General features: G+C 68.4%; 53 protein-coding genes (1 of these 53 running past the window's edge). 28 read left to right on the top strand and 25 right to left on the bottom strand.

The genetic code is table 11. The features are described from left to right. From AC07OD_RS10825 to AC07OD_RS10805, 5 genes are all read right to left on the bottom strand, one after another. A protein-coding gene (locus tag AC07OD_RS10825; RefSeq protein ID WP_494596583.1) for an RNA polymerase sigma factor crosses the window boundary here: on the bottom strand, window positions 1-36 show its 5' portion. It extends 477 nt beyond the left edge of the window; 36 of the gene's 513 nt are visible here — the first part of the coding sequence; it begins with the start codon at window positions 34-36; the stop codon falls past the left edge of the window. A gap of 143 nt (window positions 37-179) precedes the next feature. Then, window positions 180-1979, bottom strand: a complete 1800-nt coding sequence (locus tag AC07OD_RS10820) for a feruloyl-CoA synthase (protein WP_494596581.1) — start codon at window positions 1977-1979, stop codon at window positions 180-182. 59 nt (window positions 1980-2038) lie between these two features. After that, on the bottom strand, window positions 2039-2989 hold the full coding sequence (locus tag AC07OD_RS10815) for a 3-hydroxyacyl-CoA dehydrogenase NAD-binding domain-containing protein (RefSeq protein WP_494596579.1): 951 nt from the start codon (window positions 2987-2989) through the stop codon (window positions 2039-2041). Between the two features lie 179 nt (window positions 2990-3168). Continuing rightward, complete coding sequence (locus AC07OD_RS10810) at window positions 3169-4161, bottom strand: Bug family tripartite tricarboxylate transporter substrate binding protein (RefSeq protein WP_492807108.1); 993 nt, start codon at window positions 4159-4161, stop codon at window positions 3169-3171. A gap of 68 nt (window positions 4162-4229) precedes the next feature. Further along, window positions 4230-5150: a beta-keto acid cleavage family enzyme gene (locus tag AC07OD_RS10805; protein ID WP_494596577.1), complete on the bottom strand. Its 921-nt coding sequence runs from the start codon at window positions 5148-5150 to the stop codon at window positions 4230-4232. Between the two features lie 133 nt (window positions 5151-5283). Here AC07OD_RS10805 and AC07OD_RS10800 point away from each other — a divergent pair, with 133 nt between their 5' ends. Further along, complete coding sequence (locus AC07OD_RS10800) at window positions 5284-5976, top strand: Crp/Fnr family transcriptional regulator (protein ID WP_494596574.1); 693 nt, start codon at window positions 5284-5286, stop codon at window positions 5974-5976. Between the two features lie 13 nt (window positions 5977-5989). Here AC07OD_RS10800 and AC07OD_RS10795 read toward each other — a convergent pair whose 3' ends face one another. The 9 genes from AC07OD_RS10795 to AC07OD_RS10755 all read right to left on the bottom strand — a co-directional run bounded on the left by AC07OD_RS10795 (window position 5990) and on the right by AC07OD_RS10755 (window position 15257). Continuing rightward, window positions 5990-6691 carry an ABC transporter ATP-binding protein gene (locus tag AC07OD_RS10795; RefSeq protein ID WP_494596573.1) on the bottom strand — a complete coding sequence of 234 codons (702 nt, stop codon included), beginning with the start codon at window positions 6689-6691 and terminating at the stop codon, window positions 5990-5992. A gap of 33 nt (window positions 6692-6724) precedes the next feature. Continuing rightward, window positions 6725-7477 (bottom strand): ABC transporter ATP-binding protein, encoded by a 753-nt coding sequence (locus tag AC07OD_RS10790; RefSeq protein ID WP_492253877.1) that lies wholly within the window; start codon window positions 7475-7477, stop codon window positions 6725-6727. Beyond that, complete coding sequence (locus AC07OD_RS10785; protein ID WP_218339937.1) at window positions 7474-8427, bottom strand: branched-chain amino acid ABC transporter permease; 954 nt, start codon at window positions 8425-8427, stop codon at window positions 7474-7476. The genes AC07OD_RS10790 and AC07OD_RS10785 overlap by 4 nt, the downstream gene beginning before the upstream one ends. A 68-nt stretch (window positions 8428-8495) precedes the next feature. Continuing rightward, the gene (locus AC07OD_RS10780) at window positions 8496-9368 is read right to left on the bottom strand and encodes a branched-chain amino acid ABC transporter permease (RefSeq protein WP_218339737.1); all 873 of its coding nucleotides are present in this window, start codon (window positions 9366-9368) and stop codon (window positions 8496-8498) included. A 42-nt stretch (window positions 9369-9410) separates the two neighbouring features. Then, window positions 9411-10583, bottom strand: a complete 1173-nt coding sequence (locus AC07OD_RS10775; protein WP_494596571.1) for an ABC transporter substrate-binding protein — start codon at window positions 10581-10583, stop codon at window positions 9411-9413. After that, window positions 10580-11404 (bottom strand): alpha/beta fold hydrolase, encoded by an 825-nt coding sequence (locus tag AC07OD_RS10770; protein ID WP_494596569.1) that lies wholly within the window; start codon window positions 11402-11404, stop codon window positions 10580-10582. The genes AC07OD_RS10775 and AC07OD_RS10770 overlap by 4 nt, the downstream gene beginning before the upstream one ends. Continuing rightward, window positions 11401-12951 (bottom strand): benzoate-CoA ligase family protein, encoded by a 1551-nt coding sequence (locus tag AC07OD_RS10765; protein ID WP_494596568.1) that lies wholly within the window; start codon window positions 12949-12951, stop codon window positions 11401-11403. Before AC07OD_RS10765 ends, AC07OD_RS10770 begins: the two co-directional genes overlap by 4 nt. A 79-nt stretch (window positions 12952-13030) precedes the next feature. Next, entirely contained in the window at window positions 13031-14581 is a 1551-nt protein-coding gene (locus AC07OD_RS10760; RefSeq protein ID WP_494596566.1) for a 3,4-dehydroadipyl-CoA semialdehyde dehydrogenase, read from the bottom strand. Between the two features lie 208 nt (window positions 14582-14789). Next, window positions 14790-15257 carry a 4-hydroxylaminobenzoate lyase gene (locus AC07OD_RS10755; protein WP_218339742.1) on the bottom strand — a complete coding sequence of 156 codons (468 nt, stop codon included), beginning with the start codon at window positions 15255-15257 and terminating at the stop codon, window positions 14790-14792. A gap of 250 nt (window positions 15258-15507) precedes the next feature. Between AC07OD_RS10755 and AC07OD_RS10750 the strand changes: the two genes are divergently transcribed. The 10 genes from AC07OD_RS10750 to AC07OD_RS10705 all read left to right on the top strand — a co-directional run bounded on the left by AC07OD_RS10750 (window position 15508) and on the right by AC07OD_RS10705 (window position 25984). Further along, a complete protein-coding gene (locus AC07OD_RS10750; protein WP_218296133.1) occupies window positions 15508-16449 on the top strand; it encodes a helix-turn-helix transcriptional regulator in 942 nt (313 codons plus the stop codon). 143 nt (window positions 16450-16592) lie between these two features. Continuing rightward, the gene (boxC, locus tag AC07OD_RS10745; protein ID WP_494596563.1) at window positions 16593-18263 is read left to right on the top strand and encodes a 2,3-epoxybenzoyl-CoA dihydrolase; all 1671 of its coding nucleotides are present in this window, start codon (window positions 16593-16595) and stop codon (window positions 18261-18263) included. 34 nt (window positions 18264-18297) lie between these two features. Further along, entirely contained in the window at window positions 18298-19725 is a 1428-nt protein-coding gene (boxB, locus tag AC07OD_RS10740; protein WP_492244599.1) for a benzoyl-CoA 2,3-epoxidase subunit BoxB, read from the top strand. Between the two features lie 40 nt (window positions 19726-19765). Further along, window positions 19766-21046, top strand: coding sequence for a benzoyl-CoA 2,3-epoxidase subunit BoxA (gene boxA / locus AC07OD_RS10735; RefSeq protein WP_218339746.1), 1281 nt, complete (start codon window positions 19766-19768; stop codon window positions 21044-21046). A gap of 383 nt (window positions 21047-21429) precedes the next feature. Next, on the top strand, window positions 21430-21642 hold the full coding sequence (locus AC07OD_RS10730; protein WP_218296137.1) for a hypothetical protein: 213 nt from the start codon (window positions 21430-21432) through the stop codon (window positions 21640-21642). A gap of 92 nt (window positions 21643-21734) precedes the next feature. After that, entirely contained in the window at window positions 21735-22385 is a 651-nt protein-coding gene (locus AC07OD_RS10725) for a hypothetical protein (protein WP_494596561.1), read from the top strand. Window positions 22386-22679: 294 nt separating this feature from the next. After that, window positions 22680-23843 (top strand): DUF3182 family protein, encoded by a 1164-nt coding sequence (locus AC07OD_RS10720; RefSeq protein ID WP_218296139.1) that lies wholly within the window; start codon window positions 22680-22682, stop codon window positions 23841-23843. Continuing rightward, window positions 23827-24585 carry an alpha/beta hydrolase family protein gene (locus AC07OD_RS10715; RefSeq protein ID WP_218339748.1) on the top strand — a complete coding sequence of 253 codons (759 nt, stop codon included), beginning with the start codon at window positions 23827-23829 and terminating at the stop codon, window positions 24583-24585. Before AC07OD_RS10720 ends, AC07OD_RS10715 begins: the two co-directional genes overlap by 17 nt. A 146-nt stretch (window positions 24586-24731) precedes the next feature. Beyond that, window positions 24732-24881 carry a hypothetical protein gene (locus tag AC07OD_RS10710; RefSeq protein ID WP_218296141.1) on the top strand — a complete coding sequence of 50 codons (150 nt, stop codon included), beginning with the start codon at window positions 24732-24734 and terminating at the stop codon, window positions 24879-24881. Window positions 24882-24952: 71 nt separating this feature from the next. After that, entirely contained in the window at window positions 24953-25984 is a 1032-nt protein-coding gene (locus tag AC07OD_RS10705; RefSeq protein WP_494596558.1) for an SDR family oxidoreductase, read from the top strand. An 18-nt stretch (window positions 25985-26002) separates the two neighbouring features. Here AC07OD_RS10705 and AC07OD_RS10700 read toward each other — a convergent pair whose 3' ends face one another. Both AC07OD_RS10700 and exaC read right to left on the bottom strand, forming a co-directional pair. Further along, window positions 26003-26380: a DUF779 domain-containing protein gene (locus AC07OD_RS10700; protein ID WP_218296143.1), complete on the bottom strand. Its 378-nt coding sequence runs from the start codon at window positions 26378-26380 to the stop codon at window positions 26003-26005. Between the two features lie 175 nt (window positions 26381-26555). After that, window positions 26556-28079 carry an acetaldehyde dehydrogenase ExaC gene (gene exaC, locus AC07OD_RS10695; protein WP_494596556.1) on the bottom strand — a complete coding sequence of 508 codons (1524 nt, stop codon included), beginning with the start codon at window positions 28077-28079 and terminating at the stop codon, window positions 26556-26558. Between the two features lie 311 nt (window positions 28080-28390). On the opposite strand from exaC, the gene AC07OD_RS10690 reads away from it, so the two are divergent. Continuing rightward, window positions 28391-30334 carry a sigma-54-dependent Fis family transcriptional regulator gene (locus tag AC07OD_RS10690; protein WP_494596554.1) on the top strand — a complete coding sequence of 648 codons (1944 nt, stop codon included), beginning with the start codon at window positions 28391-28393 and terminating at the stop codon, window positions 30332-30334. A 60-nt stretch (window positions 30335-30394) separates the two neighbouring features. Here AC07OD_RS10690 and AC07OD_RS10685 read toward each other — a convergent pair whose 3' ends face one another. After that, window positions 30395-30607: a hypothetical protein gene (locus AC07OD_RS10685; protein WP_369643377.1), complete on the bottom strand. Its 213-nt coding sequence runs from the start codon at window positions 30605-30607 to the stop codon at window positions 30395-30397. Window positions 30608-30817: 210 nt separating this feature from the next. Here AC07OD_RS10685 and ku point away from each other — a divergent pair, with 210 nt between their 5' ends. Further along, window positions 30818-31726 carry a non-homologous end joining protein Ku gene (gene ku / locus AC07OD_RS10680; protein ID WP_494596552.1) on the top strand — a complete coding sequence of 303 codons (909 nt, stop codon included), beginning with the start codon at window positions 30818-30820 and terminating at the stop codon, window positions 31724-31726. A 113-nt stretch (window positions 31727-31839) separates the two neighbouring features. Continuing rightward, window positions 31840-32691 carry a non-homologous end-joining DNA ligase gene (ligD, locus tag AC07OD_RS10675; RefSeq protein ID WP_494596550.1) on the top strand — a complete coding sequence of 284 codons (852 nt, stop codon included), beginning with the start codon at window positions 31840-31842 and terminating at the stop codon, window positions 32689-32691. Window positions 32692-32757: 66 nt separating this feature from the next. Here ligD and AC07OD_RS10670 read toward each other — a convergent pair whose 3' ends face one another. After that, window positions 32758-34344: a methyl-accepting chemotaxis protein gene (locus AC07OD_RS10670; RefSeq protein ID WP_494596549.1), complete on the bottom strand. Its 1587-nt coding sequence runs from the start codon at window positions 34342-34344 to the stop codon at window positions 32758-32760. A gap of 190 nt (window positions 34345-34534) precedes the next feature. On the opposite strand from AC07OD_RS10670, the gene AC07OD_RS10665 reads away from it, so the two are divergent. The 4 genes from AC07OD_RS10665 (at window position 34535) to AC07OD_RS10650 (ending at window position 37218) form a co-directional block, all read left to right on the top strand. After that, complete coding sequence (locus AC07OD_RS10665) at window positions 34535-35035, top strand: flavodoxin family protein (RefSeq protein WP_494596547.1); 501 nt, start codon at window positions 34535-34537, stop codon at window positions 35033-35035. Window positions 35036-35100: 65 nt separating this feature from the next. Continuing rightward, window positions 35101-35529, top strand: a complete 429-nt coding sequence (locus AC07OD_RS10660; protein WP_494596545.1) for a surface-adhesin E family protein — start codon at window positions 35101-35103, stop codon at window positions 35527-35529. Between the two features lie 429 nt (window positions 35530-35958). Further along, on the top strand, window positions 35959-36540 hold the full coding sequence (locus AC07OD_RS10655) for a cysteine hydrolase family protein (protein ID WP_494596543.1): 582 nt from the start codon (window positions 35959-35961) through the stop codon (window positions 36538-36540). A gap of 198 nt (window positions 36541-36738) precedes the next feature. After that, complete coding sequence (locus AC07OD_RS10650) at window positions 36739-37218, top strand: DUF421 domain-containing protein (RefSeq protein WP_218339758.1); 480 nt, start codon at window positions 36739-36741, stop codon at window positions 37216-37218. A 20-nt stretch (window positions 37219-37238) separates the two neighbouring features. Here AC07OD_RS10650 and AC07OD_RS10645 read toward each other — a convergent pair whose 3' ends face one another. The 3 genes from AC07OD_RS10645 to AC07OD_RS10635 form a co-directional block, all read right to left on the bottom strand. Beyond that, window positions 37239-37622: a surface-adhesin E family protein gene (locus tag AC07OD_RS10645; RefSeq protein WP_255591045.1), complete on the bottom strand. Its 384-nt coding sequence runs from the start codon at window positions 37620-37622 to the stop codon at window positions 37239-37241. 285 nt (window positions 37623-37907) lie between these two features. Continuing rightward, window positions 37908-38201, bottom strand: coding sequence for a DUF4148 domain-containing protein (locus tag AC07OD_RS10640; protein WP_218296153.1), 294 nt, complete (start codon window positions 38199-38201; stop codon window positions 37908-37910). Between the two features lie 298 nt (window positions 38202-38499). Further along, the gene (locus AC07OD_RS10635) at window positions 38500-39096 is read right to left on the bottom strand and encodes an ATP-dependent Clp protease proteolytic subunit (protein WP_218339759.1); all 597 of its coding nucleotides are present in this window, start codon (window positions 39094-39096) and stop codon (window positions 38500-38502) included. 95 nt (window positions 39097-39191) lie between these two features. Here AC07OD_RS10635 and AC07OD_RS10630 point away from each other — a divergent pair, with 95 nt between their 5' ends. From AC07OD_RS10630 to AC07OD_RS10615, 4 genes are all read left to right on the top strand, one after another. Continuing rightward, window positions 39192-39986, top strand: a complete 795-nt coding sequence (locus AC07OD_RS10630) for a sigma-70 family RNA polymerase sigma factor (protein ID WP_218296155.1) — start codon at window positions 39192-39194, stop codon at window positions 39984-39986. A 380-nt stretch (window positions 39987-40366) separates the two neighbouring features. Then, a complete protein-coding gene (locus tag AC07OD_RS10625; protein WP_218296156.1) occupies window positions 40367-40600 on the top strand; it encodes a hypothetical protein in 234 nt (77 codons plus the stop codon). A gap of 134 nt (window positions 40601-40734) precedes the next feature. After that, on the top strand, window positions 40735-41691 hold the full coding sequence (locus tag AC07OD_RS10620) for a universal stress protein (protein WP_494596540.1): 957 nt from the start codon (window positions 40735-40737) through the stop codon (window positions 41689-41691). A gap of 206 nt (window positions 41692-41897) precedes the next feature. Further along, the gene (locus AC07OD_RS10615) at window positions 41898-43160 is read left to right on the top strand and encodes an MFS transporter (protein ID WP_494596538.1); all 1263 of its coding nucleotides are present in this window, start codon (window positions 41898-41900) and stop codon (window positions 43158-43160) included. 63 nt (window positions 43161-43223) lie between these two features. Here the strand turns inward: AC07OD_RS10615 and AC07OD_RS10610 are convergent, their stop codons facing one another. Both AC07OD_RS10610 and AC07OD_RS10605 read right to left on the bottom strand, forming a co-directional pair. Continuing rightward, on the bottom strand, window positions 43224-45341 hold the full coding sequence (locus AC07OD_RS10610; RefSeq protein WP_494596537.1) for a putative bifunctional diguanylate cyclase/phosphodiesterase: 2118 nt from the start codon (window positions 45339-45341) through the stop codon (window positions 43224-43226). Between the two features lie 276 nt (window positions 45342-45617). Continuing rightward, window positions 45618-46430 carry an alpha/beta hydrolase gene (locus AC07OD_RS10605; protein ID WP_494596535.1) on the bottom strand — a complete coding sequence of 271 codons (813 nt, stop codon included), beginning with the start codon at window positions 46428-46430 and terminating at the stop codon, window positions 45618-45620. A 253-nt stretch (window positions 46431-46683) separates the two neighbouring features. Here AC07OD_RS10605 and AC07OD_RS10600 point away from each other — a divergent pair, with 253 nt between their 5' ends. The 4 genes from AC07OD_RS10600 (at window position 46684) to AC07OD_RS10585 (ending at window position 50074) form a co-directional block, all read left to right on the top strand. After that, window positions 46684-46977 carry a DUF4148 domain-containing protein gene (locus tag AC07OD_RS10600; protein WP_369641186.1) on the top strand — a complete coding sequence of 98 codons (294 nt, stop codon included), beginning with the start codon at window positions 46684-46686 and terminating at the stop codon, window positions 46975-46977. A 311-nt stretch (window positions 46978-47288) separates the two neighbouring features. Next, entirely contained in the window at window positions 47289-48260 is a 972-nt protein-coding gene (locus AC07OD_RS10595; RefSeq protein ID WP_218339766.1) for an AraC family transcriptional regulator, read from the top strand. A 97-nt stretch (window positions 48261-48357) separates the two neighbouring features. Continuing rightward, window positions 48358-49281, top strand: coding sequence for a leucine-rich repeat domain-containing protein (locus AC07OD_RS10590; protein WP_494596532.1), 924 nt, complete (start codon window positions 48358-48360; stop codon window positions 49279-49281). A gap of 115 nt (window positions 49282-49396) precedes the next feature. Beyond that, a complete protein-coding gene (locus tag AC07OD_RS10585; protein WP_218296164.1) occupies window positions 49397-50074 on the top strand; it encodes a hypothetical protein in 678 nt (225 codons plus the stop codon). 78 nt (window positions 50075-50152) lie between these two features. On the opposite strand, the gene AC07OD_RS10580 is transcribed toward AC07OD_RS10585, so the two are convergent. Continuing rightward, window positions 50153-50524, bottom strand: a complete 372-nt coding sequence (locus AC07OD_RS10580) for a YciI family protein (RefSeq protein WP_218296165.1) — start codon at window positions 50522-50524, stop codon at window positions 50153-50155. Window positions 50525-50650: 126 nt separating this feature from the next. Between AC07OD_RS10580 and AC07OD_RS10575 the strand changes: the two genes are divergently transcribed. Beyond that, complete coding sequence (locus AC07OD_RS10575; RefSeq protein ID WP_494596530.1) at window positions 50651-51724, top strand: hypothetical protein; 1074 nt, start codon at window positions 50651-50653, stop codon at window positions 51722-51724. A gap of 41 nt (window positions 51725-51765) precedes the next feature. Here AC07OD_RS10575 and AC07OD_RS10570 read toward each other — a convergent pair whose 3' ends face one another. Continuing rightward, a complete protein-coding gene (locus tag AC07OD_RS10570) occupies window positions 51766-52998 on the bottom strand; it encodes a helix-turn-helix transcriptional regulator (protein ID WP_494596528.1) in 1233 nt (410 codons plus the stop codon). A gap of 282 nt (window positions 52999-53280) precedes the next feature. On the opposite strand from AC07OD_RS10570, the gene AC07OD_RS10565 reads away from it, so the two are divergent. After that, entirely contained in the window at window positions 53281-56166 is a 2886-nt protein-coding gene (locus AC07OD_RS10565; RefSeq protein ID WP_494596526.1) for an IPTL-CTERM sorting domain-containing protein, read from the top strand. Window positions 56167-56218: the final 52 nt, after the last annotated feature.

Genomic DNA, 56218 nt, shown 5'->3' with positions numbered 1-56218 from the left:
GTAGTTCAGCAGTTCTTGGTAATAGTGGGCAACCACGGCGCACGCAGCCTGACAAAAGACGGCCCGAACGCGGCAGGTTCGGGACCGGGATGGCTGAGGGCGCAGTGGGGACAGGCCCGTGGCTAATAAGAATGATTCTCATATTGTAAGGACTTGAACCTGCCCTGGTTCGTAAAGCCCTAGGCGGTGATGACCTGCTCGTCCATGGGGCTGGCCTGCAGCCGCGCCACATCGGCGGCCCGGCGCGTCAGCACCGCGCCCTGGTTGATGTAGCCCTTGTCGGTGATCTCGCCGCTGTCCGCATCGGGCGGCTGCGCCAGCACCAGGGCGCGTGTGGGGCACTGCGATGAGCCCGCGCCAGCGTCGCGCCGGGCCCGTATCACGCCCTGCAGGGCGGCGGTGAGCTTCGCGGGGTCGGCCGCGCTCGCTGCCGACGGGAACACCAGCATGCCCACTTCGTCGTGGTTGTGGCCGGTGAGCACGATGTCCTGCACCAGCGGCGCGAGCTGCGAGATCAGCTCCACGCGCAGCGTGCCCACCGACACCCAGCTGCCGCTGGAGAGCTTGAAGTCTTCGGCCACGCGCCCGTTGAAGACCACGCCCCGCTCGGGCCGCTCCGGGTCTACCAGGTAGCCGGCGTCACCGATGCGGTAGAAGCCCTCGCTGTCGAACGCGGCCGCCGTCTCGGCCGGTGCGTTGCGGTAGCCCGGAAACACCGACACGCCCTTGACCCGCATCTCGAGCTTGCTGCCATTGGGCACGAGCTTGAGCGCGAGCCCGGGCAGCGGCGCGCCGATGCAGCCGGCCTTCTCCAGCCGCCAGTGCGCGCTGGTGACGGCGGGCGACGTCTCGGTGGAACCCCACGATGTCGTCAGCCACAGCGGCTGCGCGGGTCGCACGCGCAGGGCCAGCGCTTCGAGCCGCTGCCAGGTGGACGGCGCGAGCGCCGCCGCCGCATAGAACGCCAGCCGCATGCGCGACAGGACCTCGGCGGCCAGCTGCTCGTCCGCCTCGAGGAAGGGCAGCAGCATGTCGAAGCCGCGCGGCACGTTGAACAGCATCGTGGGCTTCACGTCACGCAGGTTGCGCACCGTTTTCTCGATGAGCCCGGGCACGGGCCGCCCTTCGTCGATGTAGAGCGTGCCGCCGTGGCACAGCACCATGTTCAGGTTGTGGTTGCCGCCGAAAGTGTGGCTCCACGGCAGCCAGTCCACCAGCACGGGTTTTTCGCGGGTCAGGAAGGGCCAGGTCTGGGCCATCATCTGCTGGTTGGCGCAGAGCATGCGGTGGGTGTTGATGACCACCTTGGGCCGCCCGGTGGAGCCCGAGGTCAGCAGGTACTTGGCATGGCTGTCGGGCGCGATGGCGTCGAACGCCTGGCGCACGGCCGGGGTCTCCACCCCCTGCAGCAGCCGCGCAAAGGGCAGTGCGCCCGGCACCTCGTCGGCGTGGCGGCTGAACACCTGCAGCGCGTCCGATGCGTACCCCGCCAGGGCCGGCGCGTACGCCCGGGCATCGGACGCGTAGACCAGCGACGGCCCGAGCGCCGCGAGCATGCTGTGCAGCCGCGCCGGGTCCCTGGAGCGCGCATAGGCGCTGGACAGCGAGCACGAGGCCAGGCCCACATGCATGGCCGCGAGCATGAGCACCGCATGGTCCACCGCGTTGTCCGACAGGATCGCCACGGGGCGGTCGGCCGGCAGCTTCAGGTCCAGCAGCGACTGCGCCACGGCGCCGACCGCGCGGCGCAACTCGCCGTAAGTCAGGCGGCGCCAGTGCTCACCCGTGTCATCGCGCTCGGCCAGGGCCGGCGCGTCGGGCGTCTCGCGCGCCCAGTGCTCCACCCACTCGCCGATGCAACGCGCATAGGCGCCCAGCGGCACGGGGGACTGCAGCATGATCGAGCCGTCGTCCGAACGGGTCTGGGTGGTCAATGCCAGCGCGATCTGGGTGTCGTCGTCAAGGAATCCGGGGTGCATGGCGTGGTGTCTCTCTCTCGGTGTCGTGGTGAGGCTGGTGATGGGGAGCGCCGGGCCCATCAGGTCGGCGTGTCCAGCCCGGGGGATGCGCTCTTGGCACGCAGCAGGCCGATGAGCAGGGCATCGCGCACCTGCGCCAGCTCTGCCTGGGTGCGCCCGCCGAGCGCCTGGTCCACGCCCTCGACCACGCGGCGCTGCAGTTCGGGCGTCATGCGCGGCGCGCCCAGGTCGTCCCACCAGCCTTCGATGGGGCCGCCCAGGTGGGCCAGCAGATGGGCCATGCCGCCGTCGCCGCCGGACAGGTGCAGGTTCATGAACGGCCCCATCAGCGCCCACCGCAGGCCGGGGCCCTGGGCGATGGCGGTGTCGATGTCGGCCACGCTGGCCACGCCCTCGTTCACCAGGTGGAACGCTTCGCGCCACAGTGCGGCCTGAAGGCGGTTGGCGATGTGGCCCTGGATCTCGCGACGCACATGGATGGGGCGCTTGCCGATGGTGGTGTAGAAGGCCATCGCGGCGGCGATGGCCTCGGGCGACGTCTTCTCGCCCCCGCCCACCTCGACCAGCGGGATCATGTGCGGCGGGTTGAACGGGTGCCCGAGCACGATGCGTTCCGGCCGGGCGCACCGGGCCTGCATGGCCGATACCGACAGTCCCGACGAGCTGGACGCCACGATGGCGTGCGCCGGGGTGGCCGCGTCGATGCGGCGCATCAGGTCGGCCTTGAAGTCCACCCGCTCCGGCCCGTTCTCCTGCACGAAGTCCGCCTGCGCCAGCGCATCTTCCAGCCGCAGGTGAAAGCGCAGCCGCTCCAGGCTGGCACCGGGTGCCAGACCCTGCTGCTCCAGAGCGGGCCAGTGCCGGGCCACCGCATCGCGCAGCCGCTGCTCGGCGCCCTCCGCGGGGTCGGTGGCATCCACATCCAGCCCCCGCGCCAGAAAGTAGGCAGCCCAGCTCGCGCCGATGACGCCGGTCGCCACCACCGCCACACGCTTCACAGTCGAATCCATCGAAGAATTTCCTTGTGGTTATTGCAAAAATCATGCACCGCACGCGGCTGCCGATACCGGCGCGCCGCAGGGCCAGCGCCCCCGCGCAAGGGCCGTCAAGCTGAACAGGCAGCGCTTCGCTCGCGTGCGCTGTGGGCAGGGGAAGACGCGCAGCGGCTCATGGGAAAGTCAAGACCCGTTCAAGACTCCGCGGTGAACCCGATCTTCTTGACCAGCGGGCCCCAGCGCTCGAATTCCGCCTGCTGCGATGCCGCCATCTCAGCCGGGGTGGAGGCCTTGGCGATCAGGCCCACGACGGCCAGGCTGTCGATCACGGCCTTTTCCTTGATGGCCTGGTTGATGGCCGCATTGGCCGCAGCCACCACGCTGGCGGGCGTGCGGGCGGGGGCGTAGAAGCCGAACCATTCCTCGGTCGTGAGCTCCGGGAAGCCCTGCTCTGCAAAGGTCGCCACTTCGGGCGAGAACGGCGAGCGCGCCTGGCCGGACGTGGCGATGAGCCGCAGCTTGCCGGCCTTGTGGTTGGGGATGAAGTCGCCGCTCGGAGTAACCATGGACGCGATCTGCCCACCCACCACATCGGTCACGCCGGGGATGGACCCACGGTAGGGCACGTGTTTCAGGTCCACCCCGTGGTTCAGGCCCAGCAGCGCGCCGATGAAGTGCGGCGTGGAGCCCGCCGCCGGCGAGCCGTAGTTGGCCTGGCCCGGGTTGGCCTTGGCCCAGGCCAGGAAGTCCTTCACGTTCTTCACGGACGCGGGCACCATCGGCCCCACGGCCAGCCCGTGGTGCATCACGGCGCCGATGGACACCGGCACGAAATCCTTGACGGGGTCATAGCTGAGCTTGCTGTAGATGTGCGGATAGATCGACGTGCACGAGAACGGCGACAGCGTGAGCACGCTGCCATCCGCGGGTGCGCCCTTGAGCGACTCCAGCGCGATGCGCCCCCCCGCGCCGGGCTTGTTCTCCACCACGGCCGGATTGCGTGTGTAGGCCGAGCCCGCCAGCTTCTCGCCCACGCGCCGCGCGACGCTGTCGCCCGCGCTGCCGGCCGGAAAGCCATAGAAAATCTTGATCTGCTCCAGTGTCTGCGCCATGGCACTCCAGGGCGCCAGGGCCCCGAGCGCGGTGGCAGCGCCCACATGGTGCATGAATTGGCGGCGTGTTGGCATCATCATTTCTTGTCTCCTTTTTCTTTCTGGTTGCATGAACAGGGCTGTGGCGGAACGTATGCAGTGGCTCAGTGCGGCGCGAACTCGGGGCGGGGGCCGCCCACGCGCGGCAGGCCCATCAGCGCGCGGGCCTCGGCGGGCGTGGCGGGCTCCATGTCCAGCTCGCGGATCACGCGCACGATGCGCTCGGTGAGCTGCACGTTGGTGGCCAGCTCGCCGTGGCGAAAGTACAGGTTGTCCTCCAGCCCCACGCGCGCATGGCCGCCCAGCAGCAGCGCCGCGACATTGGCTTCGAGCTGCGAGGGGCCGATGCCGCTCACGCAGAACAGGCTGTTTTTGGGCAGCATGTCCACCATCATCTGCAGGTGGCGCGGCGAGTACGGCATGGCGTTCTGGAAGGCGCGGTGCACGTTCATCACCAGGTTGATGAAATGCGGGCCGTCGTCGTGCCCCTCTTCGATGAGGGTGGTGGTGTCCTGCAGGATGTGGGTGGGGCTGAAGACCTCCCACTCGGGCTTGATGCCGCGCGCCTTCATGCCGGCGGCCAGCTCGCGGCCGCGGCTGAGCGGTGTGTCCATCAGGATCTCGCGGCCGTCGAAGCTCAGGTTGAGCGTGGTGGCATCCAGCGTGCACATCTCGGCGCCTGCGTCCATGCCCTTGATGCGCTCTTCCCAGGCGATCTCCCAGCGGTTGCCGGGCAGCGGCTTGACCATGTCGCCGTGCACGCCGCCGCCGGTGGAGTTGTTGATGACGATGTCGCAGCCCTTGGCGCGGATGCGGGTGTTGATGTCGCGGTAGATGTCGGCGTTGCAGGTGGCGCCGTCATCGGGCCTGCGCGCATGGATGGCCACCACGCTGGCCCCGGCGTTCCAGCAGCGCTGCACGTCGTCGGCGATCTCGGCCGGCTGGGTGGGCAGGTGCGGGTTCTGAGACTTGTGCGCCATGCCCCCCGTGGGGGCGATGGTGACGATGACTTTGCGCTTTGTCATGGCGTGGACTGGTGGAAAATGCTAGTGCACGCATTATTTTTTTGGGCGCTTGCATACTCAGTCATTGCGATGACATTTGGACTCAGGGTATACGAGGAACCGTGCGGCCCTGCCCGTTGGAGAACGCTTCACCATGCTGGTCAAAAAGGCGCCGCCCACGGTGGCCGACCTCCTCGCCGACTCGGCCTGGTTCCCGGTGCTGGACGCCCCGGCCCAGCAGCGCGTGATCGATGAACTGCGCGAGGTCGATGTGCCGCAAGGCAGCGCGCTGTGCCGCCGCGGCGACGTGCCCCGGCACTGGTACGGCGCGATCGAAGGATTGCTCAAGTGGACGGTCACGTCCGACAACGGCCGCTCCGTCACGCTGGGCGGGCTGTCGGCGGGCAGCTGGTTCGGCGAGGGCACGCTGCTGCGCGGCGTGGCGCGCACGGCAGACATCATTGCGCTGCGCCCCAGCCGGGTGGCGCTGCTGCCGGTGGAGACCTTCGAATGGCTGCACGCCACACAGCGCAGCTTCGACCACTTCCTGCTGCGCCAGATCAACGAGCGCATGCACTGGTTTCTGGGCAACTTCACGGCCCACCACCTCATGGACACCGACAGCCAGGTGGCACGCGCGCTGGCCGGGCTGTTCCACCCTTTTCTGCACCCCGGCAGCGACCCGCACCTGCAGGTCTCGCAGGAGGAGATCGCCAACCTGTCGGGCGTGTCGCGCCAGCGCTGCAACGCCGCCCTGAAGCGCCTGGAGGCCGAGGGCGTGCTGCAGATCGAATACGGCGGCATCACCGTGGTGGACCTCGGCAGCCTGCGCCGGCGGCTCGACTAGCCGTCCGCGCGCATCACACGCCCAGCAGCTGCTCCAGCGCCGCGGGCGCTGCCCGCAGCTCGGCCGACGGCGCGGCCAGCACGATGTGGCCCTTCTCCATCACCAGGGCCTGGTCGGTGTGCGAGAGCACCCGCCGCCAGTCGCGGTCCACGATCAGCGTGGCGATGCCGGTGGCTCGGATCTCGGAGATCACGCGCCAGATCTCGGTCACGATGAGCGGGGCCAGGCCCTCGGTGGCTTCGTCCAGGATCAACAGGCGCGGGTTGGTCATCAGCGCACGGCCGATGGACAGCATCTGCTGCTCGCCGCCGGACAGCTGCTGCCCGCCGTGCGAGAGCCGCTCCGACAACCGAGGGAAGGTGGCCATCACGCGGTCGAAGGTCCAGGCGCGGCTGCCGTCCAGGCCCGCCCGCTGGCTCATGACCAGGTTCTCGCGCACCGACAGGTTGGGGAAGATGCCGCGCCCCTCGGGCACGTAGCCAATGCCCAGGCGCGCCATCTTTTCGGGGGGCCAGCCGGTGACGGTGCGGCCGTCCATCTGCACCTGGCCTTCGGGCGGGCGCAGGTAGCCCATCAGGGAGCGGATGAGCGTGGTCTTGCCCATGCCGTTGCGCCCCAGCAGGCCCACCGACGTGGCGGCGGGCACCTGCGCATCCACGCCGCGCAGCACATGGCTGTCGCCATAGCGGGCGTGCAGCCCGACCACATTCAGCATGGTGCGTTCCTTGTGAGGAGGGTGGTCATCACATCAATGCCCTTCTCCGAGGTAGGCGGTGCGCACCTCGGGGTTGTTGCGGATCTCTGCCGGGCCGCCGCTGGCGATGACCGTGCCGTTGACCATGACGGTGATGCGGTCGGCGATGCGGAACACGGCGTCCATGTCGTGCTCGACCAACAGGATGGCGTGGTGCGGTTTCAGGTCGGCCAGCAGCGCCAGCATGCGCTCGGTCTCCTCCGCGCCCATGCCGGCAAGCGGCTCGTCCAGCAGCAGCACGCGCGGCCGGGTGGCGATGCACATGGCCACCTCGAGCTGGCGCTTGGCGCCGTGGCTCAGCGCACCGGCGGTGCGCCGTGCGTCTGCCGCAAGCCCGGCCGCCTGCAGCGCCGCCGCGGCGGTGGCATTGCTGTCGGCGCAGTGGCGCGCCGCCTGCCACAAGGCCCAGGGCCGGGGCGTGGCGGCCTGCGCGGCCAGGCGGCAGTTCTCGTGCACGGTGAACTCCGGGAAGATCGTGGTGCGCTGGTAGCTGCGCCCGACGCCCGCCAGCGCGCGGCGCGCCTGCGACTGGCGGGTGATGTCCTGCCCGCCCAGGGTGATGCGCCCCTCGGACGCTTCGATCTCGCCCGACAGCATGTTGATCAGGGTGGACTTGCCCGCGCCGTTGGTGCCGATGACCGCGTGGACCTCGCCTTGGCGCAGGTCGAGCGTGACGGCATTCACCGCCACCAGGCCACCGAACCGGCGCGTGAGCCCTTGCACGGACAGCAGGGGTTGAGCGCTCATGCCTTTCCGCCCTTTCCGATGGGTTGTCCCAAACGCTGCGCCAGGCCCATCAGCCCCTGCGGCAGCACCGCGACGAACACGATGATGGTCAGGCCCAGGGTGAGCTGCCAGTGGTCTGCCAACGGCCCCATGAGGGCGTGGGTGGACAGCAGCTCCTTGAGCAGCGTGAACACCACCGCCCCGATCACCGCGCCGCGCAGATGCCCCATGCCCCCGAGGATGACCATGAGCAGCACGTCGCCCGAGGTGTGCCAGGACAGCAGCTCCGGGTTCACCACGCCATCGCGCACGGCCAGCAGGGAGCCCGCGAGCCCCGCCAGCGCCCCTGCCATCACGAAGGCCGCCAGCTTGTAGCCATAGGTGGCGAACCCCGCGGCGCGCATGCGCTGCTCGTTCACCCGGATGCCCGCCAGCGCCGCCCCGAAGCGCGATCTGCGCACCAGCGCCAGCAGGCCGTAGGTGCCCGCCAATGCCGCCAGCACCAGGTAAAAAAGAGCGTGGCGCGACTCCAGGCTGAGGCCGCCAAGCGTGGGCCGCACGTCCAGGTAGATGCCGTCGCTGCCGCCGCCCACCTTGGTGTCGTGGAACACGAAGAACGCCATCTGCGCAAAGGCCAGGGTGACCATGATGAAGTACACCCCGCGGGTGCGCAGGCTCAGGGCGCCCACGCACAGCGCGTACAGCGCAGCCGCCCCCATGGCGCCCAGCATCAGCACGATGAGGTTGCCGCCCTCCGCCCCCGAGCCCAGCACGGTGGCATAGGCGCCGATGCCGTAGAAGGCCGCATGCCCCAGGCTCACCAGCCCCGTCATGCCCACCAGCAGTTCCAGGCTGAGCGCGAAGATCGACAGGATCATGACCTTGACCAGCAGGTCGGCCCAGTAGGGGCCCAGCAGCGGCCCGGCGATGGCGGCGGCCATGGCCACGGCGGCGGGCAGCAGTGCGCGCATGCGCCAGCCGCCGCGCGGCGCAGTGGCGGTGTCCGCAGGCGCGGCGGCGGTGGTGGGGTGCACGGCGCTCATGCCTTGCGCCCCATCAGGCCTTCCGGCCGCCAGATCAGGATGCCCGCCATCAGCAGGTACACGCCCATGCCGCTGATCTCCGCGAAGAACACCTTGCCGAAGGTATCGACAAACCCCACCAGCAGCGACGCCACCAGCGCCCCGGTGATGGAGCCGATGCCCCCGATGACCACCACCACGAAGCAGATGATGAGCACGCTGGCGCCCATGTTGGGGTACACCGAGGACATGGGCGCGGCGATCATCCCGGCCAGCGCCGCCAGCGCCACGCCCGCCGCGAAGACGATGCGGTACAGCCGCCGGATGTCGATGCCCAGGCCGCGCACCATGTCGCGGTTGCTGGCGCCAGCGCGCACCATCATGCCCAGGCGGGTGCGGTTGACCACCCAGTACAGCCCCACGGCCAGCACGATGCAGGCCGCCGACGCGAAAAGGCGGTACCACGGGTAGCTCATGAGTTCGCCCAGCGCAAAGCTGCCATCGAGCCACGCAGGCGCCTTGACGCCGTGCACGTCGTTGCCCACCAGCAGCGAGCGCAGTTCCTCGAACACGAGGATGAGCCCGTAGGTCATCAGCACCTGCTGCAGGTGGTCGCGCTGGTACAGGTAGCTGAAGAACGCCCACTCCAGCAGGTAGCCCAGCACCGCCGCCAGCGCGATGCCCGCGAGCAGCATGACGAGGAACTGGTCGCCGAACAGCGGCGACAGCGCGAACGCCATGTAGGCGCCGATCATGTAGAAGCTGCCGTGCGCGAGATTGATCACGCCCATGATGCCGAAGATCAGCGTCAGCCCGGATGCCACCAGAAACAGCAGCAGCCCGTACTGGACCGAGTTCAGGCACTGGACCAGGAAGGTGCCGATGTCCATGGAAGGTGTGTCCTGTGTTGACGGAGACGGTCAGCCAGCCGTTTACAGCTTGCAGCCGCGCGCGGGGTCGGCCAGCGCCTTGGCGGCCACGCCGACGACCTTGTTCTCCTTGCCGTCCACCTTGCGCAGGTAGATGTCCTGCACGGGGTTGTGGGCGCGGCTCATGGTGAAGGGGCCGCGCGGGCTGTCGATGGTGGCTTTCTGCACGGCGGCGGCGAAATCGGCCTTCTTCGCGATGTCGCCCTTCACGGCCTTCAGGCCCGTGGCCAGGATCTGGGCGGCGTCGTAGCCCTGCAGCGCGTACACGTCGGGCTGCAGCTTGAAGGACTTGGCGTAGGCGGTGCGGAACGCGTTGTCGCGCGGGGTATTCAGGCCGTCGGCGTAGTGCAGGGTGGTGAGCAGGCCCTGCGCGGCATCGCCCTGCGCCTCCAGCGTGCCGTCGGTCAGAAAGCCCGAGCCGTACAGCGGCGTGACCTTGTTCAGCCCGGCGGCCGCGTAGTCCTTGACGAACTTGACCGCGCCGCCGCCCGCGAAGAATGCGAACACCACGTCGGGCTTGGTGGCCGCGATCTCGGTGAGCAGCGCCTGGAACTCCACGTTCGGGAACGGCACGGTGAGCTGCTTGACGACCTTGCCGCCTTCCTTTTCAAAGCCTTCCTTGAAGGCCTCGGTCATCTCGTCGCCGGCGGCGTACTTCCAGGTGATGGTGACGGCGGTCTTTTTCTTCTCCTGCTTCGCGGCCACGGTGCCCATGCCGTAGGACGACTGCCAGTTGGAGAACGACGAACGGAAGATGTTCTGCGCGCACAGCGCGCCCGTGACCGCGTCCGCACCCGCGTTGGGCACGATGAGCAGGGTGCCGCTTTGCTTGGCGGCGCGCGCCATCGCCGTGGCGACGCCCGAATGCACGGTGCCGACGATCACGTCCACGCCGTCGCGCTTGATGAGCTTGTTGACGTTGTCGGTGGCCTTGGCAGGGTCCGATTCATCATCGACCTTGAAGAACTCGATCTCGCGGCCCGCGAGCTTGCCGCCCTGCTCGGCCACGTGCAGCCGAAAGCCGTTCTCGATGGCAACGCCCAGCGCGCTGAAGGTGCCGCTGAACGGCAGCATGAGACCCACCTTGAGTTTGTCGGTGGTCTGGGCCGTGCCTGCGGTGGCGCCGCAGGCCAGTGCCAGCGCTGCGAATGCCGTGCGTGCGTAGCGAGATGTCATGGTTGTCTCCTGGATGTTGTCGTGATGAACGCCACCGTCTCGGCGATCACGTCGCCGGGCCGGTCACGGTGGGGGGAATGCGCGCAGGCGGGCAGCTCCAGCAGCCGGGTGCCCGGCACGCGCTCGGCAATGCCGCGGATCTGCGCCAGCGTTCCGTATTCGTCGTCAAGACCCTGCACGGCCAGCACGGGCGCGCGCACGGCGGCGATGTCGGCCACGATGCTCCAGCCGCGAAAGGCGGGGTCGAGCCAGATGCGGTTCCAGCCCCAGAAGGCCGAATCGGGGTCGTCGTGGTAGCGGGCCAGCTTGCCCGGCAGGTCGGTGGTCTCGTAGGCGGCACGCGCCTGTTCGATGTTGGCGATGGTCACGTCCTCGACGAAGATGTGCGGCGCCAGCAGCACCAGGCCCGCCACGCGCTCCGGAAAGCGGGCGGCGTACAGCAGCGCGATGGAGGCGCCGTCGCTGTGGCCGAACAGCCAGGGCGCTTCGCTCACGCCCAGCGCCTGCAGCAGCGCGGGCAACACCTCCTCGGCCTGCCGGTGCATGAAGTCCACGCCCCAGCGTTCATCGGCCGCGCGCGGCGTGGAACGGCCGTAGCCGGGGCGGGAGAACACCAGGCCCCGAAAGCCGCCGTCCGCGCACAGCCGCTGCGGGAAGTCCTTCCACATCGCCAGCGAGCCCAGCCCTTCGTGCAGAAAGACCACCAGCGGCGCCTGCGTGCGCTCGGGCGCTATCCACTGGTACTCGACCTGCACGGCCTGCCCCCGCCAGGAGATGCTGGCCAGAGACGCCGCGTCGCCGGAGCTGGCCGTGGCGCTCATGCCCGGGCCTCCTGCTCGCGCAGGCGAAAGCGCTGGATCTTGCCGGTGGCGGTCTTGGGCAGCTCGGGCACGAACTCGATGAAGCGCGGGTACTTGTAGGGCGCCAGGCGGTCCTTGACGAAGGCCTTGAGCTCCTCTTCCGTCGCGCCCTGGCCGTCCTTGAGCACGACGAAGGCCTTGGTCTTGGTCAGGCCGTCGCCATCCTGCTTGCCGATCACGGCCACCTCCAGCACGGCGGCGTGCTGCATCAGCGTGGCCTCGACCTCGAAGGGCGACACGTAGATGCCGCTGACCTTGAGCATGTCGTCGCTGCGCCCGGCGTAGGTGTAGTAGCCGTCCGCATCGCGCACGTACTTGTCGCCGCTCTTGGTCCAGCCGCCCTGGAAGGTGTCGCGCGTCTTGTCGCGGTTGTTCCAGTACATCAGCGCGGCGCTGGGGCCCTGGATGTAGAGGTCGCCCACCTCGCCGTCCGCCACGGGGCTGCCGTCCTCGCCGCGCAGCTCGACCTCGTAGCCGGGCACGGGCTTGCCCGTGGTGCCGTAGCGGATGTCGCCCGGGCGGTTGGACAAGAAGATGTGCAGCATCTCGGTGGAGCCGATGCCGTCGATGATGTCGCAGCCGAAATGCGCCTTGAAGCGCTGGGCGATCTCGGCGGGCAGCGCCTCGCCAGCGGACGAGCACATGCGCAGCGCCACCTGGGCGCGCGCCGGCAGCCGGGGCGAGGCCAGCATGCCCGCAAAGCCGGTGGGCGCACCGAAGAACACGGTGGGCCGGTGGTCCACCCAGCGCTGAAAGGTGGCATCGGGCGTGGGCCGCTCGGCCATCAGCACCACGGTGGCGCCCACCGACAGCGGGAAGGTCAGCGCATTGCCCAGCCCGTAGGCGAAGTAGAGCTTGGCGGCCGAGAAACACACATCGTCGCGCGTGAGGCCCAGCACGGGCTTGCCGTACAGCTCGGCCGTCCACCAGAGATTGCCATGGGTATGCACCGTGCCCTTGGGCTTGCCGGTGGAGCCCGACGAGTACAGCCAGAAGCCCGGGTCGTCGGGCCCGGTGGCTGCGGGCGCTGGCAGGCGCTGGGCGCTGGCAATGGCCTCGTCCAGGCCCACGGCGCCGGCCGGGAGTGCCTGCGTGGGCTGCGACACCCACAGCGCCGACACCTCATGGCCACCGCGCGCCATCGCGTCTTGCAGGACGGGCAGCAGCGCGCCCGAGACCAGCACGGCCTGCGCGCGGCTGTGGCCCAGCATGTAGGCGTAGTCGTCCGCCGTGAGCAGCGTGTTCACCGCCACGGGCACCACGCCGGCGTACAGGCAGCCCAGAAAGCACACGGGCCAGTCACTGGTGTCGTGCATGAGCATCAGCACCCGCTCTTCGCGGCGCAGGCTGGCATCCACCAGCACACCGGCCAGGCGCCGGGCGCGGTCCTGCAGGTCGCCGTAGCTCAGCATGCCGCGGTCGTCGATGTAGGCCGTGCGCTGCGCGTGGTCGCGGTTCAGGTCGAACAGGTGCTGTGCAAAGTTGAAACGCTCTGGCAGGGTGGTCATGGCGATGTCTCCGTGGTTCGCTGGCGTTTTTCTGGTGGTGCGTGCTGGCTGGCGGCTGCCGTGGTCTGCGCCTGGGCGGTCAGAGGCCGAGCGCGGCCAGCACACCGGGGCTGGCCTGCACGGCGCTGCGCTGGTGGTAGAAGCCCAGCGCCCGCAGGCCTCCCAGCTCCGCCCCGCCGCCCGCACGCCCCGGGCCGCCGTGCAGCGACATGGGCATCACGTTGCCGTGGCCGGTGTGGGCCTGGGCGACGTCGGGCGTCACCACGTGCACGCGGCCATGGCTGGCTGCGAGCTGCACGGCGGCATGCCCCAGCGCGGCCTCGTCGGCCCCGTACAGCGATGCCACCAGCGACCCCTGGCCGCGCTGTGCGAGCGCTACAGCGTGGTCCACATCGCGGTAGGGCACCAGCGTGGCCACGGGGCCGAACACCTCGACCTCGTGCACCACGGCCGCCGCATCGGCGTCGTGCACACCCAGCAGCACCGGGCCGATGCAGGCGGCCACGGCGGGGTCGGCATCCACCAGCGGCTGGTGGCGGCCGTCGTGCAGGATGTCGGCGTGGGCGCACAGCTGCGCAAGCCCTTCGCGCACGGCGTGCAGCTGGGCGGTGCTGACGAGCGAGCCCATGCGCACGCCGTCGTTGCGGGGGTTGCCCACCGTCACGCCCGCGAGCTTGGCGCCGATGGCCTCGGCCGCAGCGCCGTACACGTCTGCCGGCACCAGGATGCGGCGGATGGCGGTGCATTTCTGGCCCGACTTGACCGTCATCTCGCGCACCACTTCGCGCACCAGCAGGTTGAAGGCGTCGCTGCCGGGCGCCGCATCGGGCAGCAGCAAGGCGCTGTTGAGGCTGTCGGCCTCGATGTTGGCGCGCACCGAGCGCCCGGCCACCGCAGGGTGCGCGCGGATGATGCCGGCCGTGTCCGCCGAGCCGGTGAACGAGACCACATCGAACGGCCCGAGCTGGTCCATGAGCCCGGCCGAGCTGCCTGCGATGACCGACAGCGCGCCCGCCGGCAGCACGCCCGCATCGACCACATCGCGCACCATGCGCTGCGTGAGCCAGGCCGTGGACGTGGCGGGCTTGACGATCACCGGCACGCCGGAGAGCAGCGCGGGCGCCGCCTTCTCCCACAGGCCCCAGCCCGGGAAGTTGAAGGCATTGATGAACAACGCCACGCCGCGCGTGGGCACCTGCAGGTGCTGCGACAGGAACACGGGCTCCTTGCCGAGCCTGGCGGCATCGCCATCGCGCAGCACGCGCACATCGCCCAGCGCGTCGCCCCATTTGGCGTACTGGCCCAGCGTGAAGATGCCGCCGTCGATGTCCACGGCGGAGTCGTTCTTCACCGTGCCGGCGTTGGCCGTGGCGATCTCGTAGTAGGCGTCGCGGTGGGTTTGCAGAACCTTGACCACGGCGCCCAGGAGAGCGGCACGCTGCCGGTAAGTCAACGCACGCAAGGCCGAGCCGCCCTGCTCGCGGGCGAACCGGAAGGCCTCGGGCAGGTCGAGCCCGGTGGCATCCACGCGCACCAGGTCATGGCCCAGCACCGGGTCCTTGAGCACGGCGCCCGGGCCCTGGCCGGTTTGCCAGCGTCCGGCGGCGTAGTTGGGGAGCAGTTCGGTCATACAGATAGAGAGATAGGCAGAAAAAAAGCGGGTTATCGGTCATCAGCGCGCGGCGCACGAAATGGGCATGGTCCCGGCCAGCGTCGCCGTGCAAGGGCCGCCATGCCGCGCAGGCGGCGCTCCGCTTGCGTGCACCGGGGGCGTCCCCCTCCTAGATTGCGGAGCAATATGAGAGAGGCGGAAGGCGCGAAGCGACTCAGGGGGTGTTTCACTTGCTGAACTGGATTTGCCCTTCGGGCAGCAGGTAGAGCACCAGCGAGCGGCCCTGCGCCACGGTGGGGCGGTGGGCACTGCCGGGCGGGTACACGCACCAGCCGGCGGGATGCCCGTCGAAGGTGGCGTCGCCCTCCAGCGGCATGATCAGGTCGATCTCGCCCAGCGGATGGGTATGGTGCGGGCCGGCGATGTCCTGCATGTCCACCACATCCACCGAGAAGCGGCGCAGCGCGTCGTCTGCCTTGAAGACGCGGCCGTAGCGGATGCCGCCGCCCTCGCGCTCGCAGAGCCAGCCCTGCGCCACGCCGGCCAGGCACCCCGCCTTGAGCTGCTGGTAGGCCGCGCTGGCGGGCCCGTGGGTCTGGTTGAGCCAGGCCTGCAGGTCGCCGTCCAGGGCACGGCCCGCGATCTGGCCCGTCAATGCGGACAGGGCTTCATGAAATGCTGCTTTATCGGACATGGCGACTCGTGGGTGGCTGGGACAATGGAGTGCAGCGTGCACAAGGCTTGATATGTGTTCTTGTGGGATGGAGCAATGTGCAGTATCTTGCCTGCACACGAACAATAGTTAATGCTTGATGCAGTGTCAAGCACTATAGTGCATGTATGGTGTTTTCCCCTAGCGGCGGCCGAACGCCTTCAAAAGCGTTTGAAGCCCGGGGCACGCACCGCAAAATGCCACGCCGCAGCCGACGTGAACGAGGATGGACATGAACGAACAAGAAGACACAGTCACCCTGCCACCTTTCGCTGGCGGCGGCACGGCTGCGCCCACCGAAGAGGCCCGCAACCCCCTGCTCGCCGCCCTCGGCGAACGCGTTCGCAACCTGCGGGCGCAGCGCGGGCTCACGCGCAAGGCGGTGGCCATGGCGGCCGATGTGTCGGAGCGGCACCTTGCCAACCTGGAGTACGGCACGGGCAACGCGTCCATCCTGGTGCTGCAGCAGGTGGCGGGCGCGCTGCATTGCTCGCTGGCCGAGCTGGTGGGCGACTTCACCACCCGTTCCCCCGAATGGCTGCTGATCCGCGAACTGCTGGAGCACCGCAGCGAACCCGAGCTGCGCCGCGCGCGGCTGGCGCTGCATGAGCTGCTGAGCAGCGGCGCGAGCGACACGGCGCGCCACCGGCGCATCGCGCTCGTGGGGCTGCGGGGCGCGGGCAAGTCCACGCTGGGGCCTTTGCTGGCACGCGACCTGGACGTGCCGTTCATCGAGCTGAGCCGCGAGATCGAAACCCTGGCGGGCTGCAGCGTGCGCGAGATCCACGACCTGTACGGCACCACCGCCTACCGCCGCTACGAGCGCCGCGCGCTCGAAGAGATCGTGCAGATCCACAGCGAGGTGGTGATCGCCACCCCCGGCGGCATCGTCTCGGACCCCGCCACCTTCAACGAACTGCTCGCGCACTGCACCACCGTGTGGCTGCGCGCCGCCCCCGAGGAGCACATGGGCCGCGTGCTGGCCCAGGGCGACATGCGCCCCATGGCCGCGAGCAAGGAAGCCATGGACGACCTGCGCCGCATCCTGGAAGGCCGGGCCGCCTTCTATTCCAAGGCGGACCTGACCATCGACACCTCGGGGCAGAACCTCGAGGAAAGCCTGCGGCAGCTGCGCGCCGGGGTGCGCAAGCTGATGGCCCACCCGCCGCACTGACACCCCGGCGCCCCCGCGCGCCATAAATCCAGCAAAAAACCGCGGCATGCATTGACTCGCTCGCAAACATGCATCATGATGCACATCAGTCGATTGATTTATGCATTATTATTCCTGTTCGCAGTTTTTGACGGAGACGCCCCATGACCGCCCAGACCACCGCACCCTCCCGCGTTGACTACCGCACCGATCCCACGCAGTACCGCCACTGGAAACTGGCGGTCGAGGGTCCGTTGGCCCGCCTGTCGCTCGACATCGCCGAAGACGGCGGCATCCGCCCCGGCTACAAGCTCAAGCTCAACAGCTACGACCTGGGCGTGGACATCGAGCTCAACGACGCGCTCAACCGCGTGCGCTTCGAGCACCCGGGCGTGCGCACCGTCATCGTCACCAGCGGCAAGGACCGCATCTTCTGCTCCGGCGCCAACATCTTCATGCTGGGCGTCTCCAGCCACGCCTGGAAGGTGAACTTCTGCAAGTTCACCAACGAGACGCGCAACGGCATCGAGGATTCGTCGAAGCACTCCGGCCTGAAGTTCCTCGCCGCGGTCAACGGTGCCTGCGCGGGCGGCGGCTACGAACTGGCCCTGGCGTGCGACGAGATCCTGCTGGTGGACGACCGCTCTTCCTCGGTGTCGCTGCCCGAAGTGCCGTTGCTGGGCGTCCTGCCCGGCACCGGGGGCCTGACCCGCGTGACCGACAAGCGCCATGTGCGCCACGACCTGGCAGACATCTTCTGCACCAGCGTCGAAGGCGTGCGCGGCCAGCGCGCGGTGGACTGGCGCCTGGTGGATGCGGTGGCCAAACCTGCCCAGTTCGCCGCCGCCGTGCAGGCGCGCGCCACCGAGCTGGCCGTCGGCAGCGACCGCCCGGTCGGCGCCCAGGGCGTGGCCCTGACCCGCCTGGAGCGCGAGGACGGCGCGGACAGCCTGCGCTATTCGCATGTCGAGGTGCAGATCGACCGCGCCAGGCGCACGGCCACCCTCACGCTGAAGGCGCCCACCGGCGCACAGCCCGCCGACATCGCGGCCATCGAGGCCACTGGGGCCGCCTGGTGGCCGCTGGCCCTGGCGCGCGAGCTCGACGACGCCATCCTCAACCTGCGCACCAACGAGCTCGACATCGGCACCTGGCTGCTCAAGACCGAGGGCGACGCGCAGGCCGTGCTCGCCTCCGACGCGGTGATGCTGGCCCACAAGGACCACTGGCTGGTGCGCGAGACCATCGGCGCGCTGCGCCGCGCGCTGGCACGGCTGGACGTGTCCTCGCGCACCCTGTTCGCGGTGGTGCAGGAGGGCTCGTGCTTCGCCGGCACGCTGGCCGAGCTGGCCTTCGCGGCCGACCGCACCTACATGCTGGCCCTGCCCGACGACGCCGGGCGCGCGCCGAAGCTCACGCTCAACGAATTCAACTTCGGCTTCTTCCCGATGGTGAACGACCAGAGCCGCCTGCAGCGCCGCTTCTATGAAGAGGCCGCGCCGCTCGACGCCGCGCGCGCCGCGGCTGGCAAGCCGCTCGACGCCGACGAGGCCCTGGCCCTGGGCCTGGTCACCGCCGCGCCCGACGACATCGACTGGGACGACGAACTGCGCATGGCCATCGAGGAGCGCGCCGCCATGTCGCCCGACGCGCTGACCGGGCTGGAGGCCAACCTGCGCTTTGCCAGCAAGGAGAACATGGCCACGCGCATCTTCGGCCGGCTCACGGCCTGGCAGAACTGGATCTTCAACCGCCCCAACGCCGTCGGCGAAAAGGGCGCGCTGAAGGTCTACGGCACCGGCGAAAAGGCCGGCTTCGACTTGAACCGCGTTTGAATCCGCAGCCCTCCGCACAACCCAAGGAACAACGATGAGCACGATCAACTACAGCGAGAAGATCCCCAACAACGTCAACCTCGGCGAAGACCGCACGCTGCAGCGCGCGCTCGAAGGCTGGCAGCCCAACTTCATCAACTGGTGGGACGACGTGGGCCCCGAAGGCTCGACCAACCACGAGGTCTACCTGCGCACCGCCGTGAGCGTGGACCCGCAGGGCTGGGCCCAGTTCGGCCACGTGAAGATGCGCGACTACCGCTGGGGCATCTTCCTGAACCCGGGCGACGCCAACCGCGAGATCCACTTCGGCGACCACAAGGGCGAGAAGGCCTGGCAGGACGTGCCCGGCGAGCACCGCGCCAACCTGCGCCGCATCATCGTCACGCAGGGCGACACCGAGCCAGCGAGCGTGGAGCAGCAGCGCCACCTGGGCCTGACGGCGCCTTCGATGTACGACCTGCGCAACCTGTTCCAGATCAATGTGGAAGAGGGCCGCCACCTCTGGGCCATGGTCTACCTGCTGCACAAGCACTTCGGCCGCGACGGCCGCGAGGAGGCCGAGGCACTGCTGCAGCGCACCTCGGGCGACGTGGACAACCCGCGCATCCTGGGCGCCTTCAACGAGAAGACGCCCGACTGGCTGGCGTTCTTCATGTTCACCTACTTCACCGACCGCGACGGCAAGTTCCAGCTCTCGGCCCTGGCCGAAAGCGCCTTCGACCCGCTGGCACGCACCACCAAGTTCATGCTGACCGAAGAGGCCCACCACATGTTCGTGGGCGAATCCGGCGTCTCGCGCGTGCTGGCGCGCACCGCGCAGGTGATGAACGAACTGAAAACCGACGACCCGGCCAAGGTGCGCGCCGCCGGCGCCATCGACCTCGGCACGGTGCAGCGCTACCTCAACTTCCACTACAGCGTGACCATCGACCTGTTCGGCGCCGACCAGTCGAGCAACGCGGCCATCTTCTACAGCTCGGGCCTCAAGGGCCGCTACGAAGAAGGCAAGCGCACGGACGACCACATTCTCAAGGGCCAGACCTACAAGGTGCTGGAGGTCAAGGACGGCCAGCTGCTGGAGAAGGACGTGCCCATGCTCAACGCCCTGAACGAGGTGCTGCGCGACGACTTCATCAAGGACTCGATGGCGGGCGTGGGCCGCTGGAACAAGGTGCTGGAAAAGGCCGGGATTCCCACGCGCCTGTCGGTGCCGCACAAGGCTTTCAACCGCCAGATCGGTGCGCTGGCGGGCATCAAGATGTCGCCCGACGGCCGCGTGGTGAACGAGGTCGAATGGGCCGCGAAGCGCGATGAATGGCTGCCGAGCGCCGAAGACTTCGCTTTCGTGGCATCGTTGATGGGCCGCGTGGTCGAGCCGGGCAAGTTCGCCGGCTGGATCGCGCCCCCGGTCATGGGCATCAACCGCCAGCCTATCGATTTCGAGTACGTCCGGTTCAATTGAGTCCCTGAGCCGCTGCCGGGAGACTTGCTGGAAGACAAATATGGACACCACCACGCTGATCGACAACGGCATCTTGAAGCAGCACCTGATCGACCCCGAGATCTGCATCCGCTGCAACACCTGCGAGGCGACCTGCCCGGTGGGCGCCATCACGCACGACGACAACAATTACGTCGTGCGGGCCGACGTGTGCAACGGCTGCATGGCCTGCATCTCGCCCTGCCCCACGGGTTCCATCGACAACTGGCGCACCATGCCGGTGGCGCGCGCGTACACGATCGAAGAACAGCTCACCTGGGAGGCGCTGCCGCCAGAACTGGCGCCCGATGTGCTGGCCGCCGAAGGCGCAGCGCCCTCGGCCATGGACACCGCACTGGCGTCGTCCGCACCGGCCGCACCCGTGGAGCCGGGCACGCAGGCCTTCCGTTCCGCCCAGTACGGCGCCGCCGTGCCGCCCTGGTCGGCCGCGCACCCCTACACCAACCTGTTCCCGCCCAAGAGCCCCACCACGGCAACGGTGGTGGGCAACTTCAACTGCACCGAAGCAGGCTTTGAAAGCGAGACGCACCACGTCGTGCTCGACTTCGGCAGCATGCCGTTCCCGGTGCTGGAGGGGCAGTCCATCGGCATCGTCCCGCCGGGCACCGACGTGCTGGGCAAGGCGCACCATGCGCGCCAATACTCCATCGCCAGCCCGCGCAACGGCGAGCGGCCCGGCTACAACAACCTGGCGCTCACCGTGAAGCGCGTGACCACCGACCACGACGGCAACGCCGTGCGCGGCGTGGCCTCCAACTACGTGTGCGACCTGAAGGTGGGCGACAAGGTGCAGGTGGTGGGGCCGTTCGGCAGCTCGTTCCTGATGCCCAACCACCCCCGTTCGCACATCGTGATGATCTGCACCGGCACGGGCAGCGCGCCCATGCGCGCGATGACCGAATGGCGCCGCCGCCTGCGCAGCAGCGGCAAGTTCGAGGGCGGCAAGCTGCTGCTGTTCTTCGGCGCGCGCACCCAGCAGGAGCTGCCCTACTTCGGCCCGCTGCAAAGCCTGCCCAAGGACTTCATCGACATCAACCTCGCGTTCTCGCGCACGGCCGGGCAGCCCCGGCGCTACGTACAGGACCTGATGCGCGAGCGCGCCGCCGACCTGGCCGCGCTGCTGCGCGACGGGAACACCCACTTCTATGTCTGCGGCCTCAAGAGCATGGAAGAAGGCGTGGTGATGGCGCTGCGCGACATCGCCCGCGACAGCGGCCTGGAGTGGGAACAGGTGGGCGCAGTGCTCCAGCGCGAAGGACGGCTGCACCTGGAAACCTACTGACGGCAGGCCTGGCGCGGTCCCCTGCGGAGCGGGGGCCGCCGCCGAGTTTTCATTGAAAACGGGCTTCAGCGCTTGATACACAAGCGCCATAAGCTATATATTTAATAGCAATTCATCTATTGCCGGCGCTCCGCACGCCCATAGGCCCCCTGGCCGCACTCGCCCCCTGCGGCCGCGCAGCGGCCGCTCGGCCCCGCGCCAGCCGCGTCCCCGCCACCCGCTCGCCTGCGCGCTGCCACATGCGCGTGGCCTGACGCCGCCGCATGGAAAAAAACCGACCCGCCTATAGGACGGAACCTACAGAAATCGCTGCCGCAGATTTTCAAAATGAATTCACACACGGCCTTCGTGTGCATTTTTTTTTGATCATCAGGAGATATTCCATGCCCAACAACAACCCCCAAGGCCACAACCAATACACCGACGACAGCGACTCCCAGCGCAAGAGTTCGGGCAACCGCCAGGCGGAGCAGAGCACCGGCGCTTCCGGCAGCCGCCAGCAGGGGCAGAACGAGCGCCCGGGCTCCGGCGGCAACCAGGGAAGCCGCGAGCAGCAAGGCGACTCTTCCCGCCGCTCTTCCCAGAACCAGCGCTGAGCCGGCCTTGTAGGCACCGGCAGGCATTTCCTCGCAACCCTGGCTGACCAGCCAGCAACCATGAACGGACCAACACACCAGGAGAATTGAAAATGGGTTATCGAGACAGTGATGACAGCGGCTTTTCCCGCCATGGCATGGGTCGGGACCACGACGAAGGGCGGTATGCCGAACGCGCCCACCGCGGCAGCATGGACCGCGATGACCAGCGCCCGGGCTACGCCCCCGAGCTGGATGACCGGTACGGCCAGTACGGCATGGTGCGCAACGACTACCGTGGCAACGCTGGCCTGGGCCTGCCGCCGCGCGAGGGCCGTGACCGTTTTTCCTCGCCGGACCGGTTCCAGGGAGGCGGCGGCTACCGCAACGATGGCCGGGAGATGTACCACCCGCCGAACAGCCGCTTCGACAGCGACTACCGGGACTACCAGGACCAGGACCGCGCGGGCTATGCCCGAGGGGGTGGGCGCTGGGGCAGCGACGATGAGCTGCGCGGGCCCTCCCAGGGCCGCCAGGGTCACCACGACCCCGACTACCAGCAATGGCGGCAGGAACAGCTGCGCCTGCTGGACGAGGACTACCAGTCGTGGCGCAAGGAGCGCTACGAGAAGTTTTCCGACGACTTCAATACCTGGCGCACTTCGCGCAATCAGCAGTCCCCCTCCAAGGGCCAGGCCGGTGCCACGGGCAGCAGCACCAGCAATCCCGGCGCCACGTCCGGCAAATCCAAGGACGCAGGCTGACGGCGGCGCCGCTCCTTGAGGAAGGCCGGCGGGCGCACGTTCGCCGGTGACCCGGCCCATGGCGCGGCGCCCCTGCCTCCCTGGCCGCCCCTCCCCCGCGCGGGAGTGGGCGGCTTATTCCTGCCCGCGTGGAACGGGTCGGGCTTCCCCTGGCGTTCCCGGCTGGCGCGCTCCGCGCCACAGTTGCTCATTCGTCCTACAACAGGCCCGGCGGTCCAAAAATACGATGGCGGCATCCCCCTGGCGATGGCGCCGCCGGCCCCTCTCGCCGTTTCCGAGAGCAAAGGAATCCGCATGACCGCCTTGTCCGCATACGGTGACGCTCTCCGCCCCTCGCCCTCCAGATCATCCGCCCAGACAGAAATCGTCATGCCGTTCACGCAGGGCATCAAGGGGCACTCGAGCGTGCACGAACACGTGACGCGCGAGCAGATCGCCCGCCATGTCGCCGCGCTCAAGGGCTGCCCCTTCATGGAAGAGGTGCCCCAGCCCTTGTGGACCCGCCGCACCTACCTCGTGCCCAGCGACACCCTCGTGGCGTCCACGGCGCAGCGCCTGGGCCTGTTGGGAGAAGACGACCTGTTCGGCGGCGTGGTGCCCCATGCCTTCGTCGCCACGAAGGCCATCACCCATCCCCTGGTGTCGGCCACGGCCGCGGCCCCGCAAGGCTGGAGCGAGGCGTTTTCCCGCCGGGTCGGTGCCGCCGTGCTGCCGGGCTACACCGCGTTCTCCAGCCGGGATGCGCAGGAGGCCGGTGAACAACTGCTGGCGCTGGGTCCCGTGCGGGTCAAGCCCGTGGGCGAGACCGGAGGGCGCGGCCAGACGGTGGTGCCCGACGCCCGCGCGCTCTCCGCCTGCCTGGCGGCATTGGGCAAGGCGGCCCTGGTCGAGCAGGGCATCGTGCTGGAGCACAACCTCTCCCAGGTGGACACGCTGAGCGTGGGCCAGGTGCGCGTGGCGGGCATCCTGGCCTCGTACCACGGCAGGCAGCGCCTCACGCAGAACAACACCGGCGCGATGGCCTACGGCGGCTCCGACCTGACCGTGGTGCGGGGCGATTTCCACGCGCTCCTGTCCACGCTCCCGCCCGGCCCCGTCCGCAAGGCGGTCGATCAGGCCCTGGCGTACGACGCCGCGGTGCGGGAATGCTTTCCGGGGTTTTTCGCCTCGCGCATCAACTACGACGTCGCGCAGGGCATCGCGGCCGACGGCCGGTGGTGCTCGGGGGTGCTGGAGCAATCCTGGAGGATCGGCGGCGCCACCGGCGCCGAAGTGGCCGCGCTCGAAGCCTTTCACGCCGACCGCTCCCTGCGCTCGGTGCAGGCCAGCTGCGTGGAGACGTATGGCCGCTTCGAGCCCCTTCCGGCAGCGGCGACGGAATACTTCCGGGGAGAGGATCCCGAAGTGGGCCTGCTGACCAAATACGCCCTGGTGCATCGCGATGGCCACGCGGCATAGGGCGATCCAGATTCCCTCGGGGGACCGCACGATCGCGGGCACGCTGGTCGCGCCCGACACCGTGGTGCCGGGCGTCATGCTGGTGCACGGCTGGGACGGCAGCCAGGAGCAGTACCTTGCGCGCGCCCATGCCATCGCCGCCCTGGGGTGCATCTGCCTGACCTTCGACCTGCGGGGCCATGCCAGCGACAAGGCCCACCGCGACACGGTCACCCGGGAAGACAACCTCAACGACATGCTCGCCGCCTACGACCTTCTCACGGGCCACCCCGCGGTGGACGCCAACTCCGTGGCGGTGGTGGGCAGCAGCTACGGCGGCTACCTGGCCACCGTGCTCAGCGCGATGCGGCCCCTGCGGTGGATGGCGCTGCGCGCTCCCGCGCTCTACAAGGACGAGGACTGGCTGGTGTCCAAGCAGAACCTCGACCGCCAGGAGATATCCCGCTACCGCGCCATGAAACTCGCCTCCGACAGCAACCGCGCCCTGGCGGCCAGCGCGGTCTTCGAAGGGGATGTGCTGCTGGTCGAATCCGAACTCGACCACATCGTCCCGCACCCGGTCATCGAGAACTACCGCGCCGCGTTCCTGCGCACCCACTCCATGACCTACCGGGTGATCAAGCAGGCAGACCACAGCCTGTCCAAACCCGAATGGAGCGAGGCCTACACCGCGATGCTGGTGACCTGGATGTCGGAAATGCTGGGGCTGGCCAAGAACGGACAGCCCTCCGGCAAGAAGTGACGTAGGCCGGCGGGCGCCGGAGGCGCCACGCCACCCGCCGGGCCTTCGCCGTATCCATCCGATGGGCACAGTCAAAACTGTCCGACACGGCCGCCGCGCGCGCGGAGGGCTAATGGAGCTTCTTCCCTGCCGCCCTGGAGAACACCATGTCCAAGACACACCGCTCCGGTTCCGATCCCCACCTCAAGCCCCGCGAACTCAAGCGCATGCGCCAGTGGGAAGCCATGGCCCGGCCCCGCCAGGTGCCGCTGCGGTTTCCCGAGCCCGAGCCCCCGCTATGGAAGCCGCTGGGCTGACCGCGATTGCACACCACGCGCCGGCCCGACGCCGCCCGTTTCCCATCCACCGCATGTGAAGAAGCCTTGCCATGAAGCCATCATCCAAGACAGCCCCGTCCACCCCGGCCGCACGGGCCACGGCCACGGCCGCGAAGCAAAAGAAGATCCAGGCAGCGCAGGACCGCCGCGACGAGCGCGCCCGCCCGGCCATGGCAGCGCCCGCTTCGGCCCGGGGCAAGGCCCCCGCGCCCGGCCCCGGGCGCTCGGAACCCGCCCCCCCGCTGCCGGCCCAGCACCTTGCCAAACCCGGCAGCGAGGCCGAGATGCAGCTCAAGCCGAGGTTCGAGGCACCCCACTACCGGGGCAGCGGCAAGCTCACGGGGTTCTCCACCCTCATTACCGGGGGCGACTCCGGGATAGGCCGTGCGGTGGCGGTGCTGTTTGCCCGCGAGGGCGCGGATGTCGCCATCGCCTACCTGGCCGAACACGAGGATGCCCAGCGGACGCGCGAGCTGGTGGAGGCCGAGGGCGGCCGGTGCATCCTGATACCCGGCGACGTCAAGGACGCGGCATTCTGCGCCGGCGCCGTGCGGCAGGTGGTCAAGGCGTTTGGCAAACTCAACGTGCTGGTCAACAACGCCGCGTTCCAGGAGCACGCGGACTCCCTCGAAGCGCTGACGGCGGAGCGTTTCGACGAGACGTTCCAGACCAACATCTATGGCTACTTCCACATGGCCAAGGCAGCCCTGCCCCACTTGCACCGGGGCGATTCGATCATCAACACCGGCTCGGTCACCGGCCTGCGCGGCAGCAAGGAACTGCTGGACTATTCCGCCACCAAAGGCGCCATCCATGCCTTCACCAAGGCCCTGGCCCACAACCTGGCCGAGCGGGGCATCCGCGTGAACGCGGTGGCCCCGGGGCCCGTGTGGACGCCCCTCAACCCCGCGGACAAGGCGCCCGGGGACATCGCCAGGTTTGGCGAAAAGACGCACATGGGCCGCCCGGCACAGCCCGAGGAGATTTCTCCCGCCTATGTGTTCCTGGCGGCCCCCTGCTGCTCCAGCTACATCACCGGCACCGTGCTGCCCATCACGGGCAACGCGGGAGACGGCGCGTGAAGAAAGCGGTGTGCGGCATCACGCCAGATCCTGGCTGACCCGTGGTTCGATCTCGGCCCACTCCCCGTCGGTGAACAGGCGCGAGCGGGTGTGGAACGCCTTGCCCGTGCTGCCTTCCAGCGAAAACGTGCCGCCGTGCCCGTCGATCACATCCAGGATGAGCTGCGTGTGTTTCCAGTACTCGTACTGGGATTTGCCGATGTAGAACGGCGCGCCGCCCACATCGCCCAGCAGCACATCGCTGGCTCCAATCGTGAGATCGGTAGGCAGATAGCAGTTGGCCGCACTGTTGTCGCAGCAGCCACCCGACTGGTGAAACAGCACGCTGCCATGCTGCGCCTGCAGCTGCGCGATCAGCGCCAGGGCTGCCTCGGTGGCAATGACTCTCTCGACCATGGTGATCTCCTGGTGCGCCGACAAAAAACGCTGCTGTGCTGAAAGTAATTTCGCTGCAGCGTCACGGTGGTTCACAGAGCGTCGATGGCCAGGCGCGTCGTCGCAGGCAGCGGCAGCGCCAGGGCAAGACGGCGCAACGATGCCAGCGGCGCCCTGTGGGCCACAACCCACCAAATCAGAAGAAGCCGAGTTTGTTTTCTGAGTAGCTCACCAGCAGGTTCTTGGTCTGCTGGTAGTGGTCGAGCATCATCTTGTGCGTCTCGCGCCCGATGCCCGACTCCTTGTAGCCGCCGAACGCCGCATGCGCGGGATAGGCGTGGTAGCAGTTGGTCCATACGCGGCCGGCCTTGATGGCGCGCCCCATGCGGTAGGCCACGTTGCCGTTGCGGCTCCACACGCCCGCGCCCAGGCCGTACAGCGTGTCGTTGGCGATGGCCAGCGCCTCGGCCTCGTCCTTGAAGGTGGTCACGGCCAGCACGGGGCCGAAGATTTCTTCCTGGAAGATGCGCATCTTGTTGTGGCCCTTGAACAGCGTGGGCTGCACGTAGTAGCCGCCTTCCAGGTCACCGCCCAGGTGCGCCTGGCCGCCGCCGGCCAGCACTTCGGCGCCTTCCTGCTTGCCCAGGTCCAGGTACGACAGGATCTTGGTGAGCTGCTCCTTGCTGGCCTGCGCGCCCATCATGCTGTCGGTGTCGAGCGGGTTCTGGTGCTTGATGGCGGCTACGCGCTTCAAGACACGTTCCATGAACTTGTCGTAGATGGATTCCTGGATCAGCGCACGCGACGGGCAGGTGCAGACCTCGCCCTGGTTGAACGCGAACAGCACCAGGCCCTCGATGGCCTTGTCCAGGAAGGCGTCGTCCTTGTCCATGATGTCGGCAAAGAACACATTGGGGCTCTTGCCACCCAGCTCCAGCGTGGCGGGGATGAGGTTGTTGGCGGCGGCCTGCGCGATCACGCGGCCCGTGCTGGTGGAGCCGGTGAAGGCGATTTTTGCGATGCGCTTGCTCGTGGCCAGCGGCATGCCCGCCTCGCGGCCATAGCCGTTTACGATGTTGAGCACGCCGGGCGGCAGCAGGTCGGCGATCAACTCGGCCAGGATCAGGATGGAGATAGGCGTGGACTCGGCGGGCTTGAGCACCACGCAGTTGCCCGCACCAATCGCAGGCGCCAGCTTCCAGGCTGCCATCAGGATCGGGAAGTTCCACGGAATGATCTGGCCCACCACACCGAGCGGCTCCTGGATGTGGTACGCCACGGTGTTCTCGTCGATGTTGGACAGCGCGCCTTCCTGCGCCCGCACGCAGCCCGCGAAGTAGCGGAAATGGTCCACGGTGAGCGGGATGTCGGCGTTCAGCGTTTCGCGGATGGCCTTGCCGTTGTCCACGGTTTCGGCATAGGCCAGCAGCTCCAGGTTCTGCTCGATGCGGTCGGCAATCTTGAGCAGGATGTTGCCGCGCGTGGCGGCGTCGGTCTTGCCCCAGGCGTCGGCGGCGGCGTGGGCGGCGTCCAGCGCCAGTTCGATGTCTTCGGCGGTGGAGCGGGCGGCCTGGGTGTAGACCTTGCCGTTCACGGGCGAGATGACGTCGAAATACTGGCCCTTGGCCGGGGCCACGAGCCGGCCGCCGATGAAGTTGTTGTACTGGGGCTTGTAGGCGATCTTGGCGCCAGCGGCGCCGGGGGCTGCGTAAACGGTCATGTTGTCTTGTCTCCGGTGGATTTGTGGACATCTGCTCGGCACCTCGCGCCGCCAGATAGAGGACATGACTCAAAACCCGTGCCAACCTGCTCCATCTGCCAAGTGCTTGATTTTTATGGCTTTGTTTGCGCGTCCGCAATAAGGTGCGGCCCATCGGGCGTCAAGGTGTCCGCTCCAGAACGCGACACCTGTCACGAAATGGAACAGTTGAAGCCGCCCACCGGCCATCGCTATTGCCCTGGCCCCCGGCGGCCGCCATACTGGCTCGTACACAGGGCGCGTTGATGACGCCCGGGCAGGAGACACACACCATGCGATCCACATCCACGTCCACCTCGGTGGCACTGCGGCAGGCCCGCCAGCACCTGCTGGAATCAGGCCAATGCCCCAGCGGGCTTGTGGACGAGCGTCTGGCACGGTCGTGGCAGCGCAGCATGGACAGCGGCCTGCTACCCACCGGGCGGCTGGGCAACCCCGACAACCTGGAACACCAGGCCTTGCGGCAGTTGCGCGGCCACCACCAGGAGTTGCTGGCGCATTCGCGCCCCGTCATGGAGTACCTGTTCGAGCAGGTGCGCGACAGCCAAAGCGTGGTGGTGCTGGCCAGCCCCTGCGGCACGCTGGTGGACACCTGTGGCGACGCCTACTTTCTGGGCAAGGCCGAACGGGTGGCCCTGACCAGTGGCGCTTCGTGGCACGAAAAGCAGCGCGGCACCAACGCCATCGGCACGGCGCTGGCCGAAGTGGCGCCCGTGGAAGTGCATGGCGCCGAGCATTTTCTGGAGCGCAACGGATTCCTGACCTGCGCCGCCGCACCCATCCTGTCTGCCACGGGGCAGATACTGGGCATTCTGGATATCTCCAGCGAACACAGCCGGGGCAACCCCCACACGCTGGGGCTGGTCAGCACCGCTGCGCACATGATCGAAAACCGGCTGCTGGTGTCGGGCAGCCAACGCCATGTCCGCCTGCACCTGCACACCCACCCCGAGGGCATTGGCACCGTGGCCGAAGGCATCGCGCTGGTCTCGGAAGACGGCTGGGTGGTGGGCGGCAACCGCAGTGCGCTGGCGCTGCTGCGCCTTTCCATCGCGCAGCTGGGCTGCGTCTCGCTGGACCAGATCCTCCATCCAGGCCTAGAGGATCTGTTGTCCCGCCACCAGCGCCGCCCCGACGCGCCGCTTTCCCTGCGCAGGCACGATGGCTCCCAGCTCTTCGGGCAACTGGTGCCCGACAAGCGCACCGTGCGCCCCCTCGCCCCCGCCGCGCCCTCCAGTACTCCCCCGGATGCCCTGGCGCGCCTGGACACCGGCGATGCGCGCTGGCGCATGGCGGCAGCCAAGACACGGCGCATCCTCGACAAGCCCATCCCCCTGCTGCTGCAGGGCGAATCGGGCGTGGGCAAGGAATGGTTCGCGCGGGGCGCGCACCAGAGCGGACCGCGCCGCGACGGCCCCTTCATCGCCATCAACTGCGCGGCCATGCCGGAGGCGCTGATCGAGTCGGAGCTGTTCGGCTACGCACCCGGCACGTTCACCGGCGGGCGCCGCGAAGGACGCCTGGGCCTGCTGCGCGAGGCCCAGGGCGGCACGCTGTTCCTCGACGAGATCGGCGACATGCCTGCGGCCCTGCAGACGCGGTTGCTCCGGGTGCTGCAGGAGCGGCAGGTGGTCCCCCTGGGCAGCGGCCATCCGGTGGCCGTGGACTTCGCCCTCATCTGCGCCTCCAACCGCAAGCTGCGCGAGGAGGCGGAGCAGGGGCGCTTTCGCGCCGACCTGTACTACCGGATCAATGGCCTCGCGGTCGAGCTTCCACCCTTGCGTGAACGCACCGATTTCGAAGCGCTGAGCGCGAGGATGCTGGAGGACATCGAGCCCTCCCGCGCCCTGCGGCTGGCGCCGTCGCTGATGGCGATGCTGGAACAGTACCCCTGGCCCGGCAATCTGCGGCAATGCGCCAGCGTGCTGCGGACCACCTGCGCGATGCTGGAGCCGCACGAGGAGGTGCTCGAATGGCACCACCTGCCGGACGACTTCCAGGACGAACTCCGGCGGGCCGACCGGTTCTGCGCGCCAAAGGAAGCCCCGCCCCCGCCGCAGAACCTGGACGAACTGTCTCAATCCGCCATTCAGCAGGCCCTGGAGAGCTGCCGTGGCAACGTGAGCCACGCGGCACGCACCCTGGGCATCAGCCGCCAGACGCTCTACCGCAAGCTGGCAATGCGCAGGGAGAGGCTCGCCCACCCGCCCGGGTGACCAGGCCCCTGCCGCGCCACGGCGCTGGCGCTGCCGACATCCGCTCGGGGATCGCGGGCCTTACGGTTGCCGGTCTCCCTTGGCGTATTCCTTGAGCGCATCGATGGCCTCTTCGCGCGTGGCCCAGGAGGCATCGCGGACCGGCACATTGTGTCCGTCTATCAGAAGGCTCTGCACCGTGTAGCGCCCCTGCGGCGTCCTGCAGAGCACCGCGGAGTAGGAGCTTGCATCCGCCGTGCCAAAAACGTTCTCTTCCTCGAGTTCACCGGGCATGGAAACCTCCTCATCCGTTCGCCACGTTGGACCTTTGATTGTCGGCAGCGGAGTCCGCCAACGGTGTAGGCCAATGGCCCCTTGCGCCTTCTTCGGAGGCCGCGGCGCGCCGCTTTCCTACAGACATCGAAGGGCTGCCGCGAAACGATCGAATCCAACGGCCCCGCGACGCATCCCGCGCTGCGCGATGCCCTGTTAGAAAGTGCGTACATGGCTACCAGCAACCGGGTGCTCTGGAAGGGCGCCATCTCCTTCGGCCTTGTCCATATTCCCGTGGGCCTGCACACCGCCACCACGGAGCAAGGCATTGATTTCGATTGGCTGGACAAGCGGTCGATGGACCCCGTGGGCTACAAGCGGATCAACAAGCGCACCGGCAAGGAAATCGACAAGGCCCACATCGTCAAGGGCGTCGAGTACGAGAACGGGCAGTACGTTGTTCTTTCCCCGGAGGAAATCGAAGGCGCCTTCCCGCGCACCACCCAGACCATCGAGATCGAGCGCTTTGTGAACGCCCAGGAAATCCCGTTCGTCTACCTGGAGCGCCCGTACTACGTGAGCCCCATCAACAAGGGGCACAAGGTGTATGCCCTGCTGCGCGAAGCCCTCGCCAGGACCGGGAAGATCGCGCTGGCAAAGGTCGTGATCCAGACCAAGCAGCACCTGGCGCTGCTGGCACCCTCGGGACCCGCGCTCGTCCTCAACCTGCTCAGATGGGGCGACGAGGTCAAGGGTTTCGAGGGACTGGATCTCCCCGCCCTGGGCGCCACCGCCATCAAGCCCAGCGAGATGAAGATGGCGACGCAGCTCATCGCCGAAATGACCGGCCACTGGAAGCCGGAAGATTTCAAGGACGAATTCCGCCAGCAGGTCATGGACCTGGTGGCCGCCAAGGTCCAGCAGGGCGATACCCGCACGGTCACGCAGCCCGCACAGGCCGCCACGGGCAGCGCGGAAATCATCGACCTCACGGAGCTGCTGCAGCGCAGCCTCAAGCCCGGAAACCGCCGCCCTGCCGCCAGGCCGGCGGCCAAGGAGGGCGGCACGGCGCCGCGCAAAACCGCGCGCAAGCGTGCCGCGGCCAAGACGCCTTCCGCGCAGCGCAAGAAGGCGGCCTGATGAAGCGCGCGGACGCGGCACACGCACCACAGGCCCCGGCGACGCGATCGCCCCGCGCCAGGAAACGCGCCAGATCGCCACAGCCCGGACCGCGCATCTCCCACGGCGAGCGCGTGATCGATCCGTCCACGGGATTCACCAAGATGGACATGGTGCGGTACTACGCCAAGGTCGGCCCCTTGATGCTGCAGCACCTGAAAGCACGGCCCGTGGCCCTGGTGAGGGCTCCCGGGGGCGTGCCGGGAGAACTCTTCTTTCAGAAGCACCAGGAGGCCGAGGCGCTGCCCGGCATGCGGAGCCTGGACCCGGCGCTGGACGAGGGGCATGCGCCCTTGCTGGAAGTGGTCTCCCCACAGGGCTTGCGCAGCGGGTCGCAGATGAACGTCCTTGAATACCACACCTGGAACGCGCTGAAAGACAGGATGGAGCGCCCCGACCGGCTGACCTTCGACCTGGACCCGGGCGAAGGCGTGGCATGGGCGGATGTGCGTGAAGGCACGCGGCTGCTGCGCGTGCTGCTGCAGGGACTGGGGCTTCCCGCCTTTTTGAAAACCAGTGGGGGCAAGGGCCTTCACGTGGTGGTTCCGCTCAAGCGCCTGCGCGACTGGGACACGGTCAAGGATTTTTCCAGGGCCATCGTGCTGCACCTGGCCGAGACGATCCCGCAGCGCTTCGTGGCCAAGAGCGGTCCGCGCAACCGGGTGGGCAGGATCTTTGTGGACTACCTGCGCAACGGCCGCGGTGCGACGACCGTGAGCGCATGGTCGGCACGCGCACGGCCGGGAATGGGCGTTTCCGTGCCCGTCGGTTGGGAAGAACTGGATGCGCTGACCAGCGCCGCCCACTGGAACGTCCGGAACATCGACGCGAGGCTTGGCGTGGGCAATGGCCCCTGGCAGGCCTACGAAGAGGCCGCGGTGAGTTTGACACCCGCGATGAAAGCGCTCGGATTCCGGCCCGGCTGACGTTTGCCCGCGCTCCCGGCGCCGGCACGGGGCGCGCACAGGATCAATCGGGCACGGCGGCCGGGCTCAGGCCAGCATCAAGGCCGGGCCGGGCTGGCCCGAGGCTTCCAGCTGCAGCGCGGAACTGGACAGCTTGAACGTCGCGACCGTTTCGACCAGCCTTCGGGACTGGATGCTCAGGCTGGAAGCGGCCGCGGACATTTCCTCCACGAGCGCCGCATTTTGCTGGGTGGCCTGGTCCATCTGATTGACGGCCACGTTGACCTGGCTCACGCCCTGGCTCTGCTCGGTTCCGGCCGCGCTGATCTGCGCCACCGTCTCGGTCACCCGCTCGATGGACGAAACCACTTCCTTCATCGTCTGCCCCGCGGCGCCCACCAGCACGGTCCCGGCCTCCACGCGCTCCACGCTGGTGGCGATGAGGGCCTTGATCTCCTTGGCCGCCGCCGCGGAGCGTGCTGCCAGGCTGCGCACTTCCGAGGCCACGACCGCGAATCCACGCCCCTGCTCGCCAGCCCGGGCGGCCTCCACGGCGGCATTGAGGGCGAGGATATTGGTCTGGAAGGCGATGCCGTCGATGACGCCGATGATTTCGGAGATCTTCTTGGAGCTTTCATTGATGCCGCTCATGGTGTCCACCACCCTGGACACGACGTCGCCCCCCTGCTTCGCGACCGTGGAGGCGCTCTGCGCGAGCACGTTCGCCTGCAGCGCATTCTGCGCATTCGTCTGCACGGTGGAATTGAGTTCCTCCATGGCCGCCGCCGTCTCCTCCAGGGCGCTCGCCTGGTGCTCCGTCCTGGTGGACAGGTCGCCATTGCCCGTGGATATCTGCGCACTGGCCGCCGCCACGGTCTCCGAGCCGCTGCGGACCTGGCTGACGATCCGGGTCAGCGAGTCCTGCATCACGGCCAGCGCCGCGAGCAGGGGACTGAATTCATCACGCGAGCCGTCCGTGACCGGGGTGGTCAGGTCGCCGTCCCTCACGCGATTGGCCACGGCCTGCGACGCGGCCACCCTGCGCCGCAAGGTGGCGCCGATGTGCCAGGAGAACAGCAGCAGCCCGATCGCCACCGCCGCCACGGCACTGACCAGCGCGCGAAGGGTCAGCTTCACGTCCCGTTCGATCTCGGCGAGGCTGGCTTTCAGCAGCCCGGCCTGGTGCTCCTTTTCCTTGGCGAGGACGGCAAGCACCGCATTGCGCGTGGGGATCGTGGAGGCCACCAGATAGTCAAACGCCGGCTCCTTCTTTCCCTCCTTGATCAACTGAAGGTTCTGCTCGGCCACGTTCCAGAACGCCTGCAGCCCTTTGGACAGCTCGGCGTTCAGAGTCCTCTCGGCGGCGGTGTCCGCGGCCTGCACGAAGCTGGCGAGGTCCGTGTCGATCAAGCGCTTCTTGTCGGCGATGTCCGCCAGCGTGGCCGCCAGCTCTTGCGGCGTGCGCACCAGCATCGCATGGCGCATCTGGAGCGAAGACCGCGTGACGTTCAGCTCCATCGCGCTGGCCTGGAGCTGGCGCGGCACCTCTTTGCCGGCCACGAGTTCTGTCTGGCGCGTGACCTCCCCCAGGTAGAGCCAGGCCAGGAGCACGATCCCCGCGAGCCCCGCGATCAAGAGGAAGGAAATGGCATGAAGGCGTCTGGCGATGCTCATGGTCTTATCTCTTTGAATGGCCCCGGCCTGACCGGCGCACTGAAATGACTGAAAGCAACTGCAGCAATGGCGACAATTTGCAACCGGACTGCGGTACGGCGGATTGAACGCGCTTATGGGACAAGGGTCAAGAGGATCCGCCCGCGGGCGCCAGCGATGGACCGGGCGGTTGTCGGGCTATGCTGGAGACATGAACCAGCGCAAGACCTTGGTGATCGTCTATCACTCCATGACGGATGGCTCGCGCCAGATGGCCGAGGCGGCGCGCGAGGGCGCAGCCTCCGATGCGGCGGTCGCGGTGCGGCTGCTGCACGCCGCGCAAGCGGGGCCCGCGGACGTGCTGGCCGCGGACGGGCTGATTTTCGCCACGCCCGAGAACCTGGCAGCCATCAGCGGTCAGCTCAAGGATTTCTTCGACCGCAGCTATTACGCCGTGCTCGACCACGTCAACGGCCGGCCCTATGCCAGCCTGGTCTGCGCGGGCAGCGACGGACACAGCGCGGCAAGGCAAATAGAGCGCATCGCCACCGGCTGGCGCCTGCGGCCCATCGGGGATCCCCTCATCGTTTGCACCCATGCCCAGACCCCCGAGGCCATCCTCGCCGTCAAGCACATCGGCGATGAAGATCTGCTGCGCTGCCGCACCCTGGGCGAAGCGATGGCTGCGGGGCTGGCGCTGGGGGTGTTCTAGAAGAACGAACGGAGCCCACCTTCCCGGAACAATCGGGTTTAATGACGCTTTGCACGAGACCGCAAATGACCCCCCTCCTGATCGTGGCTGTGTTGGCATCCTCGGCGGCCGCGGCCGAGGCGCCCTCATGGCTCACCGTGGTGGGAGACCCCGCCAATGCCTTCGTGGACACGCTGGAGGTGGATGCCACCAGCGCCATCGCATTTGAATCCATGCGCCTCGTCAAGCTCAGGGTGAACCGCGCCAGGCCACGCACGGGCTTTGATGACCAGCCCTACCACTCCTACTACTCCACGGCCGTGGTGGACTGTACCGGGCTGAAGGCGTGGCACCGCTCCATCGCCCTGTTCAGCAAGCCGCTGTGGCACGGAAAGATGCGCGTGGTGGAGTATGCCGAGAGCGACGGCCGCAACCTGGCCTTCGCGGAGATGGAGCCCAACCCCAGGGACCGACTGATCAAGGCCGCCTGCGCCATCGCGCTGCAGAGCCCCTGAAACCCTGGAGTTTTCTGCCGCGCCACTCTCCGCCCAGCCGTGCCAATTTGCTCGCCTCCCCATTGGCTGGCGGCTGGCAGCCCCGCCGAATTCTGCCGGCGTGGCCCGGGCGCATCAGCGCCGCATGCACAAGGCCGTCTGGCCCGGCATGCCGAAATCCGCCGGGCGCTTTCCGGTCTCTGACCCGGTCCTTTGGCGGGCTCCTACACCGGCCGCTGCCGCAGGATTCGATGATGGGGGTGTTTTCACTCCGGCGGCGGCAGGAACACTCTTCAGCTCCTCCCGCCTGCGCAACCAGGATGCGTGCACAGTGCGTGACCCCATTGCTACCACCACGGCCCCGATCACCGCAATGCCGCCGACCGGCATCAAAGGCACTTCCCATCAGGTTGGCCCCCTGGGAAACCCGCCGGTTGTAGGCGGACCGTGATGGCGGCCACCCCTGCATTCGGCAAGGCCGAAATCCAGGCGGCCGCGTTGAAGCCGAGCGCCACCGCGCTGGTGCTTGTCGATTTCATCAATCCGATGCGGTTTCCCGGCGCGAACGCCTTGCTGCGCGGCGCCCTGGAGGCGGCGCATGCCACGGCGCGGCTCAAGCGCCGGCTCTCGGCCCAGGGGGCGGTGGCCATCTATGCCAACGACAACTATGGGATCTGGAGGTCTGACTTCAAGGATCTGGTGAAGGCATGCCAGGCCTTGCCTGGTGCGCGGGGCGAGATCGCCACCCTTCTGGCGCCGGGCAATGGCGACCTGACGGTCCTGAAACCCCTGCATTCCGCTTTTCACTCGACGCCGCTGGACCATCTGCTCAGGCAGATGCAAACGCAGCAATTGATCGTTGTCGGCCTGGCGGCGGACATGTGCGTGCACCTGACGGCGATGGATGCCTACATGCGGGGGTTCAAGGTATGGGTGCCCGCCAATTGCACGGCGGCCGAGCACGAACCGCACAAGCAGGCCGCGCTGCACCAGATGTCGCGGGTTCTCAAATGCTCCATCCGCAAGGCATGACGTTCTTCGCGGCCGTGCTCGCCCTGATCGGCCACGAGGGCCACCAGAACACCACCTGTAGGACGCGCCCAGCCGGCAAGCCGGCATTCCTCTGACGCCCGCTTCGCGGGCCGCTCGGATAGTCTAGCGATCAACCGCGCACCGGAAGGATGTCGATGCCGGTCGGTTTCACGGGTGCAGATCGAGACGGGTAAGCCTATGGACGTTTTTCAGCTGGGCGGTGCGTGGTGGGAGATGCCATTGCGGGCCGCCATCATCTATGCGGTGCTTCTCCTGCTGGTACGGATTTCAGGCAAGCGGACGGTGGGCCAGTTCACCCCCTTCGATCTTCTGGTGGTGATGCTGCTAAGCGAGTCGGTGTCCGCAGGTCTGAACGGTGACGAGAAGTCCGTCACGGCAGGACTGCTTTCCGCAACGACGCTGATTGCGCTGAATGTCGCCGTCGCGGTCATCACCTCCCGCAGCGAACGGGTTCAGCAGTGGGTGGAAGGCCGTCCGGTCCTGATCGGCAGCAACGGGGAAATCTTCACGGATGTGCTGCGCAAGCACCATGTACCGCTGTGCGACGCGCAGCGTGCGCTGCGTGAAGCGGACTGCGACCCGAAAGACATGCAATTTGCGTTTCTTGAAGCAGACGGGCACATCAGCATCCTGCAGAAATCCGGGAAGAATGCGTGAGGCAACCGCACCGGCGGGAGCTACCCACGCACCTTGCATGCCGCAGAGATCATTCCCTTGTAAGGCTCTCCCGGCACATCCTTGAACAGCACGGGGGCCTTGCCTTCGGCGTACTCCTCGCGGCCCACGGCGTCGCCCTTCCAGGCCGGCAGCCCATAGTAGGTGAGCCACACATACCACGCCGTTCGGGAAGGGCAATGGACCACCACCCTGGCATAGTACGAGCGGTACTTCTGCCCCTTGAAGGAAGTCCGGGTCCTGTCTCTTGAAACGCGCAGATCGAGTACCACGCGGTGGTCCAGGCCCACGGGCTCGGGGCGCACCTCGATCAGGTTCTTTTCACCCTCCTGGCGATCGCCATGCAACGTGAACCAGACGTCCTCGGCCTGCGCCGGAGACGACATGGCGGCTATGCACAGGAAAGTGGCGCAGATCATTGGGAGAACCCCGCTCTGGGACAAGGCCGTGTGGGAGGGTGGCAGGCAAGAGGCCCCCGCGCGCCCTCAATGGCGCCAATGCGGCCTCGGCAGCAGTTTATCGGTGCTTGCCGCCACGTGGAGACCACCCACAAAAAAAGGCCCCGATGGGGCCCGTTGTACTGCCTTGCGCTGCGGTGAAAACACTTCCCATGGTGGCGGCACCCGCGAAGTGCCGCCACCATGGAAAGGCCCGCAACTGCGTCAATTCAATTACATGGCGCTGAATTCGCCGTGAGGGATCTGGCCGGTGCGCACGGCTTCGGCTGCCTGGGCGCGCACGGCGCTGCGGTCGGCCGTGGATTGGTAGGTCACCACGCGGGAGCCTGCTGGCTCCATGTTGTGGGTGCGAGCTTCGACAACGGCTTCCGCCTTCACTTCGGCACGGGTGCGGTTCGTATCGAACTGCAGGGCGAACTGCGAGGAGTCGGCTTCGTCGGCGTGGGCGCCAAAAGAGGCGAAAGCGGCAACAGCGGCGATGGAGAGGAAACGGGCGGTGGTGTTCATGATAGAAATCCTTAAAGAAAAGCGTCTCAAAAAAAGCCGGAACAAAGCGCGAAGAGCCATGCTCACGACTGCTTCAAACCGGGTTCGGTGAGTCGCCTTGCGGGTTCGGCTCATCGATGGGTTGAACTGTACGCCGGTGGTGTGCACAGAAAAACCATCTGGTCGCAAACTAACCGTTCCAGTATTGAAAACAATCCCCGGGAACCAAATCCAAGGCCCGGTTTCCGGCGGCGCCGGTGAAGGCTGCCCAGCCTCGGCGTCCTTCGGACGGCCCTCCTTCGCCGCGTGCGCCACCAGGTCAAGCGGCCCGCAGCTCGCTCTTGCGCTCGATGATCCGCGACACCAGTCCGTACTCGACCGCTTCCTCGGCCGACAGCCACCGGTCCCGCTCGATGTCCGCCAGCACTACGTCCAGCGGCTTGCCGGTTTCCCGCGCGATCGTGCGCGCGATGCGCTCCCGGGCCTTGACGATCTCGCGGGCCTGGATGGCAATATCGCTGGCCGGCCCGCCGGAGCCGCCACTGGGCTGGTGGATCAGAAAGCGTGTGTTGGGCAGGCAGTAGCGCCGCTCGCGTGGGGCCGCCAGGTACAGATGGGTGGCCGCGCTGCCGACCCAGCCAGTGCCGATCATGTTCACCGGTGCTGCGATGAAGCGCACCATGTCGTGGATGGCGTCGCCCGATTCCAGGTGTCCGCCGGGCGAGCTCACCAGCACGTCGATGGGTTCGGCGCTGTCGGCGTCCAATGCGATAAGCCGGCGCGCCACGTCGGCGGCCACCAGGTCGGTGACGGTGCCGAAGATCAGCAGGGTGCGCGACTTGAACGCCTTTTCCTCCAGATAGGAAGTGCGCGGCTCGGTGGCGCTGGGCGTCGTGGCGGTGTCTGGGGTGTTCATGGGCGGGATTCCTCGGGGTGGTGGAACTGCCTTGACGAACGAAGCGCGGATTTCGTGACACGCGGGCCCCGGCAAGGCTGTGGCAAGATTTGCAGATGCATGACGAACGCCAGCCGGCCCTGATCGACGCTGACCGCCGCCGCCTGGTGCGCGCGGCCTCCCGCCTGCTGGGCCCCTCGGATGCCGAGGACGCCGTGCAGGACGCCTATGTCCGCGCGCTGGAGGCCGACGCGCTGGAACTCAACGCGGCCCAGGCCTGGCTGCTCACCGTGGTGCGCAATCTGGCCATCGACCGCCTGCGCCGGCGCCACTGGATGCAGCAATGGCTGGCGCAAGCTGTCGCCAGCCACCCCGTGCATGCGTCACCATCGGCCGAGATGGATGCGGCGCTGGCGGAGGATGCCTCCCGCGCGCTGCGCCTGCTCGCCGCCCACCTGGCGCCAGCGGACGGGGCCGTGGTGCTGCTGCACGAAGTGTTCGAGCTCGGCCATGCCGAGATCGCCCAGGCCAGTGGCCGGTCCGAAGCCGCCAGCCGGCAACAGCTGCGGCGGGCACTGTTGCGGCTGCGGCGCGCGGGCAGCGGGTTGGAGCCTCGGCCATCGCCCGAACGCGAATCGAGCGAAGAGGTGGTTTTCCGCATGTTCCTGCAATCGCTCCGGCTGCGTGATCCGCAAATACTGTGGGCGATGCTCGGCCAGCCGCCAGTCAGTGCGTCTGCGCGGGCATGCGTGGCCGCCGCCGAAGCCATCTCCGCGCCGGCCGCGACCTCCTGTGGCGTGGTGCAGATGGGCGGGCAGCTTGGCCTGGTGCTCACGCTGGACGGCGTCAGGCTGTGTGTGCTGCCGCTGGGCGTGCAGACTGAGCACGAGCCGGAAACCGTGGCGCTCTAGCGGCCGCCGCCAGGGCCCGCCCCCTCCAGGCCCGCGCGCACGATGGCCAGGTTCAGGGCCACAGGCGGCACCTGGCCCGGGTAGCCCGGGACATCCGCGCTATCTGGCAAGAAGCATGGGGCCTTTGGCCGCCAAAGGGGTGCACCTTGCGTACACTGGGCCCATGACCGCCACCTTCCCTCGAACCGCCGCCGCCCTGACCGCACCGCTTCGCGCGGCGGCAAGGAAGGCGCACCGTCAGCCAGCGCCAGCACATTCCTGAGCCCGGCGGCACCTTTTCCCCCTTTCAGCGCAGACATCCACCGCCGGGCACCCGCCTTGCGCGGTAGCGGCCGCCTTTTGCCCACAGGGCAACGGCCGGACTCGATGGAGTGCTTTTCATGCATACAGTGGATCACGGCGGGCGCACGCTCACCGAACCTGATTTCCCTCGCCGGTCGCAGCTGAGAGTCCCGCAGCTTCCCGCATTCCTTGCGGACCTGCCCCACACCGCAGAGATCGTCCGCTCCCGCGCCCTGCATGCCGAGGTGGCCGCCACACATGGCGAAACGCGCGCAGCCACGGCCGCGAGCGTCCGCCACCCGCCCGAGGCCTGGGGCGACTACGCCAGGTAGCCCCGCGGCAAGCAGCCACCGCGGCCCGCGGTGCGCCAGATGCACGTCCCCTCGCCGATCTCCATGCCCGCCCCGGTCTCGCCGCGCATTGGCGCCGCCGGCCGGCGCCGCTCTTTCAGAAAGCAGTTTTCCCCATGATCCCTCGCTCCATCCTTGCCGTCACCGATTTCTCCCAGCAGGGAGGCCACGCACTGGCCCGGGCTGCGCTGTGCTGCGCCGAGCACGGTGCGACGCTGAAAATCTCCTACCTTGCCGACCCCGGCGAGGAGCCGCCTTCGGACACGGACGTGCGGCTGGCACATCACGCGGTGCAGCTGGGGCAGCGCCACGACATCGCGGTGCAGGCGGCAACGCAGGCCGCAGGCGATGCCGAACAGGTCGCACGCTGGGCGGCTGGCGCCGATCTGGTCGTGTGGGGCACGGCACCCGTGCGAGGCCTGCGCGCCTGGTTCACCACCCATCCGGCCCTCAGGATGCTGCGCGCTTGCCCACGCCCCGTCATCGTCGTGCGCAATCCGGCCCACCAGCCGTACCAGGGTCTGATGGTGGCCGTGGACTTCTCGCGGATGTCTCACGGCCTGGTCGACCTGGGCCTTGCGCTCCATCCCTCGGCACGGGTCGAGCTCTTTCACGCCATCAGCACCGCCGACGAAGGAAAGCTGCGGTATGCCGAAGTGTCGGAGCGCGCCATCCAGCTCTACCGCGAACAGTGCCGGCGCTCCGCGCAGGACAGGATGGTCACATTGACGGATTCGCATGATGCACGGCGCAATCGGCTGTCGTCCTCCATCGGGCGGGGAGACCCCGTTCGCCAGATTCTGGTGCAGCAGCAACACAGCGCGGCGGACCTTGTCGTCGTCGGCAAACACCCGGCGTCGATGGTGTCCGACCTCCTGTTCGAGAGCGTTGCACAACGCCTGCTCCGGGAGGCACGCGTGGACGTGCTGGTGGTGCCACACGGCTTTCGACCCGCGTCCCGCACCTCTGCCGTGGAGCGGCTCGCGCCCGACCTTCCCGTGCGCCGCGTCAGGGCGGGCGCCCCACTGCGGCCGCACGCACCCGGCGCGTCGCCTCGACGCCAGAGCCCCTGACACGCCCGCCCAGAGGCGGGTCTCCACCAGGCAAGAATGCTGTGGCCGGTCACCAGAGACGGCGGGAACGCAAGGGGCGCGCCCCGCCCCCGACGATGCACGGTGGATGAACACCCACAGTTCGCTCCAGGGCGAACCGTGCTCTCGCGCCAGCGGGCAGCATCGGTGGTCCTGCGGTCTTCACCGCGCCCGCCACTCTTGTCCGCATGCCTTCCACCCGCCGCCCCGTCTTCTATGGCGACACCGTAGTCCGCGCAGCCTTCGTCATTGCACTGCTGGGATGGGGCGCGGGCTTCTACGGCCCGCCAGTCTTCCTGCACGCGGTCATGGCGCGCACCGGCTGGTCCCTGTCCCTGGTGTCTGCTGCGGTCACCTTTCACTTCCTGGTGGGTGCAGGGGTCGTGATCTGCCTGCCAGGATGGCATCGCCGTTTCGGCATTCCCGCGGCGACACAGGGGGGCGCCGTCGTGCTCGCGCTCGGAGTCGCTGGATGGGCCGCCGCGGCACAGCCCTGGCAGCTTTTTGTCGCGGCGGCATTGACCGGCGGTGGCTGGGTTCCCCTGGGGGCAGCAGGCATCAACGCGATCATCTCGTCCTGGTTCGTGGCGCGGCGGCCTCTCGCGCTGGGCAAGGCATACAACGGCGCGAGCGTGGGGGGCATGGTGTTCTCCCCCCTGTGGGCGGCCATGATCGAACGCTACGGATTCCCCGTGGCAGCGCTTTGCGTGGGCACCGTGCTGGTGGGGATGGTCGCGATCATCGCGCACACGGTGCTGCCGAAGTCACCCTCCACCCGATCGCAGGTGGCGGATGGAGCCGACGGCAGCGATACGGAAGCAGGCGCGCCCCCTCCAGCACGGGACGGCACTCTTCGATGGTCGGACCGGGGCTTCCTGACCTTGGCGGCGGCCATGTCGCTGGGATTGTTTGCCCAGATCGGACTGATTGCCCAGCTCTTCTCGCTCATGGTGCCGGGGTTGGGAAGGCAGCAGGCCGGCGCCATCATGGCGTTGGCCACTGGGTGCGGAATGGGCGGGCGCCTGGTGATGGCCCGCGTGGTGGGGCCACGGGCCAACCGCAGGCTTGCCGCGGCATGCAGCTACGGCGTGCAGGCCGTGGGGACTGCGCTGATGCTGCTTGCGGGCGCGCACCATGCAGGCATCCTGGTTCTGGGCATCATTCTGTTCGGCCTGGGCATCGGGAATGCGACCTCGATGCCACCGCTCATCGCGCAATCAGAATTCGCCCCCCCGGAGGTACCACGGGTCGTTGCGCGCTGCGTGGCGGTGGCCCAGGCCCTCTACGCGTTCGCCCCCATGGTTTTTGCGGCGGTGCTCAGCCACGGGGCAGCGGGTGCCCCGCTGCTGGGCACCAACACCGGGCCTTTTTTTGCCATGGTGCTCTTGCTCCAGGTTCTTGCCGCCGCCTGTGTCCTGGCGGGTGGGACGGCCGCGGCGCGCCGCAGGTGAAAGCGTGGCGTCGGACTCCGGTTCATTGCGGCTTGCGGCATACCGGCCCTGGCGCGGCGGCCATCATGCAAGCTTGCCCATCCGGTTTTCCGTGCGCAGGCGGAAGGACTCGGAAAACTCGTAGGAGGACACAGGGCGGCTGAACAGGTAGCCCTGCCCTTCCTGGCAGCCGCAATCCTTCAGGTAGTCGCGCTGCATTTCGGTCTCCACGCCTTCCGCCACGGTTTCAAGATCGAAGCTCCGGGCCATGTCCAGAATGGCGCGGACCACCGCGGTATCCCGCTCTGACTCGGGCGTGCTCTGGACGAAGGAACGGTCGATTTTCAAACGCGTCACCGGGTACTTCTTGAGGAGGCTGAGCGACGCATAACCGGTGCCAAAGTCGTCAAAGGCGATGCCGACGCCCATGCCCTTGATTTTCTCCAGCACGCCCAGCACCAGATCATCGTCATCGAGAACGATGTTCTCGGTCACTTCCAGCTCCAGGGCATGCGGGGGCAAGCCATGCCTCTGCAAGGTGGCAGCCACCTCCGCCGCCATGTCGTTCACCCGGAACTGGGCGCCAAACAGGTTCACGCCGATGCGGAAATCGGTGGCGCCGCAGCGGCGCCAATGCGCTGCCTGCGCACAGGCTTCGTCGAGCACCCAGAAGCCCACCACCGATGCCAGGGGCCCGTTTTCCAGCGCGGGCAGGAATGCAGCGGGCGAGAGCAACCCGCGTTGTGGGTGCTGCCAGCGAATCAGGGCCTCCGCACCGCGCAGGGAGCCATCGCTGAGCCTGATCTGGGGCTGATAGAACAGCACGAACTCGCCCTCGCTGACGGCGCGGTGCAGCTCGATGCTGTACAGCCTCCGGGCCGTCGCCTCCATGCGCAGAGTCGCGGCATACGCGAAGACCTGCCCTCGCCCATAGCTCTTGGCCTTGAACAGGGCGAGGTCCGCGTTGCTGAAAAGCTCCAGTGCTTCCTGCGCATCGCCCGGCGCCGCGGCCAGTCCGCAGCTCGCGGTGATGCGGATTTCGTGCACGTTCACGCTGATGGGCTCGGCAAGGCTGTCGACGATGCTCCGGGCCGCCGCCATCGATTCCCGATGGCTGGTGCAGCCGGGGATGAGAACCGCGAATTCATCGCCGCCGGTGCGCGCCACGGTGGCCAGCGAAGGCACGCACTCGACCAGGCGCTGGGCCGCTTCGCGCAAGACACCGTCGCCCACGCCATGTCCCAGGGTGTCGTTCACGTCCTTGAAGCCGTCGATGTCGACAAGCAGCAGGCATGCCCCGGCGGATCCCGCCAGTGCTTCTTCCATGCGCCGGTACAAGCTCGCGCGGTTGGCCAATCCCGTGAGGAGGTCGGTCGTGGACAGCCGCCGGAGCTCCGCAGACTGCCCTGGGTGGCTCGACAGGTCCTGCAGATGGGCGTGGAAGGTCAGCTTGCCTTTGTCACGCCAGCAAAAAAGCGCCACGCCCAGCGGGAATTCCAAGCCGTCCTTGCGCACCCCGGCCAGGCCGTCGGGAACCACCAGCCCGTCCGCCGTGCCGGCGGCGGCGGCCTGCGCAATGAGGCCTCCCACCGCGGCGCGGTGGCGCTCCGCCAGGAAATCCACGACCAGGCGGCCCGGACCGTCCGCCGGGACATGGCCGAAGATGGACGCGGCGGCCTTGTTCCATGCCATGACACGCAAGCTCTCATCGAACCAGACCACCGCCGTGGGCGAGGTTCGCGCATCGTCCTCGAAGGGCCGCCGGGCGCGTTCGGTGGAGTGTTCCAGCCTGCGCAATTCCAGACGGTCGCAGGCCATCTGCGCGAGATCCGCGAGCCGCGCACGGTCGTCGTCCGAGAAGTCGAAATGGGGAACACTGTCGATCACGCACAGCGCGCCCAGCGCCAGCCCGCCAGGGGAGTACAGCGGCACTCCCGCATAGAACCGCACGCCGGCGAATCCGGTGACCAGCGGGTTGTCATAGAAACGCGCATCCCGGCTCGCGTCCGGCACCACCATGACCTCATTCCTGGCGATGGCGTGCGCACAGAACGATACGTCCCGCCGCATGTCCACGCGCTGGCCTTCGAACCCTGTGCTGGCCGCGAAGAACACATGGTCGTCGCCAATGAGGTTCACGGCCGCAACGGGCATGCCGAAGATCCTGGCCGCGATCTGGACGACCGAGTCAAGGCTTGGCAAAGGGCGATCACCATCAAGTCCGTAGTCGGAAAGCGCCTGAAGGCGGGCTGCTTCCGACTCGAGAATGGGGGGACACTTCAATGCAACATCCTCCAAAAAGACGCCGCCCGCCGCTACGCGCAACGGTGCTTGCCAGTGGCTTGCCGGCGGGAACGGCACCTCAATATCGTCAAATCTCCACCTGGCCGCAAGTTTTTTTGGCACCCCGGGTCCTGCGGGCCAAGGGTTGCGAGCACCGCGCAGGGATGGGGCTTTCGCCGCGGCCTGCGGGCGGGCCTAGGACACGAACCGCTTGAGCGCCTCTTCAAACGCGGGCACGTCCGCCCCCACATGCGTGGTGTTGTACTCGGCCTTGTGCATCACCAGGCCCGGCAGGCTCTGCGAGGCCATCTGATTGAAGAGGGGGATGCTGACCAGCGGGTGATTGCCGCCGCTCGCACCCGCCAGGAACAGCGTTGTGGGCAGGGGCTTGCCGTCGATCTGCTTTTCAAACGCCAGCACGCCGGCGGGGCTGGTGTGCTCGCCCACGCTGCATTCGGTCGAAAGGTAGTGTGAAAAGCTGGGCGCCACGCCTGCGCGGGCCTCCAGTATGAATGCCGCCACCACAAAGTAGCCCCCATGGGACAAGCCTGAGAGGGCCCTGCGCCTGGGGTCGGCGCGGTACTGGCGCTCCACGGCGGGCACCAGTTCCTTCACGATGAAGTCGAGGTACCTGGCCGCACCGGGCATGAGGAAGTCGATGCCCCGCCATGCAGTGCCCCCAATGCCCACCAGGATGGCCTGCGTACCCAGCCGCTGCATCACCGCCTTGAACGTGTCAAAGCGCGAGATATTGGGCCCTCCGTACTGCGCATCGCCCTCGGTCGCATAGATGACGGGCAGCGTGGTTGTGCCCGTGGCATAGGCCTGCGGCAAAAAGACCTGGATGGGGTACGTGCTGCCATTGAAGGCCGACTTCATGGTCGAGTTGATCACCTGCCCCACCTCTGGCGGCGCCTCGCCGTCGCCCGAGCCTCCACCGCATGCCGCCAACGTGGCCGCGACCGCAATGAGCGCCGCGCGGCGCGTCTGCTGGAATTCTGTGTGCACGTTCTGTCTCCTCCTGTCGAGGCATTGTGACATCCGGGTTCGCGGCGCGCAGGGGCTCTACCGGAGGCGGAATGATTGTTCTCAATACTGGAACAGTTAGTTCGCGACCAGGTGGTTTTTCTTTGGATACCCCAGGCGTACAGTTCAACCCATCGATGAGCCGAACCCGCAAGGCGACTCACCGAACCCGGTTCAGAAATGGTTTTTGTCCCGGCTTTTTTGAGACGCTTTTTTAACTTCAAGGATTTTCATCATGAACACGACCGCACGTTTCCTCTCCATCGCCGCTGTGGCTGCTTTCGCTTCTTTCGGTGCCCAGGCCGATGAAGCCGATGCTTCGCAGTTCGCCACCAAGTTCGAGACGAACCGCACGCGCGCCGAAGTGCAAGCCGAAGCCGCCACCGTGGCACAGACCCGCTCCATCGAACCCGCCGGTTCGCGTGTGGTGACCTACAAGTCCACCGCCGACCGCGCCGCAGTGCGTGCCCAGGCTGCCGAAGCCGTGCGCACCGGCCAGATCCCTTCGGGCGAATTCAGCGCCATGTAATGGGCAGACCAACTGCTTGAGTTGGATTGAAGCAGTTGCGGGACTTCCCACGGTGGCGGCACTTTGCATTTGCGGGTACTGCTGCCATGGGGAGTGTTAACTGAACCGCAGGGGCGGGCAGGCAGATCGGGCTCCCTTTGGGAGCCCTTTTTGTTGGCACCAGGAGAAAGCGCGAGATGACGAAGGCCACGCGTTTTTCCCGGCATGGGGGAGACCCTGGAGATCCAGCGCTGGGGCGGCGGCCTTGCAAGCCACCACCGCCGGCTTAAACTGCCTGCCTCGCACAGCCGCCATCCGTTGCCGTCAATCCCATGCAGCAAACGCCCGACCTTCCCCAGCGCCTGCGAATTTCCTCTCGCGACTACACGGGGCGCGACAAGGCCGAGGCGCTGCGCGAGCTGTTTGGCCGCGCGCTGATGCGCGTGGACCTGTGGCCCTGCGAAGGTGCCGCCCCGCTGGACTTCACCGTCACCCTGATGCCCCTCGGGGCAGGGGCCGCCTATGCGCACAGCGCGCACACGCCTGCGCATTTCGAACACAAGCCCGCGCACCTGGGGGCCGGGGCGGACGACCTCTTGCTCACCACCACCCAGGACGGCTGCGCCATCCGCACCACAGGCGGCGACCTGGAGATACCGGCGGGTGGCTTCGTCCTGCACTCGAAGGCCCGCGCGCACGAGTTCATCCATCTCTGGGGCGGGCAGACCGCCAGCCTCCAGCTGCCCCGGGCCGCCCTGGCGCAGCAGGTGGCGCGGCTCGAAGAAGCACCGCTGCGGCTGCTGCGTTCCGACATGCCCGAGCCCGCCCTGGCCATGGGCTATGCGCAACTGCTGGCCGGCAGCCCCGCGCTCTCCGAACCGCTGCTGCAATCGGCCCGCTCGCACTTGCAGGAGCTGATGGCCAGCATGCTCACGCCTGCAGGGCAAGGCACGCAGCCTCCCGGGAGCGACGCGGTGGACGTGCCGCGCCTGGCGCTCATCCAGCGCGACATCCTGGCGCGCATCGCCCAGCCCGAACTGAGCCTGGCGCAGATCGCCCGCCTGCACCACCTCACGCCACGCCAGGTGCAGCGCCTGTTCGCGCGCGAGGGCACCTGCTTTTCGGACTTCGTGCGCGGCGCCCGGCTGGAGCGCGTGCGCGCCGCGCTGGCCGACCCCGGCCAGCGCCACCGCCGCGTGCTGCAGATCGTGCTGGACAACGGCTTCGACGACTTCTCCGCCTTCAGCCGGGCCTTCCGGCGGCGCTTCGGCATGACGCCCACCGACGTGCGCGCAACGGCCTGACACGGCGTGCGCCACGGGCGCGCACATGTCGTTTTGAACAAGGCGATTGTCGTTGCCGGCAACGACGCGGCGCGGCGCATTCCCAAGAATCGCCGGCATGACCGCTTTCATACCTGCCCGGCTCCTCGCCACCCTCGCCCTGCTCGCCGCCACCAGCGCGCAGGCCGCCATTCCTCCATCGCAGCGCCAGTACCTGATGGACTTCTACTTCGCCACCAATGGCCCCAATTGGCTCAACAACAGTGGCTGGGGCGGTGTGCCGGGCACCGAGTGCAACTGGGCGGGCATCGCCTGCGACGCGGGCGAGACCACGGTCACCGGCATGACATTCGTCTCCAACGCCATGTCCAGCACCCCACCCGGCACGCCGCTGCCTGACTGGGCGGCGCTGCCGGACCTCACGTCCATCAGCCTCACCGGCGGCGGCCTGACCGGCCCCGTGCCGCCCATCGCGGGGCTGACCCAGCTGGCGTTCTTCAACGTGGGAAACAACCAGTTCTCGGGCCCGCTGCCCGACCCCTCGGGCCTGCAGCACCTCACGCGCTACATCACCGCGATGAATGCCTTCACCGGCCCGCTGCCACCGCTCACCGGCCTGCCCGCCCTGGAATGGTTCCTCGTGCGCGACAACCAGCTCACCGGCGCCATCCCGCCGCTCGCCGGCATGCCTGCGCTGCAAATCCTGTCCGTGCAGAAGAACCAGCTCACCGGGCCCATCCCCGCACTGCCTCCCGGCCTGCAGGTCCTGGTGGTGGACCAGAACCAGCTCACCGGCCCCCTGCCCACGGCGCCCAACTCGCTGCTCACGGGCCAGTCCATCCTGTGCCCCAATCCACTCCCCCCGTCGGCCAGCACCGACTGGGACGCCGCCACCGGAGAGACACCCTGGCACGCGCAGTGCAACGGCGCGCCCCCGGGGCCGGCCACCCCCGTGCCCACGCTGGGCCAATGGGCGCTGGCGCTGCTGTCGCTGGCCGCCGCCACGCTGGGCCTGCGGGCATTGCGGCGCAGGCAGGTTTGAGGCTTTTTGGCCTCCAGCGCTTTCCACACAAGCGCAAGCAGCTATAAAAATTGAAGCACCACCGCTGGCGCCGCGGGCCATCACACCCGCCCGCCATCCAGCCCGAGGAACCTCCATGCGCCATCTCCGCAACCACCGCAGCAGGCTCGCCACCGCCTTCCTGGCCTGCGCCATCGGCCTCCCGGGCGCCGCCCAGGCCGCGCCCTTCGCCACGACCTACACCGGGACCATCTCGACCACCGACTTCCCCGAGATCATCAGCGGCCAGAGCTACAGCGTCACCTTCGTGTTCGACAACGGGGGCAACTCCGCCTCCAACCAGGCATGGACCGGGGCGCACCTGAGGTGCACCTTCTGGCGCATGAACGACGCGCGCAACGTGGGCTTCGTGCAGGACCTTGCCATCTCCGCGCCCACGCTGGCCTTGGGCAGCGCCACCACCGATGGCGCCGGCGTGCTGACCGGCATGTTCACCGAGATCAATGGCGACCCGGCGGGCGCATCGTTCAGCAGCACGGGCATCACGCACACCGTGCCGGCGCACTGGTTCGCCAACGGCATCAACAACGTGTTCTCCGATGCCGCCCAGAACCGCAGCGTGCACGACGCTTCGGGGGGCGTGCAGACGCAGCAGCTTTCACGCTGGAGCCCGCCACAGCCCTTCAACAGCCCCTGTACGCCGGCCCTTCTGGCGCCCAGCGCCACGCCGGTGCCCGCGCTGGGCAGCACGGGGTGGGTGCTGCTGTCCGCGTTGCTGGCGGGCCTGGGAGTGCTGCGCCGCCGCAGGGCATGAGGCGCGGCAGAAGGCACCGCATGCCGGGTCTTAGTGGGGAGAGCCCCCGAAGCACCCTGGCGACAGGCGCCCGGGCCCTCACCGGGCCAGGTAGAAATCCATGGGGATGAGCTCGATGGCCCATCCGCCCTCTTCGCCCAGCGTGGCCGCCGGGTGCATGGAGGCGATGCGCAGCGCCTCCTCACGGCTGTCCGCCTCGATGATGAAGAGGCCGCCGACCACTTCCTTCGACTCCGTGTACGGCCCGTCGCTGACGTGCGTCTTGCCGCCGAGCGGGCGAAGCGTTGCCCAGTTGTCCAGGTCGCCAAGCGACGCGGACACCAGGACCTTGCCGGTAGCGCGCATCTTCTCGTCCAGCGGGGGGCACTGGCGCACCAGCGCCTGGACGTCGTCCGGCGCCATCGCGGCGAATTTTTCGGGGGTGAAGTAGGCGAGGCCGAGGTATTTCATACGGAGGTGCTTTGAGGGTGGTGATGCACTGACGACGAAGCTGACGGTCGCAAATCGACCATGTGCTGAAAAAAATGTGCGGGATCCCATAATGCCCCCTTCCCGACTTGCATTCCCCCTCACCCCATGAATTCGCGGCCATCCTCCCCAGCCCTCACGGCCGCATCCCGGCAGCGGTTGTGGCAGGAGCTGGACATGCTCTGCGGCCTGGGCCTCGGCCTCGCGCCCGTGGCCCCCGAGGTGTGCGCCGTGCTGCGCATGCTGGTGGGTGCCGATGCGGCGGCCCTGTTCTGGATGGACGGGCAGGGCCTGCCGGAAGGCTTCCACCACGAGGATTCCCCTGCATCGGCGCAAGACCTGTTCCTCAACGAGTTCCAGCAACTGTTCGTGGGCCCCCACGAAACCAATGTGCTCGCCCTCGCCCGGCCCGATGGTCCGCGCGTCGGCAGGCTGATGGCGCCGGATGCCCGCTATTTCCGCTCCAACTCCTACAACCTCCTCGTGCGCGCCAGCGGCCACCACCACACGCTGGACCTGCGGGTGGAAGCGCAAGGCCGCACCCGTGCCATTGCCGCGCTGTTCCGCGCCCCAGGCAAGGGCTTCGGCGACGCAGAGGCCGCGCTGCTGGAGCGCGCATCGGCCAGCCTCGCGCGGGCCTTCCCGCACACGCCCCCTGCCCGCCCCTGGGACGCCGGCCTGAACAGCCCGGTGGGCCATGTGCTGTTCGACGCGGCCAACCAGCAGCCGCAGCTCGCCGACACCACCGCCATCCAGTTGCTGCGGCAAGCCAATCTTCTCGGGCTGGGCGTGCACGGCACGGCGGCAACGGCGGTACTGCACGATCTCCCCCGGCGCCTGGGCAAGCCCCCGCAGGGCGCCGAGCGCATTCCCATGCCGGGTGGCTGGCTGGCGGCCGACGCCCATACCCTGCACCCCGTGGCGGGCGGGGCACAACAACTCTTGGTCACCCTGCAGCTGCTGCGCCCGCGCGGCATCGGCGTGGTGCGCCGCGTGTTCGAACTGCCGCTGAGCCCGCTGCAGCGCGAAATTGCCCTGCTGGCCGGCCTGGGCCATGCACGCACGGACTGCACCGAGCGCACGGGCGTGGGCAGCGCCGCGCTGAAGAAGCACTTGCGCACCATTTTTGCAGCCACCGGCACCAGCGGCTGGGACGACCTGGGCCACACCCTGCGCACCTGACTCCACGCCCCCCCGGGGCGGCACATGTCCCGCTTCGCCGTTCAGGGCGCTGTGGTCCGCACCTTCGCTGCCACCGCCCCATCGGCGGCCTGCCCCGGCGCCAGCAGCATGAGCCGCGCCCCCAGCGCCACCAGGTCCTGCTGGCGCTGGGTGCGGGTCTTGAGCAGAAGGGTGCTCATCTGCGTGCGCACGGTGCGGATGCGCACGCCGCGCGCGTCGGCAAAGTCTTGCGGGGTCTGGCCGCGCATCAGCGCCAGCAGCAGGGCGCCCTCGGCCGGGCTCAGCCGGTAGGCCTGGCACACCAGGGCAGCGGCGGCCGCCGCGTCCAGCGTGCGCTCCATCAGCACCCAGGCCACGCCGGGGGCCGCGTGGTTCAGGCCCAGCGCCGCCAGATCGCCCACGGCCAACGAGACCAGCAGCAGCCCGCCCGGCAACTCGGCGCAGCCGCTTTCACCATGCAGTGACTGCGTGAACAGCGCGCCCAGCGCAGCGTCCGCCTGCCGCACATTGGCAATGCCCGTGAGCAGCTTGCGCAGGCTGCCGTGCCCGGGGCTCGCGGCAAGGTGCCGCGCGCGGGCGTTGGCGTGCAGCAGGCGCCCGCCCGTGCCGAAGAACAGCATGCCCATGGGCAGGCGCTCCATCAGTGCCTCCAGCCCCTGCGTGCGCGTGCGCAGGGACAACATCTCGCGGTGCAGGAAGGCGGCGTGTTGCAGAGCGCCGAACTCCGCATGGAAGCGCCGCGCCTGCTCGACCGTGAAGCCCTCGTCGTCGCGCAGGCGATAGACCGACGCGAACAGGTGGCCCCCCGGGTGCCGCGCATTCCACCCGCCGCCGAACATGCGCGTGCCGATGTCGTGCGGGCGCAGGAAGTCGTTGTAGAACGCCGTCTGCCGAAAGCGCCGTGCCGCAGGGGCGGGCGCATCCGTCACCACCGAGATGCCGCCCGGACCGGCCTGGGCGTAGCCCGCCATGGCGGCATCCCACAGCGGGTCCTGCTCGCGGTACAACGCGGCGTAGCGCAGCGTGGCCTCGGCCGTCACGCCCCGGCCCACCAGCGCGGGCGCGCCCTCGGCCGAGGGGGTGTGCAGCCAGTAGCCCGGGTCCGGGTGTTCGGCAAAGCGCGGACCCCATTGCGCCAGTTGCTCCGGCCCGCTGGCCAGCACGAACCAGCCTATCTGGTCCGCGCCCAGGCTGGTGGCATAGCCGTGCAGCGCCTCGCCCCAGCGCGCCTCGTCGGCCACGGTGCCCAGCAGTTCGGTCAATGCGTGATGCAAGCGTGTTTCCTTTTTTCTCATCGCCGGGCCGCCCCAGGCTCAAAAGCCGCTCACTGGGGGCTGCGCCCCACGCGCGGCGGGAAAGCGTGGGGCCACGCCTATCCCGGCGGCGCCGATTGTGCGGGGCCGCCGCGGCGCGCGCCATTCCCCCTCGGGATACCCCACGCCACTTGCGCGACGATTTGCCAACAAATGCACGTGCATCGGTCAGGTGACCGATAGGCAGAAAGCACGGGCGTTCCAAGAATCGCGGGCTTCTGCTTGCTCTCAGGAGACCCCCCAATGACCACCCCCGCATGGGCCGACACGGCCCGTCGCGTTCTGCACGCCGCCGCGCTGTGCCTGGGCGTTGCCAGCACCGCGCACGCCGCGGGCTGGCAGGCTGCCGGCAGCTTCACCGGCGCGCGCTACCAGCACACCGCCACGCAATTGGCCGATGGCCGCGTGCTCCTCGCCGGGGGGCGCGGCGGCGGCGTGCTGGCCAGCACGCAGCTTTACGACACCGCCACGGGCCGCTGGACCAGCGGCCCCGCCCTGCCCGGCCCGCGCGCGGGCCACACGGCCACGCCGCTCCTGGACGGCACGGTGCTGATCGCGGGCGGAGAGGGCGGCACCGGCGCATCGGTGCGCGAAGCCGCCACCTTCGACCCGCAGGCCGGCGCCGTCAGCGCCACCGCCGGCACCATGGCGCTGCGCCGTCGCCAGCACACCGCCACGCTGCTGCCCGACGGCCGCGTGCTCGTGGCCGGTGGCCGGGGCACCGCCGGGCAAGACGGCCTGCAGTCCGCCGAAATCTACGACCCCGCCACCCGCACCTGGGAAAGCACCGGCTCCATGCCCGGCATGGGCGCGCGCCAGCACACGGCCACGCTGCTCGCCGACGGCCGCGTGCTCGTGGCGGGCGGCATCGACAACGGCGACAGCGTCACCAACACCGCCGCACTCTGGAGCCCCGCCACCGGCACCTGGACCGCCGCCGCGCCGCTGCCGGCGCGCCGCGTGAACCACACGGCCACCCTGCTGCCCGACGGCCGCGTGTTCGTGGCCGGCGGCAACGACGGCGGCGGCGCGCTGGGCGACACCCTGCTGTACGACCCCTCCGCCAACACCTGGACGGCCAGCGGCGCCCTGCAGGTTGCGCGCACCCAGCACAGCGCCGCGCTGCTGCCCGACGGGCGCGTGCTGCTGGCGGGCGGCGCGGACGACGCCGGTGGCACGCCCATGGCGGCGGTGGAAATCTTCAGCCCCGCTGCGGGCCTGGGCAGCGTCTATGCCCCCATGGCGCAGGCACGCGGCCAGCACAGCGCGCTGCTGCTGCACACCGGCGAGGTTCTGGTGGCGGGCGGCGAGGGCGCGGGGGGCGGCGCGTTGGCGAACGTCGAACTATTGCAGCTCAACACCCTGGCCGCGCGCCACACCGCAAGCCTGGCCGCGGCGCGCCAGCTCCACACCGCCTCACGGGTGTCGAGCAATGGCGAGGTGCTGATCGCAGGCGGCACCGTGGGCAACAGCAGCACGGTCAGCAATACCGCGCTGCGCTACAGCCCCAGCACCGCGCAGTGGAGCAGTACCACGGCCATGCACGATGCCCGTGTCGAACACACGCAAACCCTGCTGCCCAATGACCGTTTTGTGCTCGTGGCGGGCGGCTACAACGGCTCCGTCGCCCTGGACAGCGCCGAAATTTACGACGCCAACACGGCGAGCTGGACGCGCACCTCGCCCCTGCTGCGCCCCCGCGCCGCCCACGCCGCCACCGTACTACCCAGTGGCGACGTGCTCATCGCGGGCGGCACGGGCTACGGCGCCGCCAGCAGCGCAGAGGTCTATCGCGCTGCCACCCTCCAATGGCAGGCCACGGGAGACATGATCCAGCCCCGCGACCGGCATCACACCGCTACACGGCTGCCCGATGGCCGCGTCCTGGTGACCGGGGGCCGCAACGCAGGTAGCATCCATAGCAGCGCCGAGTTGTACACCCCCGCCACCGGCACCTGGGCGCCCGCCTCCGCAATGACTCACATGCGCGCCGGGCACGCCGCCACGCTGCTGCCGGATGGGCGTGTGCTGGTGGCTGGCGGCAGTGGCAGTACCGCGGCCTCGGGCACCAGCGCTGAAATCTTCGATCCCGCCACCAACACCTGGCAGGCCACGGGCAACCTGCTGACGGGCCGTGTCTATCACCGCGCCGCTGCACTGCCCAATGGCCGCGTGCTCGTCACCGGCGGCTCGAGCACCACGGCCCCCTTCGGCCCCGTCGCCAGCGCCGAGCTGTACGACCCTGCCACCGGCACTTGGCAGGCCGTGGACGCCATGCCGCAGGCGCGCACCGACCACACCGCCACCTTGCTGGCCAACGGCGAAGTGCTCATCACCGGTGGCATCAACGCCGGCGGCCCCATCGCCACCGCCTTGCTTTACGGCAACCCTAGCGCCGTGGCGGATGCCCGTCGCCCCCGCATCACGTCCTACCCGGGCCGGATGTCCCGCAGTGACACGCCAGAGTTGTCGGGTCTGCGCATGGTAGGCGCCGTCGAAGCCAGCAGCGGCGGCACCGGCCAATCGGCCACGCAAGTGCCGCTGGTGCGCCTTCAAGGCGAAGACGGCGGCGCCGTGGTGTGGCTGCCCATCGCACGCACCCGCCCCAATGGCGGCAGCGAAACCGTCATCGTCACCGGCCTTCTGCCAGCGAGCATGGCGCCCGGCCTGTATCGCGCCACGGTGTTCGTCAACGGTCTGGCGTCCGATTCGGTGCCCATCGAAGTGATGCCGGCAGGCGCACCCAACGCCCCCACCAACGTGACCGCCACGCCCGGCAACGCGCAGGTCACCGTGCGCTGGCAGGCGCCCGTGGGCGGCACCGCGCCCACGTCGTACACCGTCACCGCCCAGCCCGGCGGCGCCAGTTGCACCGTGCAGCACCCCGCCACCACCTGCACCGTGACGGGCCTCACCAACGGCGTCACCTACACCTTCACCGTCACGGCCAGCAACACGGGCGGCAGCGCATCGGCCCCGCCCACGGGCGGCGTGGCGCCCGCGCCCGGGCCGGTGGTCGATCCGGGCGGCGCGCAGGCCATTCCCACCTTGAGCGAATGGGGCGTGCTGCTGCTCGCCGCGCTGATGCTGCTGGCCGGCCTGCGCGCACGCCGATTTGTTGTTGTTTAACTATCAAAAAGAGAGCTGCCAGCGCTTTCCAGAAAAGCGCTGGCGGCCAGGA

This window comes from Acidovorax sp. GW821-FHT10E03 (assembly GCF_059415205.1).
This window is presented reverse-complemented; position numbering and strand designations above follow the sequence as displayed.

Coding starts and splice junctions, on each gene's coding strand:
- boxA (WP_218339746.1), top strand. CDS start 19,766: ATGGACACCACCACGCTGATCGACAACGGCATCTTGAAGCAGCACCTG.
- AC07OD_RS10720 (WP_218296139.1), top strand. CDS start 22,680: ATGACCGCCTTGTCCGCATACGGTGACGCTCTCCGCCCCTCGCCCTCC.
- AC07OD_RS10790 (WP_492253877.1), bottom strand. CDS start 7,477: ATGAGCGCTCAACCCCTGCTGTCCGTGCAAGGGCTCACGCGCCGGTTC.
- AC07OD_RS10670 (WP_494596549.1), bottom strand. CDS start 34,344: ATGAGCATCGCCAGACGCCTTCATGCCATTTCCTTCCTCTTGATCGCG.
- AC07OD_RS10820 (WP_494596581.1), bottom strand. CDS start 1,979: ATGCACCCCGGATTCCTTGACGACGACACCCAGATCGCGCTGGCATTG.
- exaC (WP_494596556.1), bottom strand. CDS start 28,079: ATGACCGTTTACGCAGCCCCCGGCGCCGCTGGCGCCAAGATCGCCTAC.
- AC07OD_RS10760 (WP_494596566.1), bottom strand. CDS start 14,581: ATGACCGAACTGCTCCCCAACTACGCCGCCGGACGCTGGCAAACCGGC.
- AC07OD_RS10615 (WP_494596538.1), top strand. CDS start 41,898: ATGCCTTCCACCCGCCGCCCCGTCTTCTATGGCGACACCGTAGTCCGC.
- AC07OD_RS10580 (WP_218296165.1), bottom strand. CDS start 50,524: ATGAAATACCTCGGCCTCGCCTACTTCACCCCCGAAAAATTCGCCGCG.
- AC07OD_RS10685 (WP_369643377.1), bottom strand. CDS start 30,607: ATGCCCGGTGAACTCGAGGAAGAGAACGTTTTTGGCACGGCGGATGCA.
- AC07OD_RS10755 (WP_218339742.1), bottom strand. CDS start 15,257: ATGTCCGATAAAGCAGCATTTCATGAAGCCCTGTCCGCATTGACGGGC.
- AC07OD_RS10705 (WP_494596558.1), top strand. CDS start 24,953: ATGAAGCCATCATCCAAGACAGCCCCGTCCACCCCGGCCGCACGGGCC.
- boxC (WP_494596563.1), top strand. CDS start 16,593: ATGACCGCCCAGACCACCGCACCCTCCCGCGTTGACTACCGCACCGAT.
- AC07OD_RS10585 (WP_218296164.1), top strand. CDS start 49,397: ATGCGCCATCTCCGCAACCACCGCAGCAGGCTCGCCACCGCCTTCCTG.
- AC07OD_RS10660 (WP_494596545.1), top strand. CDS start 35,101: ATGACCCCCCTCCTGATCGTGGCTGTGTTGGCATCCTCGGCGGCCGCG.
- AC07OD_RS10710 (WP_218296141.1), top strand. CDS start 24,732: ATGTCCAAGACACACCGCTCCGGTTCCGATCCCCACCTCAAGCCCCGC.
- AC07OD_RS10730 (WP_218296137.1), top strand. CDS start 21,430: ATGCCCAACAACAACCCCCAAGGCCACAACCAATACACCGACGACAGC.
- AC07OD_RS10590 (WP_494596532.1), top strand. CDS start 48,358: ATGACCGCTTTCATACCTGCCCGGCTCCTCGCCACCCTCGCCCTGCTC.
- AC07OD_RS10640 (WP_218296153.1), bottom strand. CDS start 38,201: ATGAACACCACCGCCCGTTTCCTCTCCATCGCCGCTGTTGCCGCTTTC.
- AC07OD_RS10625 (WP_218296156.1), top strand. CDS start 40,367: ATGCATACAGTGGATCACGGCGGGCGCACGCTCACCGAACCTGATTTC.
- AC07OD_RS10800 (WP_494596574.1), top strand. CDS start 5,284: ATGCTGGTCAAAAAGGCGCCGCCCACGGTGGCCGACCTCCTCGCCGAC.
- AC07OD_RS10700 (WP_218296143.1), bottom strand. CDS start 26,380: ATGGTCGAGAGAGTCATTGCCACCGAGGCAGCCCTGGCGCTGATCGCG.
- ku (WP_494596552.1), top strand. CDS start 30,818: ATGGCTACCAGCAACCGGGTGCTCTGGAAGGGCGCCATCTCCTTCGGC.
- AC07OD_RS10810 (WP_492807108.1), bottom strand. CDS start 4,161: ATGCCAACACGCCGCCAATTCATGCACCATGTGGGCGCTGCCACCGCG.
- AC07OD_RS10665 (WP_494596547.1), top strand. CDS start 34,535: ATGAACCAGCGCAAGACCTTGGTGATCGTCTATCACTCCATGACGGAT.
- AC07OD_RS10565 (WP_494596526.1), top strand. CDS start 53,281: ATGACCACCCCCGCATGGGCCGACACGGCCCGTCGCGTTCTGCACGCC.
- AC07OD_RS10785 (WP_218339937.1), bottom strand. CDS start 8,427: ATGCGCGCACTGCTGCCCGCCGCCGTGGCCATGGCCGCCGCCATCGCC.
- AC07OD_RS10595 (WP_218339766.1), top strand. CDS start 47,289: ATGCAGCAAACGCCCGACCTTCCCCAGCGCCTGCGAATTTCCTCTCGC.
- AC07OD_RS10635 (WP_218339759.1), bottom strand. CDS start 39,096: ATGAACACCCCAGACACCGCCACGACGCCCAGCGCCACCGAGCCGCGC.
- boxB (WP_492244599.1), top strand. CDS start 18,298: ATGAGCACGATCAACTACAGCGAGAAGATCCCCAACAACGTCAACCTC.
- AC07OD_RS10765 (WP_494596568.1), bottom strand. CDS start 12,951: ATGACCACCCTGCCAGAGCGTTTCAACTTTGCACAGCACCTGTTCGAC.
- AC07OD_RS10750 (WP_218296133.1), top strand. CDS start 15,508: ATGAACGAACAAGAAGACACAGTCACCCTGCCACCTTTCGCTGGCGGC.
- AC07OD_RS10690 (WP_494596554.1), top strand. CDS start 28,391: ATGCGATCCACATCCACGTCCACCTCGGTGGCACTGCGGCAGGCCCGC.
- AC07OD_RS10655 (WP_494596543.1), top strand. CDS start 35,959: ATGGCGGCCACCCCTGCATTCGGCAAGGCCGAAATCCAGGCGGCCGCG.
- AC07OD_RS10645 (WP_255591045.1), bottom strand. CDS start 37,622: ATGTCGTCTCCGGCGCAGGCCGAGGACGTCTGGTTCACGTTGCATGGC.
- AC07OD_RS10620 (WP_494596540.1), top strand. CDS start 40,735: ATGATCCCTCGCTCCATCCTTGCCGTCACCGATTTCTCCCAGCAGGGA.
- AC07OD_RS10575 (WP_494596530.1), top strand. CDS start 50,651: ATGAATTCGCGGCCATCCTCCCCAGCCCTCACGGCCGCATCCCGGCAG.
- AC07OD_RS10770 (WP_494596569.1), bottom strand. CDS start 11,404: ATGAGCGCCACGGCCAGCTCCGGCGACGCGGCGTCTCTGGCCAGCATC.
- AC07OD_RS10795 (WP_494596573.1), bottom strand. CDS start 6,691: ATGCTGAATGTGGTCGGGCTGCACGCCCGCTATGGCGACAGCCATGTG.
- AC07OD_RS10775 (WP_494596571.1), bottom strand. CDS start 10,583: ATGACATCTCGCTACGCACGCACGGCATTCGCAGCGCTGGCACTGGCC.
- AC07OD_RS10780 (WP_218339737.1), bottom strand. CDS start 9,368: ATGGACATCGGCACCTTCCTGGTCCAGTGCCTGAACTCGGTCCAGTAC.
- AC07OD_RS10600 (WP_369641186.1), top strand. CDS start 46,684: ATGAACACGACCGCACGTTTCCTCTCCATCGCCGCTGTGGCTGCTTTC.
- AC07OD_RS10650 (WP_218339758.1), top strand. CDS start 36,739: ATGGACGTTTTTCAGCTGGGCGGTGCGTGGTGGGAGATGCCATTGCGG.
- AC07OD_RS10630 (WP_218296155.1), top strand. CDS start 39,192: ATGCATGACGAACGCCAGCCGGCCCTGATCGACGCTGACCGCCGCCGC.
- AC07OD_RS10725 (WP_494596561.1), top strand. CDS start 21,735: ATGGGTTATCGAGACAGTGATGACAGCGGCTTTTCCCGCCATGGCATG.
- AC07OD_RS10715 (WP_218339748.1), top strand. CDS start 23,827: ATGGCCACGCGGCATAGGGCGATCCAGATTCCCTCGGGGGACCGCACG.
- AC07OD_RS10805 (WP_494596577.1), bottom strand. CDS start 5,150: ATGACAAAGCGCAAAGTCATCGTCACCATCGCCCCCACGGGGGGCATG.
- AC07OD_RS10815 (WP_494596579.1), bottom strand. CDS start 2,989: ATGGATTCGACTGTGAAGCGTGTGGCGGTGGTGGCGACCGGCGTCATC.